The 56,260-nt window shown below is 72.7% G+C and carries 51 protein-coding genes, 1 tRNA gene and 1 riboswitch (1 of these 53 cut by a window edge); of the genes, 17 read left to right on the forward strand and 35 right to left on the reverse strand.

All coding sequences use genetic code 11. The features are described from left to right. The 5 genes from ABT160_RS03300 to clpS form a co-directional block, all read right to left on the reverse strand. Positions 1 to 504: the 5' portion of an ABC transporter substrate-binding protein gene (locus tag ABT160_RS03300; protein ID WP_351642830.1), read on the reverse strand. Its footprint begins 474 nt before the window's first position; only the first 504 of its 978 coding nucleotides appear in the window; its start codon is at positions 502 to 504; the stop codon falls past the left edge of the window. Positions 505 to 544: 40 nt separating this feature from the next. Beyond that, a riboswitch (cobalamin riboswitch) is annotated at positions 545 to 658 on the reverse strand. Positions 659 to 671: 13 nt separating this feature from the next. Further along, positions 672 to 1,094, reverse strand: a complete 423-nt coding sequence (locus ABT160_RS03305) for a M67 family metallopeptidase (RefSeq protein WP_351642832.1) — start codon at positions 1,092 to 1,094, stop codon at positions 672 to 674. A gap of 78 nt (positions 1,095 to 1,172) precedes the next feature. Next, complete coding sequence (locus ABT160_RS03310; RefSeq protein WP_351642835.1) at positions 1,173 to 2,612, reverse strand: amino acid permease; 1,440 nt, start codon at positions 2,610 to 2,612, stop codon at positions 1,173 to 1,175. Positions 2,613 to 2,966: 354 nt separating this feature from the next. Further along, positions 2,967 to 3,545 (reverse strand): DUF2017 domain-containing protein, encoded by a 579-nt coding sequence (locus tag ABT160_RS03315; RefSeq protein WP_351642837.1) that lies wholly within the window; start codon positions 3,543 to 3,545, stop codon positions 2,967 to 2,969. Beyond that, the gene (gene clpS, locus ABT160_RS03320) at positions 3,545 to 3,859 is read right to left on the reverse strand and encodes an ATP-dependent Clp protease adapter ClpS (protein ID WP_351642839.1); all 315 of its coding nucleotides are present in this window, start codon (positions 3,857 to 3,859) and stop codon (positions 3,545 to 3,547) included. The genes ABT160_RS03315 and clpS overlap by 1 nt, the downstream gene beginning before the upstream one ends. 82 nt (positions 3,860 to 3,941) lie before the next feature. Between clpS and ABT160_RS03325 the strand changes: the two genes are divergently transcribed. After that, positions 3,942 to 5,270, forward strand: coding sequence for a nicotinate phosphoribosyltransferase (locus tag ABT160_RS03325; protein ID WP_351642841.1), 1,329 nt, complete (start codon positions 3,942 to 3,944; stop codon positions 5,268 to 5,270). 133 nt (positions 5,271 to 5,403) lie between these two features. Continuing rightward, positions 5,404 to 5,991, forward strand: coding sequence for an isochorismatase family protein (locus tag ABT160_RS03330; RefSeq protein WP_351642844.1), 588 nt, complete (start codon positions 5,404 to 5,406; stop codon positions 5,989 to 5,991). Between the two features lie 32 nt (positions 5,992 to 6,023). Here ABT160_RS03330 and ABT160_RS03335 read toward each other — a convergent pair whose 3' ends face one another. Together ABT160_RS03335 and ABT160_RS03340 are read right to left on the reverse strand one after the other, a co-directional pair. Further along, entirely contained in the window at positions 6,024 to 6,341 is a 318-nt protein-coding gene (locus ABT160_RS03335) for a hypothetical protein (RefSeq protein ID WP_351642845.1), read from the reverse strand. A gap of 124 nt (positions 6,342 to 6,465) precedes the next feature. Next, positions 6,466 to 8,859, reverse strand: a complete 2,394-nt coding sequence (locus ABT160_RS03340) for an immune inhibitor A domain-containing protein (protein WP_351642847.1) — start codon at positions 8,857 to 8,859, stop codon at positions 6,466 to 6,468. Positions 8,860 to 9,233: 374 nt separating this feature from the next. Between ABT160_RS03340 and ABT160_RS03345 the strand changes: the two genes are divergently transcribed. After that, complete coding sequence (locus tag ABT160_RS03345; protein ID WP_351642849.1) at positions 9,234 to 9,488, forward strand: hypothetical protein; 255 nt, start codon at positions 9,234 to 9,236, stop codon at positions 9,486 to 9,488. Here the strand turns inward: ABT160_RS03345 and ABT160_RS03350 are convergent. Together ABT160_RS03350 and ABT160_RS03355 are read right to left on the reverse strand one after the other, a co-directional pair. After that, positions 9,472 to 10,218 carry an RDD family protein gene (locus tag ABT160_RS03350; RefSeq protein ID WP_351642851.1) on the reverse strand — a complete coding sequence of 249 codons (747 nt, stop codon included), beginning with the start codon at positions 10,216 to 10,218 and terminating at the stop codon, positions 9,472 to 9,474. The genes ABT160_RS03345 and ABT160_RS03350 overlap by 17 nt on opposite strands. 70 nt (positions 10,219 to 10,288) lie before the next feature. After that, a complete protein-coding gene (locus ABT160_RS03355) occupies positions 10,289 to 11,746 on the reverse strand; it encodes an RDD family protein (RefSeq protein ID WP_351642853.1) in 1,458 nt (485 codons plus the stop codon). A gap of 225 nt (positions 11,747 to 11,971) precedes the next feature. Here ABT160_RS03355 and ABT160_RS03360 point away from each other — a divergent pair, with 225 nt between their 5' ends. After that, on the forward strand, positions 11,972 to 12,469 hold the full coding sequence (locus ABT160_RS03360; RefSeq protein ID WP_351642855.1) for an SsgA family sporulation/cell division regulator: 498 nt from the start codon (positions 11,972 to 11,974) through the stop codon (positions 12,467 to 12,469). Positions 12,470 to 12,477: 8 nt separating this feature from the next. Here ABT160_RS03360 and ABT160_RS03365 read toward each other — a convergent pair whose 3' ends face one another. Further along, complete coding sequence (locus ABT160_RS03365) at positions 12,478 to 13,845, reverse strand: FAD-binding oxidoreductase (protein ID WP_351642858.1); 1,368 nt, start codon at positions 13,843 to 13,845, stop codon at positions 12,478 to 12,480. Positions 13,846 to 13,953: 108 nt separating this feature from the next. Here ABT160_RS03365 and ABT160_RS03370 point away from each other — a divergent pair, with 108 nt between their 5' ends. Continuing rightward, complete coding sequence (locus ABT160_RS03370) at positions 13,954 to 15,471, forward strand: tetratricopeptide repeat protein (RefSeq protein WP_351642859.1); 1,518 nt, start codon at positions 13,954 to 13,956, stop codon at positions 15,469 to 15,471. A gap of 182 nt (positions 15,472 to 15,653) precedes the next feature. Here ABT160_RS03370 and nthA read toward each other — a convergent pair whose 3' ends face one another. From nthA to hppD, 4 genes are all read right to left on the reverse strand, one after another. Beyond that, complete coding sequence (gene nthA, locus ABT160_RS03375; RefSeq protein ID WP_351642862.1) at positions 15,654 to 16,241, reverse strand: nitrile hydratase subunit alpha; 588 nt, start codon at positions 16,239 to 16,241, stop codon at positions 15,654 to 15,656. Then, positions 16,238 to 16,516 carry an SH3-like domain-containing protein gene (locus tag ABT160_RS03380; protein WP_351642864.1) on the reverse strand — a complete coding sequence of 93 codons (279 nt, stop codon included), beginning with the start codon at positions 16,514 to 16,516 and terminating at the stop codon, positions 16,238 to 16,240. Before ABT160_RS03380 ends, nthA begins: the two co-directional genes overlap by 4 nt. After that, a complete protein-coding gene (locus ABT160_RS03385; protein ID WP_351642866.1) occupies positions 16,509 to 16,817 on the reverse strand; it encodes a hypothetical protein in 309 nt (102 codons plus the stop codon). The genes ABT160_RS03380 and ABT160_RS03385 overlap by 8 nt, the downstream gene beginning before the upstream one ends. Before the next feature lie 99 nt (positions 16,818 to 16,916). Further along, positions 16,917 to 18,062, reverse strand: coding sequence for a 4-hydroxyphenylpyruvate dioxygenase (gene hppD, locus ABT160_RS03390; RefSeq protein WP_351642869.1), 1,146 nt, complete (start codon positions 18,060 to 18,062; stop codon positions 16,917 to 16,919). A 121-nt stretch (positions 18,063 to 18,183) separates the two neighbouring features. On the opposite strand from hppD, the gene ABT160_RS03395 reads away from it, so the two are divergent. The 7 genes from ABT160_RS03395 (at position 18,184) to ABT160_RS03425 (ending at position 23,272) form a co-directional block, all read left to right on the forward strand. Beyond that, positions 18,184 to 18,663, forward strand: a complete 480-nt coding sequence (locus ABT160_RS03395; RefSeq protein ID WP_351642872.1) for an Lrp/AsnC family transcriptional regulator — start codon at positions 18,184 to 18,186, stop codon at positions 18,661 to 18,663. Positions 18,664 to 18,683: 20 nt separating this feature from the next. Further along, entirely contained in the window at positions 18,684 to 19,331 is a 648-nt protein-coding gene (locus ABT160_RS03400; RefSeq protein ID WP_351642875.1) for an ABC transporter permease, read from the forward strand. Continuing rightward, positions 19,324 to 20,541 (forward strand): betaine/proline/choline family ABC transporter ATP-binding protein, encoded by a 1,218-nt coding sequence (locus ABT160_RS03405; protein WP_351642878.1) that lies wholly within the window; start codon positions 19,324 to 19,326, stop codon positions 20,539 to 20,541. The genes ABT160_RS03400 and ABT160_RS03405 overlap by 8 nt, the downstream gene beginning before the upstream one ends. Continuing rightward, a complete protein-coding gene (locus ABT160_RS03410) occupies positions 20,538 to 21,377 on the forward strand; it encodes an ABC transporter permease (protein WP_351642880.1) in 840 nt (279 codons plus the stop codon). Before ABT160_RS03405 ends, ABT160_RS03410 begins: the two co-directional genes overlap by 4 nt. Then, positions 21,377 to 22,351 (forward strand): glycine betaine ABC transporter substrate-binding protein, encoded by a 975-nt coding sequence (locus ABT160_RS03415; RefSeq protein ID WP_351642883.1) that lies wholly within the window; start codon positions 21,377 to 21,379, stop codon positions 22,349 to 22,351. Before ABT160_RS03410 ends, ABT160_RS03415 begins: the two co-directional genes overlap by 1 nt. Before the next feature lie 106 nt (positions 22,352 to 22,457). After that, entirely contained in the window at positions 22,458 to 23,033 is a 576-nt protein-coding gene (locus tag ABT160_RS03420) for an ArsR/SmtB family transcription factor (protein ID WP_351642886.1), read from the forward strand. Positions 23,034 to 23,092: 59 nt separating this feature from the next. Next, positions 23,093 to 23,272, forward strand: coding sequence for a hypothetical protein (locus tag ABT160_RS03425; RefSeq protein ID WP_351642888.1), 180 nt, complete (start codon positions 23,093 to 23,095; stop codon positions 23,270 to 23,272). A 15-nt stretch (positions 23,273 to 23,287) separates the two neighbouring features. Here the strand turns inward: ABT160_RS03425 and ABT160_RS03430 are convergent, their stop codons facing one another. The 4 genes from ABT160_RS03430 to ABT160_RS03445 form a co-directional block, all read right to left on the reverse strand. Beyond that, the gene (locus ABT160_RS03430; protein WP_351642890.1) at positions 23,288 to 24,076 is read right to left on the reverse strand and encodes a S16 family serine protease; all 789 of its coding nucleotides are present in this window, start codon (positions 24,074 to 24,076) and stop codon (positions 23,288 to 23,290) included. A 19-nt stretch (positions 24,077 to 24,095) separates the two neighbouring features. After that, positions 24,096 to 24,737 (reverse strand): IclR family transcriptional regulator, encoded by a 642-nt coding sequence (locus tag ABT160_RS03435; protein ID WP_351642893.1) that lies wholly within the window; start codon positions 24,735 to 24,737, stop codon positions 24,096 to 24,098. 529 nt (positions 24,738 to 25,266) lie between these two features. After that, a complete protein-coding gene (locus ABT160_RS03440) occupies positions 25,267 to 27,057 on the reverse strand; it encodes a DEAD/DEAH box helicase (protein ID WP_351642896.1) in 1,791 nt (596 codons plus the stop codon). A 165-nt stretch (positions 27,058 to 27,222) separates the two neighbouring features. Further along, positions 27,223 to 28,695: an MFS transporter gene (locus tag ABT160_RS03445; RefSeq protein ID WP_351642898.1), complete on the reverse strand. Its 1,473-nt coding sequence runs from the start codon at positions 28,693 to 28,695 to the stop codon at positions 27,223 to 27,225. 171 nt (positions 28,696 to 28,866) lie between these two features. Between ABT160_RS03445 and ABT160_RS03450 the strand changes: the two genes are divergently transcribed. From ABT160_RS03450 to ABT160_RS03465, 4 genes are all read left to right on the forward strand, one after another. Beyond that, positions 28,867 to 28,941: transfer RNA gene (locus tag ABT160_RS03450), tRNA-Cys, on the forward strand. A gap of 135 nt (positions 28,942 to 29,076) precedes the next feature. Next, positions 29,077 to 29,934, forward strand: a complete 858-nt coding sequence (locus ABT160_RS03455; protein WP_351642900.1) for a protein kinase family protein — start codon at positions 29,077 to 29,079, stop codon at positions 29,932 to 29,934. Positions 29,935 to 29,937: 3 nt separating this feature from the next. Continuing rightward, positions 29,938 to 32,145 (forward strand): serine/threonine-protein kinase, encoded by a 2,208-nt coding sequence (locus tag ABT160_RS03460; RefSeq protein WP_351642902.1) that lies wholly within the window; start codon positions 29,938 to 29,940, stop codon positions 32,143 to 32,145. A gap of 46 nt (positions 32,146 to 32,191) precedes the next feature. Beyond that, on the forward strand, positions 32,192 to 34,285 hold the full coding sequence (locus ABT160_RS03465) for a protein kinase domain-containing protein (RefSeq protein WP_351642905.1): 2,094 nt from the start codon (positions 32,192 to 32,194) through the stop codon (positions 34,283 to 34,285). A gap of 58 nt (positions 34,286 to 34,343) precedes the next feature. Here the strand turns inward: ABT160_RS03465 and ABT160_RS03470 are convergent, their stop codons facing one another. The 17 genes from ABT160_RS03470 to ABT160_RS03550 form a co-directional block, all read right to left on the reverse strand. Next, positions 34,344 to 35,027, reverse strand: coding sequence for a hypothetical protein (locus tag ABT160_RS03470; protein ID WP_351642908.1), 684 nt, complete (start codon positions 35,025 to 35,027; stop codon positions 34,344 to 34,346). After that, positions 35,024 to 37,369, reverse strand: a complete 2,346-nt coding sequence (locus tag ABT160_RS03475) for a hypothetical protein (RefSeq protein WP_351642909.1) — start codon at positions 37,367 to 37,369, stop codon at positions 35,024 to 35,026. The genes ABT160_RS03470 and ABT160_RS03475 overlap by 4 nt, the downstream gene beginning before the upstream one ends. A 7-nt stretch (positions 37,370 to 37,376) precedes the next feature. Continuing rightward, entirely contained in the window at positions 37,377 to 37,790 is a 414-nt protein-coding gene (locus ABT160_RS03480; RefSeq protein WP_351642912.1) for a hypothetical protein, read from the reverse strand. Between the two features lie 255 nt (positions 37,791 to 38,045). Then, complete coding sequence (locus ABT160_RS03485) at positions 38,046 to 38,714, reverse strand: hypothetical protein (RefSeq protein WP_351642914.1); 669 nt, start codon at positions 38,712 to 38,714, stop codon at positions 38,046 to 38,048. Further along, positions 38,701 to 39,354 (reverse strand): hypothetical protein, encoded by a 654-nt coding sequence (locus ABT160_RS03490; protein ID WP_351642916.1) that lies wholly within the window; start codon positions 39,352 to 39,354, stop codon positions 38,701 to 38,703. Before ABT160_RS03490 ends, ABT160_RS03485 begins: the two co-directional genes overlap by 14 nt. Before the next feature lie 322 nt (positions 39,355 to 39,676). Then, a complete protein-coding gene (mycP, locus tag ABT160_RS03495; RefSeq protein WP_351642917.1) occupies positions 39,677 to 40,879 on the reverse strand; it encodes a type VII secretion-associated serine protease mycosin in 1,203 nt (400 codons plus the stop codon). Between the two features lie 16 nt (positions 40,880 to 40,895). Continuing rightward, positions 40,896 to 42,320, reverse strand: a complete 1,425-nt coding sequence (locus tag ABT160_RS03500) for a hypothetical protein (RefSeq protein WP_351642920.1) — start codon at positions 42,318 to 42,320, stop codon at positions 40,896 to 40,898. Between the two features lie 166 nt (positions 42,321 to 42,486). Continuing rightward, positions 42,487 to 43,008, reverse strand: a complete 522-nt coding sequence (locus ABT160_RS03505) for a DUF2563 family protein (RefSeq protein WP_351642922.1) — start codon at positions 43,006 to 43,008, stop codon at positions 42,487 to 42,489. Between the two features lie 217 nt (positions 43,009 to 43,225). Then, positions 43,226 to 45,529, reverse strand: coding sequence for a xanthine dehydrogenase family protein molybdopterin-binding subunit (locus ABT160_RS03510; protein WP_351642924.1), 2,304 nt, complete (start codon positions 45,527 to 45,529; stop codon positions 43,226 to 43,228). Further along, positions 45,526 to 47,418: a (2Fe-2S)-binding protein gene (locus ABT160_RS03515; protein WP_351642927.1), complete on the reverse strand. Its 1,893-nt coding sequence runs from the start codon at positions 47,416 to 47,418 to the stop codon at positions 45,526 to 45,528. Before ABT160_RS03515 ends, ABT160_RS03510 begins: the two co-directional genes overlap by 4 nt. Next, entirely contained in the window at positions 47,415 to 48,293 is an 879-nt protein-coding gene (locus ABT160_RS03520) for an FAD binding domain-containing protein (protein WP_351642929.1), read from the reverse strand. Before ABT160_RS03520 ends, ABT160_RS03515 begins: the two co-directional genes overlap by 4 nt. A 288-nt stretch (positions 48,294 to 48,581) precedes the next feature. Further along, on the reverse strand, positions 48,582 to 50,246 hold the full coding sequence (locus ABT160_RS03525; protein WP_351642932.1) for a beta-N-acetylhexosaminidase: 1,665 nt from the start codon (positions 50,244 to 50,246) through the stop codon (positions 48,582 to 48,584). A 44-nt stretch (positions 50,247 to 50,290) separates the two neighbouring features. After that, complete coding sequence (locus ABT160_RS03530; RefSeq protein WP_351642935.1) at positions 50,291 to 51,160, reverse strand: carbohydrate ABC transporter permease; 870 nt, start codon at positions 51,158 to 51,160, stop codon at positions 50,291 to 50,293. Then, positions 51,157 to 52,113 carry a carbohydrate ABC transporter permease gene (locus ABT160_RS03535; RefSeq protein WP_351642938.1) on the reverse strand — a complete coding sequence of 319 codons (957 nt, stop codon included), beginning with the start codon at positions 52,111 to 52,113 and terminating at the stop codon, positions 51,157 to 51,159. The genes ABT160_RS03530 and ABT160_RS03535 overlap by 4 nt, the downstream gene beginning before the upstream one ends. Positions 52,114 to 52,118: 5 nt before the next feature. Further along, entirely contained in the window at positions 52,119 to 53,435 is a 1,317-nt protein-coding gene (locus ABT160_RS03540) for an extracellular solute-binding protein (RefSeq protein ID WP_351642941.1), read from the reverse strand. Positions 53,436 to 53,719: 284 nt separating this feature from the next. Beyond that, positions 53,720 to 54,007 carry a DUF3039 domain-containing protein gene (locus tag ABT160_RS03545; RefSeq protein ID WP_351642944.1) on the reverse strand — a complete coding sequence of 96 codons (288 nt, stop codon included), beginning with the start codon at positions 54,005 to 54,007 and terminating at the stop codon, positions 53,720 to 53,722. 30 nt (positions 54,008 to 54,037) lie between these two features. Further along, the gene (locus ABT160_RS03550; protein ID WP_351642946.1) at positions 54,038 to 54,598 is read right to left on the reverse strand and encodes a YqgE/AlgH family protein; all 561 of its coding nucleotides are present in this window, start codon (positions 54,596 to 54,598) and stop codon (positions 54,038 to 54,040) included. A gap of 253 nt (positions 54,599 to 54,851) precedes the next feature. On the opposite strand from ABT160_RS03550, the gene murA reads away from it, so the two are divergent. Continuing rightward, positions 54,852 to 56,192 carry a UDP-N-acetylglucosamine 1-carboxyvinyltransferase gene (gene murA, locus ABT160_RS03555; protein WP_351642949.1) on the forward strand — a complete coding sequence of 447 codons (1,341 nt, stop codon included), beginning with the start codon at positions 54,852 to 54,854 and terminating at the stop codon, positions 56,190 to 56,192. Positions 56,193 to 56,260 lie beyond the last annotated feature (68 nt).

Below are 56,260 nucleotides of genomic sequence, written 5' to 3' on the forward strand. Positions count from 1 at the left end.
CTCCTCGACCTCGCGGTAGAGGTCGTCGAGGGTGACGGCCCCCTTCGCGCAGTACTCCACGTCCAGGCGGGAGTCGATGCCGGACTTCGCCAGGCCCTCGCGGTCGCGGCCGTCCTTGGCGCTGAAGGCGCTGGCGTAACCGCCGTACACGAAGTCGGGGTTGGCGGCGAGGAGCGCCTCGCGCGAGGGGTACTCCTTGGCGAGGACGGGCACGCGCGCGTACGCGTCGGCGTACTGCGGGAGCACCCGGTCGTCCAGGTAGGCGGTCCCGGCCAGGGACTTCTCCAGGCCGAGCTCCAGCATCACCTCGGTGACGTGCTGGTTCATGGTGACGACCCGCTTGGGCGGGGCCTTGAAGGTGGTCCGCACCCCGCAGTTGTCCACGGTGTACGGGAAGCCGGGCGCGGCCTTCGCGCCGCTGTCGTGGGGCTCGGCCCCGGTGGTGCAGCCGGTCAGCAGTGCGACGGCGGCTATGAGGGCGGCGGCGGTACGGCGCCTGGGCATGGCGTGGCCTCCTCCGGGGGATTTCCGCGTCCCCTGGGCGGTCGGAGAAGGGCGGCAGGCCAGTTCCTGGCTGGCGGACGTGCGTCCGCGTCACAGTGGCGGGACCGCGCCGGATTCGCACCGGCTTCCTGGGTCCTGCCGCCCCCTGAGTCGTAGAAGATCAGGACTCAGTATGCCTGCACGACCCGGACGTCCTCCTCCGTGACCACTCCGTCCACGATGCGGAACGAGCGGAACTGGAAGTCGCCCGCGCCGTCCGCGTCCGCCGTGGAGACCAGGACGTAGTGGGCGCCCGGCTCGTTGGCGTAGCTGATGTCGGTGCGCGAGGGGTGGGCCTCGGTGGCCGTGTGGGAGTGGTAGACGATCACCGGCTCCTCGTCGCGGTCGTCCAGGTCGCGGTAGAGCTTGAGCAGGTCGCCCGAGTCGAACTCGTAGAACGTGGGCGAGCGGGCCGCGTTGAGCATCGGGACGAAGCGCTCGGGGCGGTCCGAGCCGGCCGGGCCCGCGACCACGCCGCAGGCCTCGTCCGGGTGGTCGGCGCGGGCGTGCGCGACGATCTGGTCGTACAGCGCCTGGGTGAGGGTCAGCATGCGGCCCAGGATAAGCAGACGGGCCGTTCCGTACCGAGGGATGGTACGGAACGGCCCGGATGCCGGACGGCGACCGCGTCAGGAGCGCTTGGCGAAGGCCTTGCCCTGCGGGTCGCGGGCCTTGAGGGCCAGGTAGGCGACCGCCAGGAGCAGGCCCCACAGCGGCGCGCAGTACAGCGAGACCCGCGCGTCCTTGTCGATGCCCATCATCACGATGACCATCGCGATGAAGGCGAGCGAGAAGATGCTGGCCCAGATGCCGCCGGGGGCGCGGAAGGAGGACTTCGGCAGCTCGCCGCGGTCGGACTTCAGGCGGTAGCGGATCTGGCAGACCAGGATGACGATCCAGGCCCACATGCCGGAGATGGTGGCGAAGGAGACGACGTAGTTGAACGCCTCGCCCGGCCACTGGTAGTTGATCCAGACGCCGATCAGCATCATCGCGGCGGAGAACGTGGTGCCGACCAGCGGCAGGCCGTTCTTGGTGAGCTTGGTGAAGAAGGACGGGCCCTGGCCGTTGAGCGCGAGGTCGCGCAGCATCCGGCCGGTGGAGTACATGCCCGAGTTGCAGGAGGACAGGGCCGCGGTCAGCACGACGAAGTTGACGATCGCGGCGCCGATGCCCAGGCCCATCTTCTCGAAGGCGGCGACGAACGGGGAGACGCCCGGCTGGAAGTTCGTCCACGGCACGACCGAGAGGATCATGATCAGCGCGCCGACGTAGAAGACGGCGATGCGCCACGGGACGGTGTTGATGGCCTTGGGCAGGACCGTCTTGGGGTCCTTGGACTCGCCCGCGGTGACGCCGACCAGCTCGACGGCGAGGAAGGCGAACATGACCATCTGGAGCGTCATCAGGGTGCTGCCGATGCCGTGCGGGAAGAAGCCGCCGTCGCTCCACAGGTGGGTGACGGACGCGGTGTCCCCGGCGTCGGAGAAGCCGAGCGTCAGGACGCCCGCGCAGATCAGGATCATGCCGACGATGGCGGTGACCTTGACCATCGAGAACCAGAACTCCAGCTCGCCGAAGAGCTTCACGGAGATGAGGTTCGCGGCGAACAGCACGACGGTGAAGACCAGTGCGGAGATCCACTGCGGGATGTCCCACCAGTACGTCATGTAGGTGGCGGCCGCGGTCACCTCGGTCATGCCGGTGATGACCCAGAACAGCCAGTACGTCCAGCCGGTCACGAAGCCCGCGAAGGGCCCGATGAACTCGCGCGCGTACTCGGAGAAGGAGCCCGACACCGGGCGGTACATCAGCAGTTCGCCGAGCGCCCGCATGATGAAGAAGATGACGACGCCCGCGATGGCGTACGCGAGGATGAGGCTGGGCCCCGCCTTGGAGATGCCCTTGCCCGCGCCCAGGAAGAGGCCGGTGCCGATGGCGCCGCCGATCGCGATCATCTGGATCTGGCGGGCCCCCAGGCCCCGCTGGTAGCCCTCGCCCTCGTCGTGGGCGCCTTCGGCGTCGCCGCCGGCGGAACGGTCGTGCTGCTCGACCTGCGCTGAGGTCATGTTGGTGCGCCTTTCTCCACGCTGATCCGCGCGCCTGTGAATCGGCTGGTGCGGACCAGGTCCTGATCCCCCGGATGGTGAATGGAGTGCCACCGACGGTCTGCCGGCCGAAGCGCCCCCGGGGGACATGGGTGGCGTCCCGCCGGGCGGTCGTGAAGGTGTATCACGGGGACAAGAGTGATCGATCAGGAGTTTTGTGGCGCACGACACAAGAAGAACCGGACAAATCTCCCTTGTGAGGGCGAAGGAGTTCGGCCGGGTTGCCTGATCGTTATCCGGATTTGAGCGTCCGCTGAGCGAACGCTCCCGGTGGTCCGGCGGACCGGTGGAGGGGCGGGGGCGGGCGGCGCCCGGTCAGCCCATCAGGGTCTCGACCAGCGTCTCCTGGAGCATCCCGAGCCAGAGGTACGCCATCACCATGGGCTTGCGCGGATCCTCGTCCGGCAGGTGGTGGAGCGCGTCGCCGCTCTCGTCGTCGGTGATGTCGAGCCGGGCCGCGATGGTCAGCCGCAGGTCGTTGAGGGTGCCCAGCCAGCGCCGCGAGTCGTCCGGGTCCAGCTTGAGCACCGCCCCGCCCTCCCCCACGGCGGAGAAGGCGTCCAGGGTGCGCACCACGGCCAGGGCGTCCTGCCGCTTGCGGGTGCGCAGGTCGACCTCGGTGAACCGGCGGAACTCGGCGGCCGCGGCGCGCAGCTCCGCGTCGTCGTCGGCGTAGGCGTCGGGGAAGAGCCGGGCGAGCGCCGGGTCGGAGGGGCGCTCGGTGGGCCCCTCGGCGAACAGCGCGGCCAGCGGGTCGGCGTCCTCGTCCGGCTCGTCGCCGGGGCCGATCAGCTCCAGCAGCTGCACGGCCAGGGAGCGCAGGATGGACAGCTCGACCTCGTCCAGGGCGACGGCCGCGCCGCCGCCGGGGACGGCCTCGAAGTACCCGGCCATCAGTCGCGGTCCTGGGTGAGGGTCGCCCAGAGTCCGTAGCCGTGCATCGCCTGCACGTCGCGCTCCATCTCCTCGCGGGTGCCGCTGGAGACGACGGCGCGCCCCTTGTGGTGCACGTCGAGCATCAGCTTCTTCGCCTTGTCCTTGGAGTAGCCGAAGTACGCCTGGAACACGTACGTCACGTAACTCATGAGGTTGACCGGGTCGTTGTGGACCAGCGTCACCCAGGGGACGTCGGGTTCGACGACCGCGAGGTTCTCCTCGGCCGATTCGGGACGCTCGATCTCTACGGGTGCGACGCTCACCCGTCCCATGCTGCCACCCGGAGCGGGGGGTCGCACAAATGGGCCCCTAGAAATCGTCACTCTGACGAGTATTGGGGGTAGCATCCGTCATATGAACGCTGCGGACCTCGGGCTGCCGGTGGACGTTCCGTCGACCGCCCTCTTCACCGACCAGTACGAGCTGACCATGCTGCAGGCCGCCCTCAAGGCCGGCACGGCCGAGCGGCGGTCCGTCTTCGAGGCCTTCACCCGGCGGCTGCCCTCCGGGCGCCGCTACGGGGTCGTCGCGGGCACCGGCCGGGTCCTCGACGCCGTGGAGAACTTCCGCTTCGACCCCGCCGTCCTGGGCTTCCTGCGCGAGCGCGGGATCGTCGACGAGCCGACCCTGGAGTGGCTGGCCGACTACCGCTTCTCCGGCGACATCTGGGGCTACCCCGAGGGCGAGGTGTACTTCCCGGGCTCGCCGATCCTGCGGGTCGAGGGCTCCTTCGCCGAGTGCGTGCTCCTCGAGACCGTGATCCTGTCGATCCTCAACCACGACTCGGCGATCGCGGCGGCGGCCTCCCGGATGTCGGCCGCCGCGGGCGGGCGGCGCCTGATCGAGATGGGCGCGCGCCGCACCCACGAGCTGGCCGCGGTCGCCTCGGCCCGCGCGGCCTACGTGGGCGGCTTCGACTCCACCTCGGACCTGGCCGCGGGCTTCCGCTACGGCATCCCCACGGTCGGCACCTCCGCGCACGCCTTCACCCTGCTCCACGACAGCGAGCGCGACGCCTTCCGGGCCCAGGTGGACTCGCTGGGCCGCGGTACGACGCTGCTCGTGGACACCTACGACGTCACCGAGGCCGTGCGCACCGCCGTGGAGGTGGCCGGGCCCGAGCTGGGCGCGGTCCGCATCGACTCCGGCGACCTGCTGCTCGTCGCCCACCGGGTGCGCCAGCAGCTGGACGAGCTGGGGGCCCGCGACACCAGGATCGTGGTGACCTCGGACCTGGACGAGTACGCCATCGCCTCGCTGGCGGCGGCGCCCGTGGACGCGTACGGGGTGGGCACGCAGCTGGTCACCGGCTCGGGGCACCCGACCTGCTCGATGGTCTACAAGCTGGTGGCGCGCGCGGAGTCGGCCGACGCCAAGGCGCCGCTGGTGCCGGTGGCGAAGAAGTCGCTGGGCGCGAAGTCGTCGCTGGGCGGGCGCAAGTGGGCGGCCCGCCGCCCCGACCGGTACGGCATGGCGGAGGCCGAGGTGGTCGGCACCGGCCCGGTCCCGGCCGCGCTGGCCGACCGGCAGCTGCTCGTGGAGCTGGTCAAGGGCGGCGAGGTGGTCGGCCGGGAGCCGCTGGAGGCGGCCCGCGAGCGCCACATCAAGGCCCGCTCGGGCCTGCCGATGTCGGCGATCCAGCTGTCCCGGGGCGAGCCGGTGATCCCCACCGAGTACGTCTGAGGCCTGGTGCGCCCGGCGGTCCACCGAGCGCCGTGACATGCCCCCTGCCGCACGGGGGCCGGAGTCCCTAGGCTCTTGCGCGTCCCCGTCCCGTCCCGCCCCCGTCCCCCTCCTCCACCCGAAGGACACCGCCATGCACCGCGCACTGATCGTCGTGGACGTCCAGAACGACTTCTGCGAGGGCGGCAGCCTCGCGGTGGCGGGCGGCGCGGACGTCGCCGCCGCCGTGACCGACCTGGTGGGCGAGGCCGCCGGGGCCGCCTACCGGCACGTGGTGGCCACCCGCGACCACCACGTGGACCCGGGGGCGCACTTCTCGGCGCACCCGGACTACGTGGACTCCTGGCCGCCGCACTGCGTGGCGGGCACCGAGGGCGTGGGCTTCCACCCGAACTTCGCGCCGGCCGTCGCCTCCGGGGCGATCGACGCGGTCTTCGACAAGGGCGCGTACGCGGCGGCGTACAGCGGCTTCGAGGGCGCCGACGAGAACGGGGTGCCGCTCGCCGAGTGGCTGCGGGCGCACCAGGTGACCGAGGTGGACGTGGTGGGCATCGCCACCGACCACTGCGTGCGGGCGACCGCGCTGGACGCGGCCCGCGAGGGCTTCGCGGTGCAGGTGCTGCTCGACCTGACGGCCGGGGTGGCCAAGGAGACGACCGAGCGGGCCCTGGAGGAGCTGCGCGCGGCCGGGGTGGAGCTGAGCGGCAAGCCGGTGGTCTGAGCCGGCCGCCGGACCGCGGACCGGCCCTGGTGCTAGTACACCGGTCTGGGGCGTCCCAGGAGGGTGCGTATGGGGTGCCAGAGCTCCTCGTCGCGCTCCGGGTTGCGGCGCCAGAGCAGGCCGTCCGGGTGGTGCAGCACGGCCGTGATCTCGTCCGGGGTGGGCGGCTGGGCGTTGCCCCGCAGGTAGACCGCCCGCAGCCCGAGGTTGCGCAGCCTGGTCAGGGCGCGGGCGCGGTTGGCGGCGTGCACCAGGACGCGCACCGTGGAGCCGTCGGCCGCCGGACTGGGCAGGCTGAGCGCGACGACGACGCTGCCGTTGGGCAGCTTGCAGAAACCTCCGCCGGGCATGCGGAACCACTCCCCCGTGAGTTCACTGTCAATAAGACACCGCTTAAGACGCACCTAAACACGATCGGCCGCCGCCCGCTAGAGGGCGACGGCCGATCATGACTTGACCTGCGGTTATGCGAAATTACTTGACCGAGGGACCCACCTGGAGGCTGATCGTCTGGCCGTTCGAGGGCTGCTTGGTGATGGCGATCTTGGTGTTGGTGTCAGTTACCTGGACGCTGCCGTACTTGTTGGCCGCGTCGTAGTAGACGCCCTTGTGGTCGTCGAAGACCGACACCGCGGGCTGGGCCGGGAAGCGGGTGGCGACACCGGCCTTGTGCAGGGTCAGCGCCGGGACGCGCTCGGTGCTGAACGCGGCGTCGAACGGCGTGATCTTGTTGGAGACCAGCTTGCCGTCGGCCCACTTCATGGCCTTGGCGTGCGCGTCGACCGGCAGCAGCAGGCCCTTGCCGGGGTGCTCGCTGACGTTGTTGTTGCGCTGCGAGGTGTCCCACTGCCAGATGACCAGGCCGGGGCGGTACGCGTAGTGCTCGACCCAGCTGTCCTTCGGCGCCGCGAACCCGAAGTTGTACGGGCCGACCTTGAGGGTCTTGTCGTACGAGACGTACTGGCGGTTCTCGGCGATGTAGTACTGCGGGAAGTCACCGGTGACCGACTTGCCCACGCGCTGGAAGCCGCGCACGGTCCAGCCGTTGTCGTCGCCCTCGGCGTTGTCGGAGAACAGGGTCGCGCCGTCGGCCTTGACCGTGATGTTGTCCGAGGCGAAGCCGATCGGGGCCACGCCGCCGTCCGTCTTGTAGCGGAAGCGGATGCCGACGTTCTGGCCCGCGTAGGCGTCCAGCGGGAACACCAGGTGCTTGTACGTGCCGGAGTCGCCGGTCAGCGCCGGCTTGTCGCCGCCGTCACGGGTGATCGGCTGGCCGTCGGCGGTGCCGTCGATGGACTTCCAGCTCGCGCCGCCGTCCGTGGACACCTGCGTGTACAGGTAGTCGTAGTCCTTCTCGATCTTCCACCAGCCGTCGAGCTCCAGCGCGGCCTTGGACTTGCCGGTCAGGTCGACGAAGCGGGTGAGCGTGTTGGAGAGGTTGTCGCCGTAGTCGCTCCACCACTGCTTGGCGCCCTGCTTGGGCTCGACGATCTCCGTGGTGACCGTCTTCTTGGGCAGCTCGACCACCAGCGCCTGCGGGCGGCGGGTGTTGTACGCGGCGACGCCCAGGGTGTGCTTCGACTTCGTCGCGGCCTTGGCCGTGTCGTAGTTGAGCCAGCCCAGCTGGAGCTTGTCCCAGGCGGTCATGTCGCCCGGCAGGTCGCCGATCTCGTTCTTGCCGCTGCCGAGCCAGGAGCCGGCCGACATCAGCGACCAGAAGCCGACCGAGTTGTCGATGCCCGGCACGTTGTTGGTGTCGTACAGGTCCGGCAGGCCCAGGTCGTGGCCGTACTCGTGGGCGAAGACGCCCAGGCCGCCGTTCTCGGGCTGCGCGGTGTAGTCGCCGACCCAGATGCCCGTGTCGCCGATCGGGGTGCCGCCGGCCTTGAAGCCCGACGGGCCGGTGTCGCCGTCGTCACGGCCGTAGACGTAGCCGCGGTGCGCCCACACGGCGTCGGTGCCCTGGGCACCGCCGCCGGCCGACCCGTCCTCGCCCGCGTGGACGATCTGGAAGTGGTCGATGTAGCCGTCGGGCTCGTTGAAGTTGCCGTCGTTGTCGTGGTCCGTGCGGTCCCACTGGTCGAACTGGGCCATGTCGGCCTTGATCTGGGCGTCCGTCCTGCCGGCCGCCTTCTGCTGCGCCACCCAGGCGTTCACGCCGTCGCGGACCAGGTCCTCGACGTTGGGGCAGTTGTTGGAGCCGCAGTAGTCCGAGCCGTAACGGGCCTCGTTCCAGTCGACCTTGACCCAGTCGGAGACCTCGCCCTCGACCGAGTAGCGGCCCGAGGAGGTCTTCTCGTAGTAGGTCTTGAGCGAGTCGACGCCCTTGCCCGCCCCGAAGTACAGGTCCTCGAAGTGCTTGCGGTTGTAGTCCGCGCGCCAGGCCGTGCTGTTGTCGACCTTGCGGTCCGGCTTGGCTATCTGGTTGTGCAGCGGGCCGGGCGTGCCGCCGTACTTCTTGACGGGCGGCAGCGGGCCGTCGCCGTCCGGGTCGTACAGGGTGGTGTCGTCCACCTTGTTCCCGAACTCCACCAGGATCGTGAAGATCTTGTCGGTGCGCTCGCGGCCGAGCTCGACGTACTTCTTGTCGCCCAGGCGCACGACCTTGGAGCCGTTGCGGCTCTCCGGCTTCGCCTTGCCCGACAGCACCTGCTCCAGGGCCTCCTGGCGCTGCTTGGCCTGGGTCGCGGCGTAGGGGCCGTCGATGACGTGCCCCTTGCCGTCGGCGTGCGCGGCGGCGGGGGCCGCGTTGCTCGCCGCGGGCTGCGCGGTCCTCTGGTCGTCGGCCTGCGCCGTCCCCGCGGCGGCCGTTGCGGTCAGCGTCACGAGTACGGCACTCGCGGCCAACGCGCGCTTGGTGATGGTCACTTGGTCTGGTCCTCCCCCGCGTGGCCGCAGCGGGTAGGGGGACCTCTACTCGGAAGGGTCCTCCGCGCGTCACGCGTCACAAGTGACGACATTCGACCGGAGACCCGGTAGAAAAGACAGACCTTGACTTGCACAGGCCAACTGCACTATGCAGGAGAGCGGTTCCGGTATCCGGACGCCGGCGCCCGGTCCCAACGGGCGCATCCGGCCGTCCACTTGGTGGACTCGGTGACTCGGTGCGCCCCCGATGCACCTGCACCGTGGGTAAGGTCACGCTTACTTCCGGTTCCGCTCGGGAATCCAGCCCCGTAGAGTCGCGCGAGAGCGCGACCCGTAGCGAGACTCCCAGCCCGCCCTCGAGGACGGAAACCGTCATGCCGCGTCCCACCGCCGCACAGCTCGCCTACGGTTCGGCCACCGTCGTCTTCGCGACCGTCGCCATGCTCCTTCTCTCCCAGACCACCACCGGCCTCGGCGTCGCGGTGATCGGCGTCGCCGCGCTCCTGCTCGGCCTGCTGGTCGCCATGACCGTGCCCCTGCCACGACGCGCGAAGGCGGCGGCCGGTTCCCCTACGGAACCCGCCGCCGCCTCCCGCGACTCCGCCGCCCGCGCTACCGCGGGGCGCTGACCACCACGGTCTTCGCCGCCTTGTCGTGCAGGCCCTGCTTGTAGGGCTTGTCGACCAGGATGAGGATCAGCAGGAGCAGCGGCCACAGGCAGGCGCAGCAGATCAGCGCCGGCAGCCACAGCACGACCGCGCGGATCAGCGCGGCGTTCGTGGGGGGCGTGGAGCCGTCGTTGAGCATCGCCGTGCGCAGGCCCATCAGCTTCTTGCCGACCGTCTGCCCGTTCTTCGACGTCATCACCGTGTCGTAGGCGATGTAGGCGACGATCGAGATCAGCTGCCAGATCCACTGACCGCCGCTGCTGGAGGTGAGCGCGTCGGTGATGTCCCCGTTGTCGTCGGTCACCCGGTCGTAGACCTTGAACGGGATGCCGATCACGGCCAGCGGGATCGCGATGATGACCCAGTCGATGATCCTGGCCAGGATGCGCTTGCCGGACTCCGCCAGCGGCGGCATCCCGGCCAGCGGGTCGGCCCCGCCGTACGCCCCGCCCCCGGGGCCCCCGCCGCCGTAGGGCGGGGGCGGCGGGGCGTTGTCGTAGGGGCTGCCGTACGAGGGCGGGGGCGGCGCGGACCCGCCGTACGGGTCCTGCGGGGGCGGCGTGGCGCCGCCGTACGGGTTCTGCGGGGGCTGCTGCGGGGACCCCGCCGACGGCGGCGTGGGGTCCTGCGGCTTCTTGAGGAACGGGTCTTCCTCGGGCGGCTGGCCGGGCGTCGGCTGGTCGTTGCTCATGGGGGCAGTGCACCGCGCCCGGCCGGGCGCCGCAACGGGTCAAGGCCCGTTCGGGGGAACGCGCGCGGGGCTATCCGGCCACGAACGTACGGGCCGCCTTGTCGTGCCAGCACTGCCGCCACGGGCGGTCGAAGACGCACCACAGGACGTTCAGCAGGCCCACGGCCAGTACGCCGAGGAGCCCGTACACCAGCCAGCGCCGCAGCGCCGCCCCGAACGACGGCGGCTCGTGCGCCTCGATGTCCCGCACCTGGAGCCCGAACAGCTTCTTGCCGAGGGTGCGGCCCCACTTGGCCGTCGGCACCGCCTCGTACAGCACCCCCAGCACCAGCAGCACGCCCAGCGCCGCCCCGAACCAGGCCGAGCTGGTGCCGTCCAGCAGCCACACCGTGACCGTCTCGCCGGACTGCTTGGCCGCTTCGATCTTGCCGTCGATGTGGTCGAGCGCCCGGGTGACGAAGGGGTACGCCGCGGCGCCCGCGAGGGCCCCCAGCACGACCGTGTCGACGAGCCGGGCGGCCAGCCGCTTGCCCAGCGCCGCCGGGCGGGCGTTGGCCTGTGCCTGCGCGGCGGCCAGGAACGGGTCCGCCACCGGCGGCTTCCACGGCACCACCGGCTGCTGCCCCGCCCCGCCGGACGCCCCGCCGGACGGCTCGGGCCGCGCCTGCTGCGCCCAGGAGGCCGCCCCGCCGCCGGGCCCGGCGGTCAGCGGGGTGACCGGGGCGGACGGCCGGGGGGCCTGCGTCGCGGGCGCCTGGGCCTGCCGCACGGGCGGCACGGGCTGCTGCGCCTGCGGGGCCGGACGCGCGGGCTGCGGCTGTACGGTCCCGGGCCGCGCGGGAGCCGACTGCGGGCCCTGGTGCACGGGGGCGGGCTGCGGGGCCTGGTGCGCCGGCCCCGGCTGCGGGGCCTGCGGCTGCTGGGGCAGGGCCCGGATCGACATGGTGCCCTCGGCCGCCGGGGCGCCGCCCCGGGGGGCGCGCGGGGCGGGCTCGGCGGGCGGCAGGGCCCTGGGCTCGGCGGCCGGGCCCAGCGCGGGCTGCGCGGCCGGGACGGGGGCGGCGGGAACGGGCGCGACGGGCGCCACGGCGTGGGCCGGGCCCAGCTCGGGGCGGCGCACGCCCGGCAGCGCCCCGCCGGTCGGGTCGGCGGCGCCGCGCGGGTCGGCCGCCCTCGGGTCCCGGCCCTCCGGCGCGCCCCAGGAGACCCGGTGGTCGCGCTCGCCGCCGAAGCCGGTCTGCCGGGAGACGTCGGCGGCCCAGGCGGAGGCGGGCTCCTGGTGCGTCTCCTCCGGCGGGTCCTCGTCCAGGAACACCGGCCCGGTCTCCTCGACCGCCGGGACCGGCGCCGGGGGCGCGGCGGACGCGGGGGCGGCCGGCAGCGCCTCGCCGTCGCGCGGGGCGGGGCGGCTGGTGCCGGGGACCCAGGCGGCGCCGTTCCAGTACCGGACGTACCCGGGGATGGAGGGGTCGGGGTAGTAGCCGGGCGTGGGGCTGCCGTCTCCGGTGGCCGGGGTGGGGGCGCTCATCACCGTGGTCCCGTATCTCCTCGATGGCCTCGTTGCGGGCTCCACATCTATCAGACCGCCGTGCGCGCCACCGGCGGTCCCGCCACATGCGCCACTATCAGGTCACGGCGAAGTCACGCAAAGTAATGAGAAGTTGTCGCCCGAAGTCGCGTAATGGGGAACGGGGAGGCGGCTCTCTCCTCGTACGGGCCCACCGGGGGCCCCGTACGAGAGAGGGCCGGAACCGTGGAGAACACGCAGAACACCGTCGTGGAGCGCGAGCTGGAGCTCAACCTGGTGCTGTCGCCCGAGCGCAGCATCCCCGTCCCCGCGCGCCTCGCCTACCGCGTGGGCGACCCCTACGCCGTGCACGTCACCTTCCACGTCGGCTCCGACCACCCGGTGAACTGGACCTTCGCCCGCGAGCTGCTGGTGGAGGGGGTGTTCCGTCCGTGCGGCCACGGCGACGTGCGGATCTGGCCCACCAAGGTGGAGGGCCGCAACGTGGTCCTGATGGCGCTGTCCTCGCCCGACGGCGACGCGCTCCTGGAGGCGCCCGCCACCCCGGTGACCGCGTGGCTGGAGCGCACCCTGCGCGCGGTGCCCCCCGGAACCGAGGCGGACCAGCTGGGCATCGACGACGCGCTGGCGGAGCTGCTGGCGCCGACCACGCAGGGCCGCGCCGACGACCTGTGGCTGCGCGACCCCTGGCCGTCGGACGAGTCCAAGGAGGGGGAAGCCTGAGCGTGGCCTCAGAAGAGCTTGCCGGGGTTGAGGATCCCGAGCGGGTCGAAGACCGCCTTCACCCCGCGCTGCAACTCCAGGCCCACCGGGCCCAGTTCGCGGGCGAGCCAGTCCTTCTTCAGTACGCCCACGCCGTGCTCGCCGGTGATGGTGCCGCCGAGCTCCAGGCCGAGCGCCATGATCTCGTCGAACGACTCGCGGGCGCGCCGCGACTCCTCCGGGTCGGCCGCGTCGAAGCAGACGGTGGGGTGGGTGTTGCCGTCGCCCGCGTGCGAGACGACGCCGATGGTCAGCGCGTACTTCTCGGCGATGGCGGCCGTCCCCCTGATCATCTCGTCGAGCCGGGAGCGCGGGACGCAGACGTCGTCGATCATCGTGGTGCCCTTGACCGCCTCCAGCGCCGTCAGCGAGAGCCGACGGGCCTGGAGCAGGAGTTCGGACTCGGCCGCGTCGTCGGCGGGGACGACCTGGGTGGCCCCGGCGGCGGTGCACAGCGCACCGACGGCGGCGAGGTCGGCCGCCGGGTCGGGGGTGTCGAAGGCGCACAGCAGCAGGGCCTCGGTGGTGTGCGGCAGACCCATCCTCGCCAGCTCGTTGACCGCCCGGACCGTGGTGCGGTCCATCAGTTCCAGGAGCGCGGGGGTGTGCCCGCCCTCCATGATCGCGCAGACGGCCTCGCAGGCGGCCGTGGAGGACGCGAACTCGGCGGCGAGCACCAGCTGCCGCGGCGGCCGCGGCCGGAGCGCGAGGACCGCCCGGACCACGACGCCCAGGCTCCCCTCGGAGCCCACGAACAGCCGGGTGAGGTCGTAGCCCGCGACGCCCTTGGCGGTGCGCCGCCCGGTGCTGAGCAGCCGCCCGTCGGCCAGCACCACGTCCAGGCCGAGCACGTACTCGGCGGTGACGCCGTACTTCACGCAGCACAGGCCGCCCGACGCGGTGCCGATGTTGCCGCCGATGGTGCAGGTCTCCCAGCTGGAGGGGTCCGGCGGGTAGTACAGGCCGTGCTCGCCGACGGCCCGCGACAGCACCGCGTTGACCACGCCCGGCTCCACGACGGCGATCCGGTCGACCGGGCTGACCTCCAGGATCCGGTCCATCCGCACCAGCGAGAGCACGACGCAGCCGTCCGAGGCGTTGGCCGCGCCGGACAGGCCGGTGCGGGCGCCCTGGGGCACCACGGGGACGCGCAGGGCGGTGGCGGTGCGCATCACGTGCTGGACCTGCTCCACGGTGCGCGGCAGGACCACGACGGCGGGGGTGCCCGCGGCGCAGAAGCTCGCCATGTCGTGGGCGTAGGAGGCGGTGACGTCCGGGTCGGTGAGGATCGCTTCGGCCGGCAGGCCCGCGCTCAGCTGTGCGACAAGATCGTCCATGTCCCCAGCCTGGCACCCGGGGCCATCGGTGTGAACCCGTCGGGCGATCGCCCCGACGCCCGCGATGTGTTCTTCGTATCGGCTCCGCGGTGGCCCACAGTGAGCGCCATGAAGAAGGATCAGGTGAGGAAGGCCGTGCTGGCCGCGGGGGCGGGTGCGGTACTGGCCGGCGGGGCGCTGTGGTGCGTACCGGACCTCCTCGGCGACGACGGGCCGCCGCCCGCCCCGGGTCCTGCCGCGCGGGCGATGACCGCGACGGCGGCCGGGGCACAGGCGTCCCTGCCCGACCTGGTGGCGCTGATCGGGGACCGGGAGAAGTGGGTGCGCGCGCACCCGGCGGACGAGGAGTCGTGGGCGGTGCTCGGGGCCGCCTACGTCGAGCGGGGCGTCCGGGCCGGCGACGCGCGCTACTACCCGCGCGCCGAGCGGGCCCTGAACCGGTCCCTCGCGGTGCTGCCGGGCGACCGGGGGAACCTGGAGGCGCTGGTGGGCCTGGGCGCGCTGGCCAACGCGCGCGGCGACTACGGGCAGGCCCGCCGGTGGGCGGAGATCGTGCAGATGCAGAAGCCGAAGCGGTGGCGCACGTACCCCGTCCTGCTCGACGCCTACTACGGGCTCGGCGACTACAAGAAGGCCGGCGCCGCCCTCGACTCCTTCCTGGAGCTGCGCTCGGGCGGCCCCGCGCTGGGCGTCGCGGTGCAGGGCTACCGGATGCGCGGCTGGCGCGAGGACGCCCAGGCGACCGCCGTGGACGCGGTGGCGCGGGCGGACTCGGCCACCGAGAAGGCGGCCGCGCTGGTGCGGCTCGCGGACCTGGCGTGGGAGCGGGGCGACACCCAGGAGGCGCTGGCGGGGTACGAGTCGGCGCTCCAGGTGCTGCCCGGGCACGCGCCCGCGCTGGCCGGGAAGGGGCGGGCGCTGGGCGCGCTGGGCCGCACGGACGACGCCTTCCAGGCCTACCAGCGGGCGCTGGCGAAGCTGCCGCTGCCCGAGTACGCCCTGGAGGCGGGCGAGTTGTACGAGTCGCTGGGCCTGGACGGGGACGCCCGCACCCAGTACGACGTGCTGCGCGCCCGGGCCGCCGAGGCGGGGACGCACGGGGTGAACGAGGCGCTGGTGCTGGCCCGCTTCGAGACGGACCACGGCGACCCGGAGGCGGCGGTGACGCGGCTGCGGGCGGAGTGGGGGCGCGGCCACCGCTCGGTGCAGGTGGCCGACGCGCTGGGCTGGGCGCTGTTCCGGGCCGGGGAGCCCAAGGACGCCCTGGCGTTCGCCAAGCGGGCGCACGACCAGGGGCTGCGCAGCGCGCTGTTCGCGTACCACCGGGGCGAGATCGAGCGCTCGCTGGAGCGGTACGGGGAGGCGCGCAGGCACCTGGAGGAGGCGCTGCGGATCAACCCGGACTTCTCCCCGCTGCTCGCGCCGCGGGCGAAGGAGGCGCTGGAGGCGCTGGGGGAGCCGCCGGAAGGGGGGCCGCGCAACGTGCACGGGTACCAGCCGAAGAAGTACTACGGCGGGGGTGGGAGTGGGGGCTGGAAGCCGTCGAAGAAGGGGTCGGGGAAGTCCCAGGGCGGCTCGAAGCAGGGCGGGGGCTCGAAGAAGGGGAACGGGGCGGGGCGGCGCTGACGCGGGTGCGGGGCTCCCGAGCCCTGCATCCCCAGCCCGTCCGGCGTTTGAGGACGGACCCGCCCCCTCGCCGCCGGAGGCATTCGGGAAGGGGCGGGTAGGGGACTCCGGGACCCGCGCCACGGCGGCCCGCGCCACACGCCGGACGGGCTGGTTTCGTCGGGCATGGCCCGTCGCGAGCGCTACAGCTCCGCCGTGCCGATCAGGGCGTTGCGGGTGACCAGGCCCGCCAGGTCCTCCTCCGCGAGCCCCCCGCTCCCCTCCGGGCGGCGCGGCAGCACCATGTACCGGGTCTCCGACGTGGAGTCCCAGACCGTGACCTCCGTGTCCGCCGGCAGGTGCAGCCCGAACTCGGCCAGCACGGACCGGGGTTCGCGCACCACCCGGGACCGGTACGCCTCGCTCTTGTACCAGCCGGGCGACGGCCCGAGCAGCCGGATCGGGTAGCAGGAGCACAGCGTGCACACCACGACGTTGTGGACGGCCGCCGTGTTCTCGACCACCCGCAGCCGCTGCGGCTGCACTCCCCCGGCGGACAGCCCCAGTTCGGCGACCGCGGCGGTCCCGTCGGCGAGCAGGCGGGCGCGGAAGCCGGGGTCGGTCCAGGCGCGGGCCACCACGCGGGCGCCGTTGGCCGGGGACGCCTCGGCGAGGAAGGCGTCAATGACCTCGTCGAGCGCGTGCGCGGGCAGCAGCCCGCGCTCTTCGAGCAGGGTCTCCAGGCGGCGCACCCGCCGGGAGACCAGCGCGTCGTCGTGGCCTGCGCTCATGGGACGTCCGCCTCCAGGTAGCTGTCGAACAGGTCGAGTACGACGTGGTGGTCGCCGTCGCCCCACAGCTCGCGGGCCGCGAACCGCACCGCGTACACCTGCTCCACGGGCGCGTCCGGCACCCCCCGCGCGCGCACGTCGGAGAGCGGGGCGGGCCCCTCGGGCTCGACGACCACGCCGTGCTTGCCGCGGGCGTAGCGGGGCAGCCGGGTGTGGTGCGGCGGGTCGTGGTGGACCGTGCGGACCCGGGCACCGGGCGGGAAGCGGTCAGCCATCGAGGCCGTCGGGGGCGGCGGGTTCGTCGAGGTCCCCGGGGGCGAGGTGGCCCTTGCGCTCCAGGAGCGTGGTGATCGCGTGGAGCCAGCGCTCGTAGTAGGAGGCCGCCAGGTAGTCGGCGGGCGGCATCGACTCGATGGCGTCGCGGAACTCGTCGAGGTTGAAGACCCCTTGGGCCACCAGCGTCCGGTTCAGGGCGAAGACGCGGGCCTCCCAGTCGGCGTGGAAGGGCTCGCCGTCGTCCGCGGTGTCGACGGGGCCGAAGCCCTGCATGCCCCCGACGTCGTTGATCCTGGCCATGGCGGCACCCTAACTCCCGCGCGGGGGAAGGGAAACGGCCCCGGGGTCAGGGTCCCGGGGCCGTCGTCCAGTGGGCGGCCGTGGGGGCCGCCGCGCGGCTCAGAGGTTGCCGCGCTTCTCCTGCTCGCGCTCGATCGCCTCGAACAGGGCCTTGAAGTTGCCCTTGCCGAAGCCCATGGAGCCGTGGCGCTCGATCATCTCGAAGAAGACGGTCGGGCGGTCCTGGACCGGCTTGGTGAAGATCTGCAGCAGGTAGCCGTCCTCGTCGCGGTCGACGAGGATCCTCTCCTGGCGGAGGATCTCGACGGGCACCCGGGTCTCGCCGGCCCACTCGCCGAGGGTGTCGTAGTAGGAGTCGGGGGTGTCCAGGAACTGCACGCCCGCGGCCCGCATCGCGCGCACCGAGGCGACGATGTCGTTGGTGGCCAGGGCGATGTGCTGGACGCCCGCGCCGCCGTAGAACTCCAGGTACTCGTCGATCTGCGACTTCTTCTTCGCGATCGCGGGCTCGTTGATCGGGAACTTCACCTTGAGGGTGCCGTCCGCGACGACCTTGGACATGAGCGCGGAGTACTCGGTGGCGATGTCGTCGCCCACGAACTCCTTCATGTTGGTGAAGCCCATGACCTTGTTGTAGAAGCCGACCCACTCGTCCATCCGGCCGAGCTCCACGTTGCCGACGCAGTGGTCGATGGCCTGGAAGACGCGCTTGGCCGGGGGCTCCACGATCGGGGCGGCGGCGGTGAAGCCGGGCAGGTAGGGGCCCTCGTAGCCGCGGCGCTCGACCAGGGTGTGGCGGGTCTTGCCGTAGGTGGAGATGGCGGCGAGCACGACGGTGCCGTTCTCGTCCTCCACCTCGTGCGGCTCGACCAGGCCGGTGGCGCCCTGGGCGGTGGCGTAGGCGTACGCGGCACGGGCGTCCGGGACCTCGATGGCGAGGTCGACCACGCCGTCGCCGTGCTCGGCGACGTGGGCCTCCAGGAAGCGGCCGTGGTCGGTGGAGGCCTTGATGACGGAGGTGAACACGAACCGGGCTGATCCGTTGACCAGGACGTAACTGGCCGTCTCGCGGCTGCCGTTCTCCGGTCCGGAGTAGGCCACCAGCCGCATTCCGAAGGCCGTGGAGTAGTAGTGCGCGGCCTGCTTGGCGTTGCCCACGGCGAAGACGACCGCGTCCATTCCCCTGACCGGGAAGGGGTCGGCCTCACGCGCGGTGTCGGGGGTGTGATTCAGCGTCTCAGTCATGTCCGCAGGTTCCCGCCGTTCCACAAGCTGCGCAATAGTTTGCTCATTCGCTGGGCAATCTGCACAGTCAGGAGCCACTATGGCCGGGCGTTCTGCACAGGATGACCATCTGGAGTACCCCATGGCGATCGATCATCTGGACGGCCGGCTCATCGTCCTGCTGGCCCGCGAGCCCCGCATCGGGGTGCTGGAGGCCTCGCGCCGCCTGGGAGTGGCCCGCGGCACCGTACAGGCCCGGCTGGACCGGCTTCAGTCGAATGGCGTCATCCGGGGATTCGGCCCCCAGGTCGACCCGGCGGCCCTCGGCTACCCGGTGACCGCCTTCGCGACCCTGGAGATCAAACAGGGCCAAGGCGCGGACGTCCGGGCGCACTTGGCGACCGTGCCCGAGGTCCTCGAACTGCACACCACGACCGGCCACGGCGACATGCTGTGCCGCCTGGTGGCCCGGTCCAACGCCGACCTCCAACGTGTGATCGACCGGGTCGTCCGTTTTGATGGGATCGTCCGGGCCTCCACGGCCATCGTCATGGAGAACCCCGTACCGCTGCGGATCATCCCGCTGGTGGAGCAGGCCGCGGGGGACGACCCCCCGGCCTGACGGACGCGAGGAGAGCGCGTGTGAGCTTCTGGGACTACCTGGCCAACCGGCACCAGCAACTGCTCACGGACGCCTTCCAGCACGCGAGCGCCGTCTTCCAGTGCATGGTGATCGCCACCGTCGTCGGGGTGGCGGTCGGCGTGCTGACCTACCGCAGCGAGTGGGCCGGCAACCTGGCCGTCACCTCCACCGCCACGGTCCTGACCATCCCCTCGCTGGCCCTGATCGGCCTGCTGATCCCGCTGGTCGGCCTGGGCGTGGCGCCCACCGTGATCGCGCTGACCCTGTACGGGCTGCTGCCGGTGGTGCGCAACGCCATCGTGGGGCTGCGCGGCGTGGACCCGGCCCTGGTGGACGCGGCCAAGGGCATCGGCATGTCCCGCGCGGCCCGGCTCTTCCGGGTCGAGCTGCCGCTGGCCTGGCCGCCGATCCTGACCGGCGTCCGGGTCGCCACGCAGATGCTCATGGGCATCGCCGCCGTCGCCGCGTACGCCTCCGGGCCCGGCCTGGGCAACGAGATCTTCCGCGGCATCGCCTCGCTGGGCAGCGCCAACGCCATCAACCAGGTGCTCGCGGGCACCCTCGGCATCGTCGTGCTGGCGCTGCTCTTCGACGCCGCGTACGTCCTGATCGGCCGCCTGACCATCCCGAGGGGGATCCGTGTCTGAGAACACTTCGGGAGCCGGCATCGAGCTGGAGAACCTGACCAAGCGCTACCCGGGCAACCCCAACCCGTCGGTGGACGACGTCAGCATGGAGATCAAGGCCGGTGAGACGGTGATCTTCGTGGGGCCCTCCGGCTGCGGCAAGTCGACCACGCTCAAGATGATCAACCGGCTGATCGAGCCGACGTCCGGGCGGATCAGGATCGGCGACGAGGACGTCACCGACATGGACCCGGTGAAGCTGCGCCGCAAGATCGGCTACGCGATCCAGTCCTCGGGCCTGTTCCCGCACATGACGGTGGCGGAGAACATCGCGCTGGTGCCCAGGATGGTCGGCTGGTCCAAGTCCCGGGTGAAGGACCGGGTCGAGGAGATGCTGGACCTGGTGGGCCTGGACCCGCGCGAGTTCCACGGCCGCTACCCGCGCCAGCTCTCCGGCGGCCAGCAGCAGCGCGTCGGCGTGGCCCGGGCGCTGGCGGCGGACCCGCCGGTGCTGCTGATGGACGAGCCGTTCGGCGCGGTGGACCCGATCACCCGCGACCACCTCCAGGACGAGCTGATCCGCCTCCAGCACGAGCTGCACAAGACGATCGTCTTCGTCACCCACGACTTCGACGAGGCCATCAAGCTGGGCGACCGGATCGCGGTGCTGCGCGAGCGCTCGCACATCGCCCAGTTCGACACCCCCGAGGCGATCCTGACCAACCCCACCGACGACTTCGTCTCCGGCTTCGTCGGCGCGGGCGCCGCCCTCAAGCGCCTCAACCTCACCCGCGTGCGGGACGTGGGCGTCGGCGACTTCCCCACGGTCACCGTCGACGACCCGCTCCAGGAGATCTTCACCAAGCTGCGTGGCGGCACCCACAACGAACTGCTGATGCTGGACCGGCGGGGCCGCCCCTACAAGTGGCTGCGCCGCGGCGACCTGATGCGGGCCAAGGGCTCGCTGGCCAGGGCAGGACAGCTGGTGCACGACACGGTGACCAGGGACGCCACCCTGCACGACGCGCTGGAGGCGGTGCTGACCGACTCGGGCGGCCGGGTCGCGGTGACCGGGCGGCGCGGGGAGTTCATCGGGGTCGTCGACATGGAGACGCTGATGAACTCGGTGCAGGAGCTCCTGGAGGCCGACCGGCTCGCCGCCGCCGAGCACCAGCACGACCTGGAGGAGCAGCGCGCGCACCGGACCGACCAGGCGCTGGAGGGCGAATGAGCCGCCGCCACGCGCCGGAGCGCCCGCCGGGCGAGCACGAGGTCAAGGGGCACGCGTTCCGCGACGAGCAGGAGGAGCCGCTGCCCGCGGCCGCTCCCCCGCGCCGGATCACCTGGCGCAAGCTGGTGGTGCTGCCCGCGGTGATCGCGGTCGCGCTGGTCCTCACGTACGTCTGGATCACCAACGCGGACCTGGACTCGATCGCGCGCAACTCGCTGGACAACGGCAACGTGCAGCTGCGGCTGTGGCAGCACGTGAAGCTGACCGCGGTCTCCACCTTCTGGGTGCTGCTGATCGCGGTCCCGCTCGGGATCGCGCTGACCCGGCGCCGGCTGCGCGGGGCCGCGCCGGTGGTCACCGCCGTGGCCAACATCGGCCAGGCCACCCCGGCCATCGGGCTGCTGGCCCTGCTGGTGATCTGGCTGGGCATCGGGCCGCGCACCGCGGTCATCGGCATGGTCGCCTACGCGGTGCTGCCGGTGCTCTCCAACACGGTCGCGGGCCTGAAGGCGATCGACCCGCAGCTGGTGGAGGCCGCCCGGGGCATCGGGATGTCCTCGGTCGGCGCGCTGGCCAAGGTCGAGCTGCCGCTGGCCGTGCCGCTGATCCTGGCGGGCGTGCGCACCGCGCTCGTGCTCAACGTCGGCACCGCGACCCTCGCCACCTTCGGCGGGGGCGGCGGGCTCGGCGACCTGATCACCTCGGGCATCCAGACGCAGCGCATGGCGGTGCTGGTGCTCGGCTCGATCCTGACGGTGGCGCTGGCGCTGGTCGTGGACTGGCTGGCCTCGCTGGCGGAAGTGGCCCTGACCCCGCGAGGACTGGAGGCCGCCTGATGCGACGGCTGCGTACGGCGGTGACCACGGCGCTGCTCCTGCTCGCGCCCCTGTCCGCGTGCGGGCTCAAGAGCGGCTCGCCCCTGGTGGACGACGTGGTGCCGGGGTCGGTGGGCCGCGGGCAGCCCCTCAAGGGCGCGTCCCTGACGGTCACGTCGAAGAACTTCAGCGAGAACATCATCCTGGGGCAGATGGCGGGCCTGGTCCTGAAGGCGGCCGGCGCCGAGGTCCTCGACCGCACCAACCTGCCCGGCTCGGTCTCGGCGCGCGAGGCGATCGTCAAGGGCGACGCCGACGCGATGTACGAGTACACGGGCACGGCCTGGATCACCTACCTGGGCAACTCGAAGCCGATCGTGGACCCGGTGAAGCAGTGGGAGGCGGTGCGGGACGCGGACCGCGCGCACGGGGTGGCCTGGCTGCCGCAGTCCTCGCTGAACAACACCTACGCGCTGGCGATCAGCAAGAAGAACAACGCGAAGTACGGCCTGAAGACGCTCTCGGACGTGGCGGCGCTGGCGAAGAAGGACCCGTCGGCGGTGACGGTGTGCGTGGAGAACGAGTTCGCCTCCCGCGACGACGGCCTTCCGGGCATGCAGAAGGCGTACGGGATGTCCCTGCCCGCCGCCAACATCAAGAAGATGGACGCGGGCATCGTCTACACCCAGGTCTCGCAGTCGGGCTCGTGCCTGCTGGGCGAGGTGTTCACCACGGACGGCCGGATCAAGGCCATGGACCTGGACGTGCTGACCGACGACAGGCACTTCTTCCCCAACTACAACGCGGCGCCCGAGCTGCACGCGGCGACGTACGCCAAGTACCCGGCACTGGCCTCGCTGCTCGACCCGGTCACCGCGAAGCTGACCACGCAGGTGGCGCAGGAGCTGAACGCCAAGGTGGACGTGGACGGGCAGGACCCGCACGACGTGGCCAAGGACTGGCTGGTGGAGCAGGGGTTCATCAAGGAGGGGTAGCCGGCCCGACCCGGCCCGACCCGGGCCGACCCGGGCCGACCGAGTTGCAAAGGAGTTTTGCAAAAGACCCTTGCAAAGCTCCTTTGCAACCCTCTACGCTCCTGCCATGCCCGAGAACACGCCCCGCAACGTCGTCTCCCTCGGCCCCCGCACCCTGCGGGCCCTGGCCCACCCGCTGCGCATCCAGCTCCTCAAGGCCCTGCGCCACCACGGCCCCGCCACCGCCTCCCAGCTCGCCGACCGGCTCGGCGAGTCCAGCGGCGCCACCAGCTACCACCTGCGCCAGCTCGCCGAGCACGGCCTCATCGAGGACGCCCCGGAGCACGGCAAGGGGCGCGAGCGCTGGTGGCGCGCCGCGCACGACGGCACCACCTTCGACGCGGACCTGCTGGACAGCGAGGACCCCGAGGTGCGCGGCGCGGCCAACGTCTTCATGCACGAGGTCGCGACCATCCACGCCCAGGAGGCGTACACCTGGATCGGCACCCGCCACGAGTGGGACGACGCCTGGTCGCGCGCCTCCGACCTCAGCGACTTCAGCCTGGACCTCACGCCGGAGCAGCTCACCGAGCTGACCGGGAAGGTGCACGCGCTCATCGAGTCCTACGGCACCGCGGGGACCGGCGACGCCACCGAGAAGGTCCGCCTCCACCTGCACGCGTTCCCCCGCAGCCGCGGCTGACCCCGCCCCGGCCCGCGCCCACCGGCTCCACCGGCTCCACCAGAGAGGGACCACCCGCCATGCACAGCGACGTCTTCCTGTACGTGCACGAGTACCGCGCCGCCGACCTGCGCGCCGAGGCCACCGCCATCACCGCCCCCGGGCGGCCCGCCCTGCGGGCCCGGCTCGGCTGGACCCTGGTCGAGCTGGGCCTGCGCCTGGTCAGGGAGCAGCGCCCGGCCGTGCCCGCGCTCGTCTGAACCGCGCTCGTCCGCTCAGCAGCTCGGGACCGAGCCGCCCGACTTCAGGGCCTTGAGCACCTTCACGGCCTCCTGGAGCGTCCCCACCGGGACCAGCTTCATCCCCGCGGGCACCTCCGCGCCCGCCTCGGCGCACTGCCCCGCGGGCACCAGGAACACCTTCGCGCCGTCGCGGCCCGCCGCCTGGGGCTTCAGCCCGACGCCGCCGACCGGGCCCACCTTGCCGTCCGGGGTGATCGTCCCCGTACCGGCGATCACGCGGCCGCCGGTCAGGTCGCCGCCCGCGCCGTCGCCGTCGAGCTTGTCGACGACGCCCAGCGAGAACAGCAGCCCGGCGCTGGGACCGCCCACGTCGGCCAGGGTCAGCCGGACCTTCACCTTCGCCGGGTCCCGCTTCAGGTAGCCCAGCGCCGCGGTGACCGCGGAGTCCTGCGCCTGGGTCATCTGGTCGAGGTTGTGCTTCTCGACCTGCTGGTCCGACTGCCCCTGCGGGTAGACGGACTGGCGCGGCAGCACCTCCCGGTCGCTGCGGAACCAGGCGTCGGCGACGTCCGTGATCCGGTTCTCCGCGGAAGGTCCCGTCGCCAGGATCGTCGTCATCCGCAGCTGGCCCTCGGTCGCGCGGACCGGGGCGCCGCTGATCTCGATCACCGGCTTGCCCCGGTCCGCGCCCAGCACGTCGTGCGTGGCGCCCGGCTGGGCGATCACGAACGGCAGCGGCGCGAAGGCCGCCGTCGCGAACAGCGCGACGACGGGCACGGCGCACAGGGCCAGGGCACGGGAGCGGGAGAGGTTGCCGATCACGCCGCCCAGGGTAGCCGGGCTACCTGAGGGCGTCGGCGACCTCGCGGGCGGCGTCCACCACGCGCGGCCCGACCCGCTCCGGCACCGCGTCGGCCAGCATCACCACGCCCACGCTGCCCTCTATCCCGGTCACCCCCACCAGCGGGGCGGCGGCGCCGCTGGCGCCCGCCTCCAGCTCGCCGTGGGTGAGCGTGTAGCCGGGGTCGGTCAGGCCGCCCTGGCGGGCGGCGAGGATCGCCTTGCCGGCCGCGCCCCGGTCCAGCGGGTGGCGGAAGCCCGCCCGGTAGGCCACGTGGTAGTCGGTCCAGGTCGGCTCCACCACGGCCACGGCCAGCGCCTCCGCGCCGTCGACCAGGGTCAGGTGGGCGGTCGCCCCGATGTCCTCGGCCAGCGAGCGCAGCACGGGCAGCGCCGCCTCGCGCACCAGCGGGTGCACCTGGCGGCCCAGGCGCAGCACGCCCAGGCCCACCCGGGCGCGGCCGCCGAGGTCACGGCGGACCAGCGCGTGCTGTTCCAGGGTGGCGAGCAGACGGTAGACGACGGTGCGGTTCACACCGAGCTTGTTGGACAGCTCGGTGACGGTCAGCCCGTGGTCGGTGTCGGCGAGCAGCTTGAGGACCCTCAGTCCCCTGTCGAGCGTCTGGGATGTCTCCGCGGTCACGACGCCCTCTCCTTCGGAGTGAGTGGCGGCGGCCCCCTGACGGATTGCGCGACACCGGTCCCGTCGGCGACGCACGTCAGAGGCCGCCGGCAGGCCATGGCACCGGCTGCGCTCCGCGGCGGCGCTGCCACGGGGCGGTTGCATTGCGGGGACAGTAGCGATCCGGTCCGCTCAGCGGAAGGGGTCGTCCAGAATCCGGGCGCCGCCGGAGAGTTGACGGGTGGTTGGCGGGTGATTGTCCCCCCGTCACCCGGTGTTCGCGGGGGTCTCGCGGGCGCGGGGGGACCTTCGTCCGCACGTCAAGGGACTTTGGGCGACTTCGCGGGGATATCCGGCGCACTAGCGTGGAGCACGTCCGAGGGGCGTCCGTGGGGGCCGGCCCTCGGACCACCCTGTCCCGTCCCCGCGGGACGAGCGGGGCCCGGTACACACGTACGTACCGGGCCCCGCTCCATTTCCTCCGCGTCCGCCTCCGACGCGTCCGCTTCCTCCGCGTGCGCGTGCGCGCGTCAGCCTCCGCGTGCGCGCGTCAGCGCATCCGGGTGGCCCACTCCTGGACCTTCTTGATCCGCTCGCGGATCTGCCCGGCCGTCGCCTCGGCGCTCGGCGGGCCGCCGCACACCCGGCGCAGCTCGGTGTGGACCACGCCGTGCGGCTTGCCGCTCTGGTGGACGTACGCCCCGACCATGGTGTTCAGCTGCTTGCGCAGTTCGAGCAGCTCCTTGTGGGAGACGATCGGGCGCCGCTCGGCGGGCAGTTCGAGGAGGTCCGCCTCGGCGTCCGGCTTCTTGCGGCTGTGCGCGATCTGCCGGGCCTGGCGCTTCTGCAGCAGCAGCTCCACCTGCTCGGGCTCCAGCAGGCCCGGGATGCCCAGGTAGTCCTGCTCCTCCTCGCTGCCGGGGTGGGCCTGCATGCCGAACTCGGCGCCGTTGTACATGACCCGGTCGAAGACCGCGTCGGACTCCAGCGCCTCGAAGGGCAGCATGTCCTGCTCGCCGGTGTCCTCGTCCTGCTCCTTGTTGGCCTCGTCCATCTCCTTCTCGGACTCGGCGTACGGGTCCTCCTCGCCGTCCTTCTTCGGCCGGTCGAGCACGTGGTCGCGCTCGACCTCCATCTCGTTGGCGAAGCCGAGGAGCATCGGGATGGTCGGCAGGAAGACCGAGGCCGTCTCGCCGCGCCTGCGGGAGCGCACGAAGCGGCCCACCGCCTGGGCGAAGAACAGCGGCGTGGAGATCGTCGTGGCGTACACGCCGACCGAGAGGCGCGGCACGTCGACGCCCTCGGACACCATGCGCACCGCGACCATCCAGCGGTCGGTGGACTCGCTGAAGTCGTCGATGCGCTTGGAGGCCGCGGCCTCGTCGGACAGCACCACGGTCGCCTTGGTGCCGGTGATCTCGCGGATGAGCTTGGCGTACGAGCGCGCCGAGTCCTGGTCGGAGGCGATGACCAGGCCGCCCGCGTCCGGGATCGCCTTGCGGACCTCGGTGAGCCGCTGGTCGGCGGCGCGCAGCACGTTGGGCATCCACTCGCCGCGCGCGTCCAGCGCGGTGCGCCAGGCCTGCGAGATGGCGTCCTTGGTCATCGGCTCGCCGAGCCGCGCGGCGATCTCGTCGCCCGCCTTGGTGCGCCAGCGCATGTTGCCGCTGTAGGAGAGGAAGATGACCGGGCGCACGACGCCGTCGCCGAGCGCGTTGCCGTACCCGTAGGTGTAGTCGGCCGAGGAGCGCCGGATGCCGTCGTTGCCCTCCTCGTACGTGACGAAGGGGATCGGGTTGGTGTCCGAGCGGAACGGCGTGCCGGTCAGGGCCAGCCGCCGGGTCGCCGGGTCGAAGGCCTCCAGGCACGCCTCGCCCCAGGACTTGGAGTCGCCGGCGTGGTGGATCTCGTCCAGGATCACCAGGGTCTTGCGCTGCTCGCAGCGGTTGCGGTGCAGCATGGGGCGCACGCCGACACCGGCGTACGTCACGGCGACGCCCTGGTACTCCTTGCTGAGCGGCCCGGCGCTGTAGTCCGGGTCGAGCTTGATCCCTATCCGCGCGGCGGCGGCCGCCCACTGCTTCTTCAGGTGCTCGGTGGGGGCGACCACGGTGATCTGCTGGACGACGTGGTGGTGCAGCAGCCAGGAGGCCAGGGTGAGCGCGAAGGTGGTCTTGCCCGCGCCGGGAGTGGCGACCGCGAGGAAGTCGCGGGGCTGCTCCTCGATGTACTTCTCCATCGCGCCCTGCTGCCAGGCACGCAGCTTGTTGGCGGTGCCCCAGGGGGCGCGTCCGGGGAAGGCGGGCGACAGGTGGTGGGAGGTGGGGGCGGTGGTAGTCACGGTCTCCGGTTCGACGCTCGGCCAGATATGACAACCGGGCCACCTTACCGGGGCGGCGGCCGGTCGACGGGTCGGACGAGGCCGGTCGGGGCGTGCGTGAGACACGCTTCACAACCGGCCGGGGCCCCCTGAAGGGGGCCCCGGAACCGCCTCTGAGCTGGGCTTTTACGACGTACTGGGGGTCTTGTCCACCAGCCGGGTGGCCACCCAGGCGCCCACCAGCGCCACCCCCGCCATCGGCAGGAACACCGCGGCGAAGGCCCCCGGGTGCGAGCCCGCCGCGGCGTCCGCCGCCGCGTGGGCGACGCCCCCGCCGCCGAGCGCGGCGAAGGCGGCGCCGCCGGCCGCGAGGAGCAGCGCGTTGGACAGCCCGTCGGAGATCTGCAGGGCGGCCGAGTTCGCGCCGGCCTCGCCGGGCGGGGAGAGCTTGAGGAGCATCACGCTGGTGGAGGAGACGACCACGCCCATGCCCAGGCAGCCGAAGCCCCAGGCCACGGCCACCACCCAGACCGGGACCGCGCTGATCAGCACGCTCGGGGCGGCCGCGATCGCGGCCGCCACCAGGATCATGCCGAGGACCATGAGCCGCTCGCGGTACGGCTCCGTGCCCGGCCGGGACTGGATCCAGGAGCCCAGCGCCCAGGTGGCGCCGCCGACCGCGAGCGAGAGCCCGGCCATGGTGGGCGACAGGCCCCGCTGGGTGACCAGCATCAGCGGCACGAAGGACTCGGCGGCGATGAAGGCCCCGGCGGCCAGGCCGCGCAGCAGCACCACCGAGGGCAGGCCGCGGGCGGCCCGGTAGGTGCCGCGCGGCAGCAGGCCGAGGACCGAGGGGGCCAGCAGCGCGGCACCGGCGGCGGCCGGGAGCAGGGCGAGCCAGCGCAGGTCCTGCCCGGCGTACTGGAGCAGCCCGGCGCCCAGCGAGACGCCCAGGGCGAGCCGGATGCGGCGCCGGTCGAAGGCGGCGAGCGGGGTGCCGGGGTCGGCGGGCCCGGAGGCCATGCGGCGGATCGCGGGCAGGGCGAGGGCCAGCGGCAGCACCACCAGGACCGGGATGCCGATGAACACCCAGCGCCAGCCGAGGTGTTCGGTGACGGTGCCGGCGGCGAGCGGTCCGACGACGGACGGGACGACCCAGGCGGCGGCGAACGCGGCCATGATCGAGGGCCGCAGCCGCTCCGGGTAGGCCCGCCCGATCACCACGTACAGCGCGACGATCACCAGACCGCCGCCGACGCCCTGGACGGCCCGCCCGGCGATGAACAGCCACATGCCCGAGGCCGTGCCGGAGAGCAGCAGGCCGCCCGCGAAGGCGGAGATGCCGACGGTCAGCGGCGCGAGCGGTCCGCTGCGGTCGGCCCACTGCCCGGAGAGGACCATGGCGAACAGGCTGGTGGTGAAGTACGCGGAGAAGGCGAAGGCGTACAGCGGGACCCCGTCGAGCTCGCGCGCGGCCACCGGCATCGCCGTGCCCACCGCGGTCGCCTCGAAGGCGATCAGCAGGACGACGGAGACGATCCCGACGCTCAGCGCGCGGTGGGCGCGCCCGAGCACCCCCTCCGGGCTCTCCGGGGGCGGGGCTATCGGGTCGTTCGCTGGCGCGGCCTGGGCGGCGTCGCGCGGTTCGAGGGCGGTCATCCGGCCAGCGTAAGAGGCGTGGGCGGGTTTGGAACCTGTCGTGGGACCGGAAGCGCCTCGTCCGTTGGTCGTACGACCGTGAACGGCACATGGCGGTCGTGTTGCGGCCCGGCCGGAACCCTTGAGGGGCGGTGCCGGGCCCGCCTAACGTCTTCCCCAGCGAGCAAGCGCGACCGCGTGCCCGAGTGGCTTAGGGGCTCGACTGCAACTCGAGTTACGTGGGTTCGAATCCCGCCGCGGTCTCCACACGACGACGGCCGCCTCCCCTCCCGGGAGGCGGCCGTCGTCGCGCGTGCGGGGCCCGTCGCCCCACCCCCGTACTGGCGTACGAACCCGGTGAGTAGGCTCGGGGAGCCAGCAGAGCACCGAGGGGGAGCCCGCATGGACCGGCCGCACGCGCCGCGCACGCGCACCATCGGCCCGTACCAGCTGATCACCCGGCTCGACCCGCCCGGCACCCCCGTCCCCTGCCACCGCTTCGTGGCCCGCGCCCCCGGCGGCGACCGCACCGTCGTGGCCGTCACCCCCGTCCAGGGCGCCGACCCCGCGCGCTTCGCCGCCGAGGCCGACGCGGCCCGCCGGCTGATGGGCCCCTGGGTCGCCCCGGTCGTCGACCTCGCCCCGCCCGGCACCGCCCCCTGGTACGCCCACCCCTACCTGCCCGCGCTCCCGCTGCCGACCGCGCTCGCGGTGCACGGCGGGCCGCTGCCCGAGCGGACGGTACGGGCCCTGGGCGCGGCCCTCGCCGAGACCCTGGCCGGCGCGCACGCCCAGGGCGTCGTCCACGCGGGCCTGTCCCCCGCCGCCGTGCTGCTCGCCCCGGACGGGCCCCGGCTCGGCTGCTTCGGCGCCGCCCGCACCGGGACGCCCGGCCTGGACCCCGGGGCGCTGCCGCCCGAGCGGGGCGCCGACGGGGCCGCCGCCGAGCCCGGCGACGTCTACGCGCTGGGCGCCGTCCTGGCGTACGCCGCCACCGGCCACACCGTCCCCGAGCGCTCCGAACTGCCCGAAGGCCTGCGCCCGTTGCTGGCCTCCTGCCTGACCAGGGACCCGGCCGCGCGCCCCACCGCCGCCGCCCTGCTCGGCGCCCTCGCCCCGCCCTCCCCGCACGCCACCGTCGTCAGCACGGCCGCCCCGCTGCTCGCCCCCGGCTGGCTGCCGGGCCGCGTGGTCGCCGCCGTCGCCCGGCAGTCCGCGGCCGTCCTCGCCGCCGAGCTCCCCGACCCCGTCAGGAACTGACCGATGCTGTCGCCCCTCACCCACGACGACCCCGAGCGCCTCGGCGGCCACCGGCCCGTCGCCCGCCTCGGCAGCGGCGGCATGGGCACCGTCTACCTCGCCCGCACCCCCGGCGGTCGCACCGTCGCGCTCAAGACGATGCACGCCGCGCTCGCCTCCGACCCCGGCTTCCGGGCCCGCTTCCGGCTGGAGACGGACGCCGCCCGGGTCATCGGCGACCGGCACGGCGCGGCCGTCGTCGACGCCGACCCGCTCGCCGAGACCCCGTGGCTGGCCACCGAGTACGTGCTCGGCCCGCCGCTGGACGAGGCGGTGGAACTGTGCGGTCCACTGCCCGAGGCGACCGTACGGGCGCTGGGCGCGGCCCTCGCCGGGGCGCTCGGCCAGCTGCACTCCTCGGACGTCGTGCACCGCGACCTCAAGCCCTCCAACGTGATGGTCACGGCGTACGGCCCCAAGGTCATCGACTTCGGCATCGCGCGGGCCGCCGGGGACGCCCGCCTCACCACCGCGGGAGCCGCCGCGGGCACCCCCGCCTTCATGTCGCCCGAGCAGGCCTCGGGCCAGGAACACGCCCCGGCGGGCGACGTGTTCGCGCTGGCGGGCGTGCTCGTCTTCGCGCTCGGCGGGCGCGGCCCGTTCGGCTCGGGCGCCCCCGCCGACCTGATCTACCGGGTGCGCTACGCGGAGCCCGACCTCTCCGCCGTACCGCCCGCCCTGCTCCCGCTGCTGACCCGCTGCCTGGACAAGGACCCCGCCGCCCGGCCCACGACCGCCGAGCTGTCGGCCGGACTGCACGACGGGCACGGCGAGTTCGCCGATCACCTGCCCGACCTGCTGCTCGCCGAGATCGCCCGGCGGGCCGCCGAGGTCTGGCAGTACCAGCCCTACCGGCTGCCCGCCCCCGAGGGCGCCGCCGCCGCACCGACCGTGCCCGTGCGCGGCGGCGGACGCGCGCCCGGCCGCCGCAGGCTCCTGACCCTGGGCGGCGGCTCGGCCCTCGGCGTGGCCCTGGCGGGCGCGGGCGCCTGGGCCTGGCTCGGCCGCGGCGAGGGCGGGAAGCCGGACCCCGCGCCGAAGCCGACGGGGAAGTCGGGGCCGGACCTGAAGCCGTACCTCTGGCAGCTCCAGGTGGAGCCCTCCACCTCCTCCAACGCCCGCCCGGCGGCCCTGTCCGTGCCGCGCGTCCTCGGCGAACGGGTGCTGTTCGGCCTCGAGCTGTCCATGGCCGCGATCGACCCGTCCGACGGCACGAAGGCCTGGAAGAGCGAGGACGCCTCGTACGCCTGGCGCCTCACCACGGACGGCAGCCGCGTCCACTACGTCCGCGAGTACGACGGGTTCGGCGTCGAGGGCATGTTCAAGCCCTTCGCCATCGGCTCCCTCGACCCCGCCACCGGCAAGGACACCGGACGGCACCGCACCTTCGGCGACTTCAACGTGCTGCACGACGAGAGCCAGCTGGTGTGCTGCTCCGGCGACACCGTCTACTTCACCGGCGGCACCGGCGACATGACCCGCGAGGGCTACCGCACCAGCCAGTCCTGGTCCCTGGTCGCCGCCGACCTGCGCACCGGCACCGAGCGCTGGCGCCGCCCGCTCGCCGACCGGAAGGCCGGCACCTACGCCCCGCACTTCCTCGACGGCAAGGTCGTCGGCTCCCGCCTGCTCCTGGTCCCCCAGCCGCCCGAAGGCCAGCGCACCGCCGTCGCCGCGCACGACGCCCGCACCGGCCGGCAGCTCTGGTCCGTCCCCGCCTTCTCCGGCGACCCGGGCCGGATCCGCTACCTGCTGTGCGCCGACGACCAGCACGTCTACCTCGGCTTCGGCCCGCTGCGCGCGCTCCGCGTCACGGACGGCAAGGAAGTGTGGAAGGTCGAGGGCGACTTCGGCCCGCCGACCGTGCGCGACGGCGTCGTCCACGCGGTCCGCGACCGGACCGGCTTCGTCGCGGTCGGCGCCGCGGACGGGCGCGTGCACTGGCGGGAGGAGGGCGGCGAGGGCCCGGTCGCGGACCGCACCGACCCGCCGGTGGTCGGCGCCAGGTACGTCTACGGCAAGGCCCCTTCGGGCCTGCGGCAGGTCTCGAAGACCACGCACCGCACCGTGGCGACGTACCGCACGAGCGCGACCCGCTTCGTCGGCCACCCGGCGTCGAAGGCGGTGTTCGGCACGGGGGGTCCGCTGATCGCGGGCTATCCCCTGGAGTGACGCCGCCCCACCGTCCCCGTACCTCTCTCCCCCTCCCGGAAGCAGCATGTCCATGGACCCCCTGAGCACCGGCGACCCGCTCCGCCTCGGCCCGTACCGCCTGCTCGGCGTGCTCGGCGAGGGCGGCATGGGCAAGGTCTACTTCGGCCGGGACGACACCGGGAGCCCGGCCGCCGTGAAGGTGCTGCGCCCCGAGCTGGCCCACGACCGCCAGCTCGCCCAGCGGTTCGTGCGCGAGGCGCAGATGGCGCGGGCCGTCACCAGCCCCGGCGTCGCGCGGGTGCTGGGCGCGCAGACCGAGGGCGGGCGGCCGTGGATCGCCACCGAGTACCTCGCCGGACCCACCCTGGACGCGGCCGTCGCCGCGCACGGCCCGCTGGCGGAGCCGCTGCTGCGGGCGCTCGCCGACGCGCTCGCGCGCACCCTGTACGACATCCAAGTGGCGGGCCTGGTCCACCGCGACCTCAAGCCGGCCAACATCGTGCTCACCTCGTCGGGCCCGCGCGTCATCGACTTCGGCATCGCCCGCCCCGAGCACGGCCTGACGCTCACCACGACCGGGCAGATCCCGGTCACGCCCGGGTACGGGGCGCCGGAGCAGATCCTGGGACGGCGGGTGGGACCGGCCGCGGACGTGTTCTCGCTGGGCGCGGTCCTGGTGTACGCGGCGAGCGGGCGGCGCGCGTACGACGCGTCGCACGTCGCGGCGGTGCAGTACGAAGTGGTGCACGGCGAACCGGACTTGGGCGGGGTCCCGCAGGCCCTGCGCGAACTGATCGCCCCGCTGCTCGCGAAGGAACCGGAGGGTCGCCCGGCGCCGGGCGCGGTGGCGACGGCGTTCGCGCCGCCCAAGGGGGCCGCGAAGGGCTGGCGTTCGGGTGCGCTGGCGGCGGACATCAGGACCCGGGAGGGCGAGGCGTCGCGGCTGGCCACGGTGGTGGACGGGGACGCGCGCCGCCCGGTGAACCGCAGGAAGCTGCTGATCGGCCTGGCGGCGGGCGGCACGGTGCTCGCGGCGGGCGGCGCGGGGACGGCGTGGTGGCGCGCGGGCGGCACGGAGGGGACACGGGGCGTCGCGGACCCGTTCGACGTCCCCCCGGCGGTGGTGCCGAAGGAGGCCGCTCTCCTCAACGCCGACCGGGGCGACTACATCATCGGCAAGGCGGCGAAGCCGCTGTGGGGCCCGCTGCCGGTGGTGGCGGCGGACACGCCCGCACCGGTGTGCGCGGGCGACGTGGTGGTGATCGGGGCGCGGGCGGGCGGCGTCACGGCCTTCGACATGGCGACCGGCCGGCAGCGCTGGCGGGCCCCGGAGGCGGTGGTGCGCGCGCGCTACCTCAACCTGTCGGACCGCCTGGTGGCGGTGCTGGACGCGAAGGGGACGCTTCGGACGTACGCGGCGGCGACGGGCGAGCCCAAGTGGACCGCGGCGGTGGGCGGTTCGTCGCTGCTCACGGCGGACGAGGAGGCGGTGTACCTGGTGGGCGGGGACGGCAAGGTGCACGCGGTGTCCCGGTCCGACGCCCGCACCCGCTGGACCGCCCCGGTCCCCTTCGACGTGGGCACGGAGACGGTCCCGCTGGGCCTGACGGGCGCGGGCCGCCTGGTGGTGCACGGCGCGGGCGGCGACGTGGTGGCCCTGTCCACCGCCGACGGCACGAAGGCGTGGGAGCGCCGGGGCCAGGCGGAGGAGGTGCTGCGCCCGGCGTTCCAGGACGGGGTGTTCTACCTGGGCGGCACGTCACTGACCGCGGTCGCGGCGAAGGACGGCGCCCGGCTCTGGTCCGTCCCGGCCGGCAAGGACTACATGGGCGCGGCCCGCACCTGGTCCAGCCCGACGGCCTACCCCGGCCTGCTCTTCTCCTGCCGCCGGGAGTTCCCGATGCGGGTGGACCCGAGGACCGGCAAGGAGATCTGGTCCCGCGGCTACGGCAACGGCCCGGTCCTGCTCGCAGGCTCGGGCGCCTGGGTGGTCCAGACGGGCGACCACCCGGAACTCAACGGCCTGGACCCGCGCACGGGCCTGACCCTGATCAACGACACCCAGGGCGCGAAGGAAGGCCGCTGGGGCATCGCCGCCGCGGCGAACCGGGTGTTCCTGCACGACTCGGCGACGTTGAGGGCGGTGCCGGTGTTCTAGGGGGCGGTCCGGGGTCTTCTGGCGGGGTGCGGGGGGCTCTGGAGGGGGCGGGGCCTCGCTAGTCGAGGGGCTTGATGACCGGCTTCTCCGGGAGGCCGCCGTTGCCGTCGCACTTGAGCTCCTTGGCGACGGCCCGGGCGAGGGAGTGCAGGATGGTCATGCTCGCGTCCCAGGTGGCGCGGGTGTCGGGGCCCTTTGAGTCGGACATGGCGAAGCTCAGTCCGCTGGAGACGCGGAGAGGCCGTTCGTCGGAGCCCTTCAGTTCCGGACTCACGCAGTTGAAATAGAGCTGGGTCGCCCACACTCCCGAGTACGCCCGCGTGCCCAGTGCGTACGTGTGCAGTCCGGCCGGGGGCACCAGCTTCCCGCTGCGCGGGGGCCGGGGTTCGTTCACGGAGAAGCGAGCTGTCATGCGCTTCTCGCTACGGTCGCCCGGGCCACTGATGCCGCAGAGGTTCTTGCTGACGCTCCACGCCCTCCCCGTGCCGTACCAGTGACGCAGGTGGTCCACGACCCCGTCGAGATCGTTCCACCCCTTGCCCCCCATCGTGTCGGCCCCCATGTACCGCTTCAGGGCCGCGACACCAGCGGATGACAGCAGGCCCCCGCACTGGTCCTCCGCCGACTTCGACAGGTACGTCGGCCCCTCCTCCTTCTCTCGGCCGCAACCGGTCAGGAGGATCCCGAGGACGAGGAGGGCGGCCGTCCCCGCCCGCAGTGTGCCGCGCATCGTGGTGGTCACCCGGTCTCCGGTCCGTGGCCCCGCTGACTCTGCAGGGTCGTGCCTGTCACGTAGCCCGTCTGCGCCTCGGACCGGAGGTCCCTCTCGAAGTCCTCGCCGATCCGTGCGTGATGACGCTCGATGAAGTTCCGCATCGGCGCCTCGGCGCTCTCCCGGCCTGAAGAGAAGACCTTGCGCCTCCACTCGCTGATCTCGTTGCCCACCTCGTCCTCGTGCTCCTTGAGCTTCTTGTCGGACCAGTCCCCCGCGGCCTGCCCGAGCGCCTGCTCAAGCCCACCCGTGACCACGTCCTGGGCCAGCGGGATCGCGACGGCGGCGACCCCCACGGCGGCGACCGGCGGGAGGAACGCGGCTCCGGCCGCGACCCCTGCGCCGATTCCGAAGTCGAGCCAGCCGGCTCGCTTCTCGTGGGCCTTCTCGTAGTCCTCGAACGTGGAGAGCTTGTCCGCCTGCAACTGGTCGCTACGGGCCTGGTCGAGGATCCCCTGGAACACACCGCCGGTGTTCACCGCGGTACGGGCTCCCGCCTCGTTGATCCTGCCGCCCTCCGGAACCTGGTTCTCCAGGATGCTGGTGGTGTAGACGCGTTCGGCCGTGCTCAGGGTGGCATGGGCGTCCGGATACTGACCGAGGGCGCTCAACAAGTTCTGCGCGCTGTCATCACGGAGGCGGACGTGCGCGTCGTATGCGCCCCTCGGCGCGTAGATGCTGCCCGGCGCGTCATCGTGGAGCGCCCAGTTCACGTCGTCGATGTACCCGGCGGTCATGTTCCCCAGGCTGTCGGCGAGGCCCTCGTGCTTCTTGAGCAGCCCCGCGTCCCCGCCGTACAACTCGATCACACTCGTCATCAGCTCAGCCCTGTCCGCGTCCTTGTGCAGCACCGGCTGCGGGTCGTCGTACGCGTGCCCCAGCGTGGCCGCCTCCAGCGCGTGACCGAGCGTGTCGGGAAGGTACTGGGCGGCCTTCTCCACATCCTCGGGAGCCTGTCCGAGGAGATCGGGGAAGTGCTTGTAGCCGGACTGCCCGTCCTTGTCGTACGCCGCGAAGTAGTCGAGGTACTTCGCCACCGGGTTATCCTCGCCGTTCTTCCCCAGGTCCGCCGCCCCGCCCGTCGCCTTCCCCTCCCGGTCGTACGCCGTCGGTGGCTCCGAGAAGAACTCCTTGGCCGCCTCCGGGCTGTGCCCCAGTGCCTCCAGGACCGACAGCACCGGGTCGTAACCGGCGCCGCTCGTGCCGCCCGGGTTGAAGGGCCGCTCCACAGCGCCGAAGGAGTTCCTGTTCGAGGCGAAGAGGTACGGCTCCTTCTGGTGCAGCTGCACCACGTGCTCGGCGATCGGCCGCAGGAACCTGGCGTCGTAGTTCCCGTACCGCAGGATCCCACCGAGCAGCTGGTACCCGTACGGCCCGCCGCCGTAGTCGTTGCGCGCCAGCGGCACCCGCTCGGTCCCGAGCCCGCGCAGTTCGGTGCCCCAGCGCTCCGCCCAGGCGTCACCGCCCCGGGTGGCCGTGGCCAGGTTCAGCCCGAGGGCCCGCTGGAGCTCGGAGACGTCCTTGAGCCGCTCCTCGGAGGGCTTGCCCTGCTCGTACGGGGTGGTGGCCAGCTGCCCGAAGAACGCCAGGGACTTCTCCGGCCCGAGACCGTCGTAGAAGGCCCGGGCGAACGCCTTGTTCGTCGCGTTGTCCTTCAACAGCTCGTTCAGCACGCCGAGTTCCTCGTGCGTCAGTGCCGCGCCCTTGCGGGCCAGGCCCAGCGCCCGGTCCGCCTCCTCCGCGTCGAGGTTTCGGTAGGCGGGCGCGCTGAAGTTGTGCTTGTCGGCGGTGATGTTCGCCTTGAGGGCGTTCGCGACCGACGTGTCCGCGTCGTCGCACACCTCGATGACGCTGTCGACGCGCCGCTGCATCGCCGCGACGGCCTCGTTCTCCTTCTGCTGCAACAGCGGGAAGTCGGGATCGTGCCGGGCGGCCGCCCCCTGCGCCACGGGCCGGGCGGCCTCGACCTTGCCGTGCGCGGTGATGACGCACCCCTGCCCGGGGGCCTCCGCGATCAGCCGCTTGAGGTCGTCCTGCGCCTTCTTGAAGGCGGCGTACCCCTCGCTCAGAATCGCGTGGACGCCGGCCGCGGCCTTGGCCGCGTCGGCGAACTCCTTCGCCGTCTTGTCCACGAACGGCTTGGTGACCTCGGCGTTGACGCCCTTCCAGTACTCGTCCCGCGCCTTGGCCGCCATGGTCGTACGGGCGTCCTCGGCGAGCACGTCGAGCTTGCCCTTCATCCGCGCCCAGGCGTCGACGGTGGCCTTCAGCCGGTCGAGCGGTGCGTGGTAGACGTTGTCAAAGGTCAGCACGACAGCCCTACTTCAGGTATTCGTCGATCCGGGACACGCTGAAAGCGGTCTTGATGTCCTTCTCTTCCCGGGCATGCGACGCGGCGCTGTAGTCGAGGTGGTTGGAGATGTTCGCGACCGCGTCCAGCAATGTGTTCAGCTGCGAATCCCAGGTGTCGTGCACGGTGCCGAGCGCGGCGCCGGTACGGAAGCCGTTGACGGTCATCGCCGCGGAGGCCTCCGCGGTGACACCCCGCGCGTGCCCGCCATCTGCCGCGAGCCGACCGTGCAACGCAAAGGCCGCGCTACCGATCCGCCCCAACTTGTCCTGGTCAACCGCCAGATCGGCCTGACCTCCGGCTGCGCCGGGCGCCCCGTTGAGCCGGGTGCCGACGGCCTCCCCGTCGGCACGCGCGGACGCCCACTCGGCGTCGAACGACATGCTGTCCCCTCCCACAAGAACGCCGCAGGGGCACCCGCGATCCATGGGGCGCGCACCTACGGTGCACGCCACCCTATGCGATCGCACACTCACTGGCTACGGCAAGATCAGGCCCGCCTGGCGCGAACGACCCCGAACGCGACTCCCCCGCCGACGAGCAGGGCGGCGGCGACACCGATCCCGACGTAGAGCCCGGAGTTGCTCCCCGAATCGGCATCACTGGCGGTCTCAGCGGCGCCGGAGGCCCGGGGTGTCCTAGCGGGGTGCGGGGACGGAGCGGGGAACGCCGGTGACGAGCTCGGTGTCGTTGGTGCACCGGAGGTCCCCGGCGAGGGCGCGGGCGGCGGCGTTGGCGACGGTGATCCGGTCGGCGCGCGCGGACGGCTCCGGGCTCCGCCCGTCGCCGGGCCCGCGGAGCACCATCCGCACCGTCATGTCGCGCACGGCCCCGGGCACCCGGCAGCCGAAGTACAGGAACGCGACCCCGTCCGAGGCCCGGGCGTACGCACCGGTCCCGTACCAGGTCCCCCTGGCCGGGTCCTCGCCCTCGGGAACCCCCGGGGCGGTACCGGCCTCGATCTTCATGTCGCGGTCCGCACCCCGGCCGACCCAGCAGTAGTCCTCCCCCTGCCCGACCGCCCGACCCCCGGCAGGCTGTGCGGCGGCGTCCCGGAGAGCCGCGACGGCCTTCTCCCGCTCCGAGAGGTCGTCGTCGAGGCCCTCGCCACCTCCCAGGATCCGCTGCAACGCGGCAGCGTCCACCGGCGCCTTGGCGAAGCCCGCACAGACCTGCGCGGCGGTCCGCCCGGCACCCGCGCCCGCATCGGCACCCGAACCCCCTCCGGAGCACGCCGCGACGCCACCGAGAAGGGCCAGGACCGGGGCCAGGGCCTTGATCCGCTCGCGCATGTCACCCACGGCCATAGGCGGCGGGTACGCCGGTGACGAGCTTGGTGTCGTTGGTGCAGCCGAGGGCCGTCGACATCTTGCGGGCGGCCGCGTTGAGGACCGTGACCTGCCGGACGGGCAGGCTCGCCGCGGTGACCGTGGCCGTGTTCCCCTCCCGGGAGAGCGAGGCGGTAACGATGACCTTCTTCGTCGGCGACTTCATGACGCAGTTGAACTGCAGCTTCGCGAACCTGTCACTGGAGAGGCTCATTTCCCCGGTGCTGAAGTACGAGAACGTGGCCGTGTCGCGCGTGCCGTCGATCGTTACCGCCTCACGGAATTCGATGCGGAGGGCCTGTTCGCCGTCGTCAGCGTTCTTCAGGACGCAGAACGGCGAGCCGGAACCCAGTTCCTTGAGCGTCAACTTGCCGTCGGACGACCGCAGGGCACGGACAGTTGTTTCGGCCTCCGACCGGTCGTCGAGCAGGCGGTCCTCGCCCACCACCGCCACGAGGGCGGAGCCGACCGCGGGATCCTTGGCGAAGCCACCGCAGACCTGCGAGGCGGTCGCCCCCGCGGGGGTGTCCTTGCCCCCGTCGCTCGAGGAACATCCCGAAACTGTGAGGGCGACGAGGGTGAGAGCGGGAAGTGCCCGATTGAGCGGGGAGTTTCGCATGTCACTTCCTCTCGTACGCATCGGGGAGGATGTTGTCCTTGGCATTGCCGTATCCGTTATTGGCGACCTGGACCAGGCACGTGCGGGTACAAACGTCTCCGGACAGCGGCCTGTTCGCCTCCACGATAGATCGGAACGTTGCTCCCGCACAGCGCGAATGCGCCAGATTCAGACATGCAACCATGCACTTGGCGCTGGATCCTGGCTATACGGAGAGAATCTCCGGCGTACGGAATTGACTACCCGTTCCGGAACGCAGCGCTGCAAACCGGGTGGAGTGCAAGGTGCTGGGGCGATCTCGCACAGCCATCGGCTCCCGGCCTCAGACGCTACGCCTGCCGCGTACGACGGCGAATGCCACTCCCCCGCCCACGAGCAGGGCGGCGGCGACACCGATCCCGATGTAGAGCCCGGAGTTGCTCCCCGAATCGGCATCACTGGCCGTCTCAGCAGCGCCGGAGGCCCGAGGCGCGGGTGCGGTTGCGGGTGAGGAGGGAGCGGACGAGGAGCCGCCCGCCTGCTCCAGATCGGGAATGGGCCGCTGGTCGGCGGGCCCGGGGTCACCGGGAGTGGTGAGGGCCCTCAGGGGACGCAGGGCGCCGTACCCGATGAAGTCACTGCGCTTCTCACCGGTGGTGGAGCCGCTGGCGGTGTTGAGCATGACCTTGAGGACCTGGTTGTTGGTCCAGTCGGGGTGCTTGGACCAGATGAGGGCGGCGGTGGCGGAGGCGAGGGCGGTGGCGTCACTGGTGCCGGCTGACTCACAGAGGCCGCTCTTGGCCGCGCAAGCGTGAACCATCTTGTCGCCAGGAGCAACAACGTCGACCTGAGGACCGTACTGGGATTCCTTGGTCCTCTTGAGGTTCTTATCGACCGCACCTACGCCTACGACTCCGGGAGTCGCTGCCGGGAACTGAGGGGCGTTCCCCTTTTCCCCGTTATTTCCAACACCGGCAAATACGAGAGCCCCTTTACCCAGCGCGTACGTCACAGCATCAGTGAGCTGCTGCGATCCTTCACGCACTGCAAGGGAAATGTTGATGACCCTTGCTCCCGCGTCAGCGGCAAAGCGGATCGCTTCAGGAGCGGCCACATTGAACTGACGAGCGTCGTCCTTCAGGTTCTTGGCATCGAGGCCGTTGGGCATACGAACAGGGAGGATCTTCGCACCCGGTGCGAGGCCAAATGCTCCGTCGCCGCCGCCACTCTTGCCAGTGCCAGCGATGATCGCCGCCATGCTGGTCCCATGCCCGTCATAATCCGTTCGCTCGTCTCCAGGACGAGCGGGCGCGAGATCCTTTCCTTGGAGTACTTGACCTTGAAGGTCAGCCCCGCTGGCATCCACACCACTGTCGATGACAGCGACGGTGACACCCACACCCTTACTGATCTGCCAAATCTCCTCAGCGCCCATGGCTGTCAGATACCACTGCTGAGAACGGACCGAATCGGCATGAGCAGGGCCAGCGGCGACGCCTACCAGCAGCATCCCCAGAGCGGTTGTGACGATCCTGCTGGTACGCATCTGCTTCCTCTATGACTCAGTCGATGACCGGCGGCGCAATGCGACGGGTCCCCGGCTGCCAGGTCTCTTCGTCCTCGACAAGGTAGTCGGGGCGCTGGCCCCGGTTCTCCTCGTCGCGGGTGCCTCCGCGCACCAGACCCGTACCACCCGGCGTGAACGGACGCGCGGTCGCGTCACCGGCTCCCTGCTGCGGGCGCCCGCCGACGATGCCACCCTGCTCGTAGGCAAGACGACGGCCTGCGCCGCCACCCTGACCGACACCACCACCGGCGTGGGGCATCCCTGCTCCCATGCCGCCGCCCATCGGGCCGCGAATGCCGCTGCTGGTGCCGCCTTCCTGACCGATGACAGTGCCTCGCGGAAGGCCGGTGACCGGACGGCCGCCGGCAGTGGTCGGCGGCATCGCGCGGCCCCCGGTGATCCCCTGCTCACGCGGGAGCGCGGACGTGGGGCCGAGGGGCCCGACGGCGCCTCGCCCCGTGAGCGAGGGAAGGGCCTTGCCTCCGCTGGTCGGGCTCACCGGGCCGGGGCTGGCCGGAGGGCGAACCGCAGCCGTCGACGGAAGGGCCACAGGCGGAAGAAGCGGCATGTCCGGCCTGGAAACCGGCGGTTGCGGCGTCGGCGTCGTGACCGGAGGAGTCGTAATGGGCGGAGGGAGAGTGCCAACGCTGTCAATACCGAGGTCAACAGGCTTCTGCGGATGAGCCACGCCACCCGGTCCCGTAGGACCGTTGATGTGTGACAGCCCCTCAGAGCCTCTGCTGTTGCCACTGGTTTGATACGACGCGCCAGACTCGCCGTTCGCGCCTACGTACCCAGCAGGGCGATCGCGCTCGATCGAGTAGGAGTCGACACCGTCAACATTCGTCGGCACAAAATGAGTCGGAGGCGGCTGAAAAGTCGGCACCTCCATCTTCCCCATCTCCGAACTCGCCTGCGCATACGTCTGCGACAGCTTCCGCATCTCCGCGGCCGCCGCCTCCCGCAAGTGGTCCTCCTTCGCCTGGAGGACCGCCTGGGCCTTCTGCGACACCACCGCCGCGTCCGGGTCGTTGTGCGCCTTGTTCGCCGCGGCGAGGTTCTCCTTGGCGTCCGCGTGGGACGTGTAGCGCGGGGCCGCGCTCTGTGCCTGGGTGATCGCTTCCGAGGCGTGGCCCAGCCACGTGGAGGCGCCGTCGCTGTAGTCGGCCAGGCGGTACGTCGCGTTGGCCAGGCTGTTGCCCCAGTTCGTGAACTCGGTGAACGCCTCGCCCTTCCACTCCACGCGCTCGGGCCGGAACTGGAGCATCTGGGCGATCTTGCGGATCTCCCCTGCCGCCGACGCGAGCTTCTCCGAAGCGACCCGCACGTACGCCGGGCTGGCCTCGTCCAGCCACTGGAGCATCTCCTCGTGGGACATGCCCTCGAACGACGTCGAACCGCCGCCCTTACCCTGACCCATCTCCTCGTCCCTACTTCCCCGTTGACTTCCCTGCCGAGTTCTCTGTCGAGTTCTCTGCCGACTTCCCTGCCGACACGTGCTCGTTGACTCGCCCGTCGCCCGTCGACCGTGCGCCGCCCCGGCGCGCCCGCGTCCCCGTCCCCACCGGCCCACGGCCGGCGCGCGGCTACTTCAAGCTGCCGTTGCCGCCGGCGGTCTCCCCGCCCTTGGCCTGTTCGCGCCTCGCCGCCTCGTCCTTGGCGACCTGCTGCGCCACCGGATCCCTGTCGTAGTCGTAGTACGTCTCCGTGCGCTGGTGGATCAGCGCCATCTTGCGCCGCTGTTCCTCGTCCAGGCCCTCGAACCCGTCCTTCGACGCGAGTACCGCGATGCCCATGCCCTCGAGGCAGTCGTGCAGCAGGCCGGACAGCTTCTCCAGCTGCTTGATGACCGTGTCGTACGCGCCGAAGACGCCGTGCGCCTCGTGCCAGGACGCTCCGCCGCCACCGAACTGGGGGCGCACCATCGGGTCCGCGCCGACGTTCGTCGCGCCGGCCGGGGACTTCTTCAGTTCGGTGATCAGCTTGTCGACGCGGACCTTGAAGTCGGCCATCGACTCCGGGTCGTACAGCGCGGACGCCATGGCCGGGTTGACCATCCGCAGCTGCCGCTCGTCCGCGCCCATCGGCTTGTTCTCGTCCGCACCCATGCCCTCAGACGCCTCCCCGTTGCGTCGACCGTGCGGGCAGCCGTGCGGCCCCGTGCGGTCCGATACTTCCGTTGCTCCTGTACTACGGGATAACTGTAGTCAGCACCAGTGACACCGTGCATCCCTGGATTGCAGAAGCAACTTGGATCACACCGAGACCCCCGGTGGAAACGGGGCAAAGCGCCACCCACCCAGCATCTCGCGACGACCCCGGGACTCAGCCGTTCCCCACCGCCGCCTGCGGCCTGATCGGCAGTCGGTTGACCGGGCGGCCCGTCGCCGCCCGTACCGCCGACGCCACCGCCGCCGGCGACGTGACCACCGGTACCGCGCTCGCCGCCTTCGCGCCGAACGGGGCCACCACGTCCCGCTCTTCGACCAGCTTCACGATCCTGATGTCCGGGGCGTCCAGCGCCGTCGGCAGCGCGTAGCCCGTCAGGTCGGGGTGGCGGACCAGGCCGCGCGCGGTGCGCAGGTTCTCCGTGAGTGCCGCGCCCACGCCCTGGGTGACCCCGGCCTCGATGCGGGCCGCCAGCTGGGCCGGGTTGAGCACGCGGCCGACGTCCTGGGCGACCGCCAGCTCCACCACCCGTACCGAGCCCAGTTCGATGTCCACGTCCACCACCGCGCGGATCGCGCAGAAGGCCAGGCCCACGAACGCGTCGCCCTGGCCCGCCTCGTCCAGCGGCTCCGTGGGGTGCGGGCGGCACTGGGCCGTGGCCCACAGTTCCTTGCCGTCCATCGCCTCGGTGACCGTGGTCGACAGCACGCCGTCGTACGACGTGATCTTGCCGTCGGTGATCTGGAGCAGCTCCGTGGACATCCCGAACTTGTGCGCCAGGGGCTGCAGGAGCTGGGTGCGGACCATCTTCGCCGCCCGCTCCACCGCGCCGCCCGACACCCAGGTGTGGCGCCCGTGCGCCGCGGGCCCGGCGGGCGGCTGGTCGGTGTCGACCGACGCGACCCGCACGTCCTCGATACCCAGGGTCTCCTGGACGACCTGGCGGGCCAGGGTGGAGAAGCCCGAACCCGTCTCCACCGCCGCGCAGATGACCGTCGCGACGCCGTCGTGGACCTTCACGGTGGCCGTCGAGACCTCGTCGGCCCCCTCGGCGCCCAGCATGTGCACCATGCCCAGGGCGTAGCCCACGCCCCGGCGCACCGCCTCCGGCTCGCCCGCGCCCTCCGGGCCGCCGGGCAGCAGCCACTCGTCCTCGGGGGCGTCCTTGGGCAGCGCGGGGAGGGGGAAGTCCCGTACGGCTTCGAGGAGTTCGGCGACCGGGGCCGGGCAGGTGACCGTCTGGCCGGTGGGCAGGATGTCGCCGGTGGCCAGTACGTTGCGCAGCCGCAGCTCCACCGGGTCCAGGCCGAGGCGCGACGCGATCTTGTCCATCTGGGCCTCGTAGGCGGCGCACACCTGCATCGCGCCCTCGCCCCTGACGTGGCCCGAGGGCGGGTTGTTCGTACGGACCGCCCAGCCCTCGACGAAGGCGTGCGGGACGACGTACGGACCGCAGGCGAAGGCCACGGCGGCGGCCAGGGACTCCGCGGAGTCGTCCGCGTAGGCGCCCGCGTCCAGCAGGACCTGCGCCTCGACCTTCACCAGACGGCCCTCGGCGTCGGCGTGGTGGCGGTAGCGCAGCAGCGTCGGGTGGCGGTGCGGGTGGCCGAGGAAGGACTCCTCGCGCGTCGCGGTGAGCTTCACCGGGTGGCCGGTGCGCAGCGCCAGCAGGCCCAGCGGGATCTGGAAGCCGGGGTCCTCGCGGTCGCCGGTGGCCCCGGGCACTCCGGTGACGACGACCTTGACCTGGTCGGGTCCGAGCCCGAAGCAGGCGGCGGCCAGGTCGCGGTCGGTGTGCGGGTCGGTGGACGCGGTGTAGATCTCCACGCCGCCGTCGGGGCGGGGCACGGCGAGCCCGGCCTCGGCGCCGATGGGCGCGGGGTCCTGGCGGCCGATGCGGTACAGGCCCTCGACGACGACCTCGCCGGTCGCCTCGGGATCGCCGTAGCTGAGCGGGATGTGCCGGACCAGGTTGCCGTCGGGGTGCAGCGGGGGCGCCTCGAAGGCCTGCTCGGGGTCGGTGACCGGGTCGAGCAGTTCGTACTCGACGGCGATCGCGGCGGCGGCCAGCCGCGCGGTGTCGGGGTGGTCGGCGGCGACGGCGGCGATGGCCTCCCCGTGGTGGCGGACCACCTCGGAGGCGAAGACCGGCCGGTCGGCGACCCTGCGGCCGTACGCGCGGTCGCCGGGGATGTCGTCGGCGGTGACCACGGCCCGTACGCCCGGCATCGCGGCGGCGGCGCTGGTGTCGACGGAGACCACGCGCGCGTGCGCGTGCGGGGAGCGCAGCAGCGCGGCCCACAGCAGGCCCTCGGCCCACAGGTCGGAGGCGTACGGGAAGGTGCCCTCCGCCTTCGCGCGCGCGTCCGCGGGGGGCAGCGACGCGCCGAGGCCGTGCGCGGGCGGCTCCTGCCGGGGTCCGTCGACCGCCGTGGTGGCGGTGGCCGCGTCGTTGCTCACGCCATGCCTCCGTCGTGCGGGTGGGGAACTTGGTGCGGGACGCGGGCCTGGTCGGCGCCGCCCTCCGCGGCCGTGCCGGACGCGCGCTCGGCGACGACCTCGCGCACGGCCTCCAGGACGCCCCGGTAGCCCGAGCAGCGGCACAGGTTGCCGCACAGCGCCTGGCGGGTCTCCAGGTCGCTGGGGTCGTGGTTGCCCTCCAGCAGGTCGTGCACCGTCATCGCCATGCCGGGGACGCAGAAGCCGCACTGCACGGCGCCGCAGCGGGCCAGGGCCCGCTGGACGTCGGAGGGTTCGCCGTCGGCGGCGAGGCCCTCGACCGTACGGACCTCACTGCCCGCCGCCGTGGCCGCGGGGACCAGGCAGGAGGCGACGAGGCGGCCGTCGACCTGGACGTTGCAGGCGCCGCACTCGCCCTGGGAGCAGCCGTCCTTGGCGCCCGCGAGGCCCAGGCGCTCGCGCAGCACGTAGAGCAGCGACTCGCCGATCCAGGCGCCGGTGACGGGCCGGTCGGCGCCGTTGACGCGCAGGACGTACGAGGTGTGGGGGTGCTCGTCGGCGGGGACCCGGGCAGGCCCGGGCGCGGGGTCGGCCACCGCGTGCGGGATGTCCTCGGCCCCGGGGGCGTCGTCCGGTGCGCCCTGGGGCTCCGGTACGGGGACGGGAACGGCGACGGGGGCGTGCGGCCCGTCCTCGGCCTCCTGCGGCGCGTCCGCCGACGCTTCGACCGGCTCCGCGGCCACGGGGGGCGCGGCCGGCGGTCCGACGGGTCCGGCGGCGAAGGGCTCGGCACTGTGCGGGGGCCGCACGCCGTCGGCCCCGGTGAACGGTCCGGCCGGCTCGTGCGGTTGCCCCTCGGGGTCCTCGTCGGCCACGAAAGGCGCGGAAGCCACGGAGGTCGCGGAGGTCGCGGAGGCCACAGCCGACGGGTCCTCCGGGGGCGCGGCCTCGACGACCGGCTCCTCCGGCACCACGGCGTCCTCCGACGGCGCCGAACCCTCCGGCACCACAGCGCCCTCCGGCACCACCGGATCCGGGCCCGTCACCGCACCGCCCGCGTCCGGGACCCGCTCGTCCTCGCCCGGCCCGCCCTGCCCCGGCACGAAGACCGCGCCCGGCTCCGGCGCGAACGCCTCCTCGGCACCGCCCTCCGGCTCCCGGGCGGGCTCCACGCGCGCGTGGAGCCCGGTCTCCGGCGCGACGCCTTCCGTACGGGCGGCGTCCACGACGGGCACCTCGTGCCCGGACGGGTCCTCGGCGAACGCGTCCGCGGCGAGGGCGCCCCCGGCCGGCGCGACGTCCTCCTCGCGCGCGTACGGCTCGGGCTCCGCCGTCCCGTACGCGTGCTCCTGCGCCCACGGCGCGCGGGCGCCGCCCGGCAGGGTGGGCGGGGCGGTCGAGGTGTCCGCGCCCCACGGGGCGGGCTGCTGCTGCGCCCACTGGTCCATCAGCGCCGAGGTGGTGAACTCCCCCGACTCGTCCGGCAGGTCGCCCCCGGCGAGCGGGATCGACCACTGTCCGGTCATCTGGGAGGGGTCGGGGAAGCGCCACTCCGCGGTCGCGTGCGGATCGTGGGCCGGCTCCGGCGCGGGGGGTACGGGCGCCCCGGCGGAATCGGGCGCCTCGGGCCACTGCACGACCCAGGTCCCGGTCGCCCCCGGGTCGGTGGCGGCGCCGGGGGTCACCGGCGCGGGGATCTGCGGCGGCACGTACCCGTGGCCGGGCGCGGCCAGCGGCGCGGCGTCCAGCTCGAAGTCCGGGGGGAGCTGGACGAAGGCGGTCGCGTCGCTCTCGTACTCCCCGCGCGGGATGGGCTGCCAGCCGCCCTGGTGGTGGCCGCCGTGGCCGCCGTGCTCCCGGTGATCCCGGTTCTCGTTCTCTTCGCTCACGACAGCGCCCTCCCCAGTGCTCGTCGGGCCAGCACGGCGACGGTGCGCCGCAGGTGCAGTACGCCGGGCGGCAGCTGCTCCTCGCCCGGCGGGTCGGGGACGCACGCGGCGGCGACGTACTCGCCGAACGCGTTCAGCGCCTCCGGCGCCAGGCCCCGGTGGCCGTCCCAGTCGATCAGCGAGGCGATCCAGCGCTCGGCCTCCAGCGGGCGCAGCGGCATCGGCGCTATGGCGCCGACCGCGCAGCGCACCCCGCGCCGGGCCGGATCGAGGACGACCGCCACGGAGGCGGTGGCGCGGCCGGGGCCGGTGCGGCCGGTCGCCTTGAGGAAGACCTGGGGGGCGTGCAGCAGGGGCACGCGGACGTAGCCGATGAGTTCGGCGGGGCCGAGCAGGTCGCGGCCCGCCAGCAGGTGGGAGACCGGGATCTCGCGGCGGGCGCCGCCCGGTCCCGCGATGACCAGCTCCGCCTCCAGGGCGGCGAGCACCGGCAGGGAGTCGCCGGTGGGGGCGGCGGTGGCGATGTTGCCGCCGAGGGTGCCCGCGTTGCGGATCTGCGGGGGCCCGGCGGCGCGGGCGGCGGCGGCGAGGGCGGGGATCAGGGCGGCGAAGTCGGGGCGGCCCATGCGGGCGTGGGTGAGCCCGGCGCCGAGCAGGGCGTGGCCGTCCTGGTAGCGCCAGCCGCGGATCTCGTTGACCCGGCCGAGCCCGACGAGGCCCGCGGGGCGCAGCCGGCCGCGGTTGACGGCCGCCATGAGGTCGGTGCCGCCCGCGACGGGCACGGCGGCGGGCATGGCGCTGAGCGCCGCCACGGCCTCGTCGAGCGAGGCCGGCAGCGTCACGGAGTGCGCCGCCTGCGGTGCGTGCGTGGTCAACCCAGCTGCCCCTTCCCGGTCTCCCGGCTGTCCCGGCTCTCCCGCCTGTGTTGCCGTACCGTACGTGCTCACAGCCCGGACGTGGCAACTCTGGCACATCTTCCGGGCCGACCGACGCGAGGGTCCGCGAAGCACGGATCCGTCCCGGAAGGGCAGGACGCCCCGGACGCACCTCCCGGGGGTGATGGTCCGCTTTCGGCGCGTTCGGCGAGCCTTGTACGACTTGTGCCTCACGGCCGTCCACGGTCCCAGGCGGCGGCGTCCGGGGCGGGCAGCGCCCCGACCGGCTCACACGTTTGGGGGCGACCCCTCGATCGGGCGTCCGATCACGCCGGGTCGCCGCTGCCACGGCAACGGGCCGCCCGGTGGCCGGTAGTCGACCCCGAGGGCGTCAAGGCGCGCGTAGTGGACGGCCATTCGCTCCCGGAAGCCCTCGAAGTCCCGCTCGCGCGGGTCGGGCAGCCGGGACCAGGCCACCTCGGCGAAGGCCGCCAGGCGCGGGAAGACCTGGTAGTCGACGCGGGAGCGGTTCTCCATCACCTCGGTCCAGACGTTGGCCTGGGTGCCGAGGACGTGGGCGGCGGCCTCGGCGGACAGCCGCGGCGGAACCGGTTCGAAGCGGTAGACGTCCTCCAGGGTGCGCACGAAGCCGATGGGGACGGGCTCGTCCTCGCCGGGGGCCTGCCGGTGGTCGAGGTAGACCTGCTGCTCGGGGCACATGACGACGTCGTGGCCCGCCTCGGCGGCGGCGATCCCGCCGGCGTAGCCGCGCCAGGAGGAGACGGCGGCGCCGGGCGCCAGGCCGCCCTCCAGGATCTCGTCCCAGCCGATCAGACGGCGCCCGCGCGCGGCGAGCCAGCCGTCGAAGTGCCGGATGAACCAGGACTGCAGGCCGTCCTCGTCGCCGACGCCGAGCTCCTCGATGCGGGCCTGGGCGAGCGGGGACTCCTTCCACTGGTCCTTGGGGCACTCGTCGCCGCCGACGTGGACGAAGGGCGAGACGTCGGCGGGGAAGAGGTCGAGGACCTCCTCGAAGACGCCCTCGTAGAAGCGCAGGACGTTGTCAGTGGGGGCGAGTACGTTCGGATTGACCCCCCAGGTGTCCCAGACGGAGAGGGCGGTGGTGTCGATGACGTCGGAGTTGCCCAGTTCGGGGTACGCGGCGATGGCGGCCTGCGAGTGTCCCGGGATGTCGATCTCGGGCACGACGCGGATATGCCGGGCGGCCGCGTAGGCGACGATCTCGCGGATGTCGTCCTGCGTGTAGAAGCCGCCGTGCGGCACGTCGGTCCACAACGGGGAAGCCCGGTGGCCCCACTTGGTGCGGGCGCGCCAGGACCCGACCTCGGTGAGCCGGGGGTGGCGCTTGATCTCGATGCGCCAGCCCTGGTCGTCGGTCAGGTGGAAGTGGAAGACGTTCAGCTTGTGGGCGGCGAGCAGGTCGAGGTAGCGCAGGACGTCGGCCTTGGGCATGAAGTGCCGTGCGACGTCGAGCATCAGGCCGCGCCAGGGGAAGCGGGGCGAGTCGGTGACGGTGAGGGCGGGCAGCCGGCGCTCGGCCGCGCCGGCCGGGGCCTTGCGGTAGGCGTCGGGGCCCAGGAGCTGACGCAGTGTCTGGGCGCCCCAGAAGACGCCCGCGGCGCTGCCGCCCTCGATCAGGACGTCGACGTCCTCGACGGAGCCGTCGGTGGAGAGCCGGTAGCCCTCGGGGCCGTGCTCGCGCCCGATCTCCGGGCTGACGCGCAGGCGTACGGAGCGGGGGCCCGTGCCCGGCGGGAGCGGCAGGCCCGTGGCGGCGCCGGGTTCGGCCCGCAGCCAGCGGGCCGTGTCCTCGGTGCCGGGGCCCGCGTCGAGGGTGGTGTCGGCGCCGAGGGTGCGGTGGCCGGCGCCCTCTTCGCGTACGACGGTCCTCAGGGGCGCGGGGAGCAGGGCCCCGTGCTGGTGGTCGCTCATGACGTGCTGACCTTTCGGGTCGGGTGTGCGGCGCGACGCGCGGTTCAGTCCTTGACCGCCCCGCCCAGTCCGGAGACGAGGCGGCGCTGGACCAGGACGAAGAAGACGAGCACGGGGACGGTCATCACGGTGGACGCCGCCATGATCCCGCCCCAGTCGTTCTCGTCGGGCTTGAAGAAGACGAGCAGGGCCATCGGCAGCGTCGACTGCGAGGTGTCGCTGATGAGGAAGGACTTGGCGAACAGGAAGTCGTTCCAGGTGGAGATGAAGGAGAAGACGCTGGTGGCGACGAGGCCGGGGAAGACCAGCGGGAACAGGATCTGCCACAGGAAGCGGGTCCGGCTCGCCCCGTCGATGGCGGCCTGCTCCTCCAGCGCCTCGGGCACCGCCTTGACGAAGCCGCGCAGCATCCAGATCGCGAAGGGCAGCGAGAAGGCGATGTGCGGCAGGATCAGCGAGCCCAGGGTGTTGAGCTGGCCGAAGTCCCGCATCAGGAAGAACAGCGGGATGGTCAGGGCCTCGATCGGCACCATCTGGGCGACCAGGAACATGATGAGCAGGGTCGTGCGGAAGCGGAAGCGGAACCGGGTGACGGCGGTCGCGGCGAGGAAGGCGATCAGCGCGGAGGCCACCACGACGGTGCCCGCGACGATCAGCGAGTTCAGGAAGTAGCGCCCGAAGTCCTGCTGTTCGAAGACGCGCCGGAAGGAGTCCAGGGACGGCGAGAGCGTCCAGGGGCGCGGCTCGGTCGACTGGACCTCGCCCGCCGGCTTGAAGGCGGAGAGCACCATCCAGTAGAGCGGGAAGGCGACGGCGGCCGCGACGAGCAGCGCGGTGGCCTCGGCGGCGAGCCGTCCGGGGCGGCGCACGAGCGTACGGGCGGGGGTGCGGGCGGCGGTGCGGGCGGGGCTCACAGTTCTTCCCCCTGTCGGCGCAGCAGGCGCAGGTAGACCAGTGTGACGGCCAGCAGGATCAGCAGCATGACGACGCCGATGGCGGAGCCGAGGCTGTACTGGGAGGAGGCGAACGCCTTCTGGTAGGCGTACACGTTGAGGACGAGGTTCTGCCCGGCGATGCCGCCGCCGTTGGTCATCACGTAGATCTGGGTGAAGACCTTGAAGTCCCAGATGATCGACTGGATGGTGACGACGACCAGGATGGGCCGCAGCATCGGGGCGGTGACGGACCGCCAGGTGCGCCACTGCGAGGCGCCGTCGAGCGCGGCGGCCTCCAGGACCTCGGAGGGGATCGCGCGGATGCCCGCGTACACGGTGACCATCACGAACGGGAACGAGCACCAGACGACCTCGAAGAGGACCAGGGCGAAGGCGCTGTAGCGGCCGTAGGTCCAGGAGTGGTCGCCGAGCCCGAGCACCTTGTTGACCGGTCCGAAGTCGGGGTCGAAGAGGAAGACCCAGACGGTGGAGCCGGTGACGGCCGGGGTGGCCCAGGCGCCGAGCGCGGCCATCATCAGCGCGAGCCGGGGCACGGCGCGGATCCGGGTGAGCAGCACGGCCAGGGCGCAGCCCACGGCGAGGGTGCTGACGACGCAGGCGGCGGCGAACAGCACGGTGGCGAGCAGGACCTGCCAGAACTGGCCGTCGGAGAACAGCTCCGCGTAGTTGCCCAGGCCCTTGAAGGAGGTCGGCTGCCCGCCGCTGACCTGGGCCTGGGTGTACTCCAGGAACGAGATCAGGCCGAGCTGGTAGATCGGGTAGACCAGGAGCGCGCCGATGGCGACGAGCGCGGGGAGCAGGTAGAGCCAGGGGGTCCAGCCGGCGCGGGCGCGGGGCCCCGCGCCCTTGCGGGCGGGGGGCGTCGGCGGCGCGGCCGCCTCGCGCGGCTCGGTGAGGGTGCCGTTGGCCATGGCGGTCAGCCCGCGGCGGCGAAGGCCGCGTCCATCTTCTTGGCGGCGGCGTCGGAGGCGGCCGCGACGTCCTTGCGGCCGCTGACGACCTCCTGGAACATCGTCGGCAGCACCAGCGAGGCGTCGATCTGGCCCCAGCCGGGCGACGCGGGGACGAACTTGGCGCCGGCGCCCAGGGTGTCGATGAAGGGCTTGACGAACGGCTGCTTCTTCGCGGCCTCGGCGCGCACGTCGGTGTAGGTGGGCAGGAAGCCCATGGCGTCGAAGAGCCGCCCCTGGGCCTGCTTGCCGGTGAGGGACTTCATCAGGTCGACGGCGAGCGTGCGGTGGGCGCTGGACTTGAGCACGCCGATGTTGTTGCCGCCCGCGAAGGCGGGGGCGATCGAGCCGGGGGCGACGCCGGGCAGCGGCACCACCGCGTACTTGCCCTTGACGGTGCCCGCCTCGACGGCGGCGTGGCTGAAGTCGCCGCCGATGGCCATGGCGGCCTTGCCGGAGGCGAAGGCGGTGACGGTCGCGTTGCCGCCCATGGAGGCGCACTTGGCGGCGGGGCAGTTGGCGTCGCCGAACAGCGAGGTGTAGGCCTCGATGCCCTTGCGGGCGGCGGCGCTGTTGACGGCGGACTTGTAGGCGGGGCCGGTGCCGGTGGCGAGTTCGCCGCCGTGGGCCCAGATGAACGGCATGGCGCCGTAGGTGTACGCGCCGCCGACCGCGAGTCCGTACAGCTCGGGCCTGGCCTGGTGGACCTTCTTGGCCGTGGAGATCAGCTCGGCCTGGGACTTGGGCGGCTGGACGCCCAACTCCTCGAAGACGTCGGTGCGGTAGTACAGGGCGCGGACGCCGACGAACAGGGGCGCGCCGTAGACCTTGCCGTCGACGGTGACCGACTGCCGCGCGGTGGCGTCGGCGTCCTTGGCGTCGGCCCAGGCGTCGAACTCGGCGGTGACGTCGGCGAGTCCGCCGTCCTTGACGTACCCGGCGGTGTCGGTGTTGCCGTACTCGATGACGTCGGGCGCGCTCTTGGGATCGTTGAAGGCGGCCTTGATGCGCTGGGCGCGGGTGTCTACGGGGATGTACTCGACCTTCACCTCGGCGCCCTTGTTGCGCGCCTCGAAGGCCTTCACCGCCTCGTCGACGACCTGCTCCTTGGGCTTGTTGCCGACCTCCTGGAACAGCCAGACGCGCAGGGTGCCGCTCTTGTCGTCCTGCTTGGCGCTGGTGTCCGAGGTCTGCGGGGCGCAGGCGGTGGCGGCGAGGCCGGCCAGCGCGAGCGCCGTGATCGGGAAGGCGGTTCGGGCAGAAAGCCTGGCAGGAAGCTTCATGGCGGTGGTCCCCTCCGATGGCGTTGCAGCATGCGCAACGGTCGTTTCGTGCTGCACAACACGCAGGAGGTTAGGCGGGCCCCAACGGCCGGACAAGAGGTCTCAACCACTCTGTGACCAGCGGTTGCAGGGGGTGCAACGGCGAGCGGGGTGCCGGGCGGCCCGCGCGGGGCCCCGGGAACGCGAAACGGCCCCCGGACGCGCACCGTGGTGCGCGTCCGGGGGCCGTCCCGGCGCGGTGGGAACCCGAAGTCCCGCGAGCCCGGGGGCTCGTGGGCTCGTGGCTACTTCTTGTCGTTCCCGCCCTTGTCCTTGTCCCCGCCGGGGCCCATGGACTCGTAGATCTCCTTGCACATCGGGCAGACCGGGTACTTCTTCGGGTCGCGACCCGGTACCCAGACCTTCCCGCACAGCGCCACCACGGGAGTGCCGTCGAGGGCGCTCGCCATGATCTTGTCCTTCTGGACGTAGTGGGCGTAGCGCTCGTGGTCGCCGTCGCCGTGCGACACCTGCGGCGTCGGCTCTACGAGGGTCCCCGTACCTGCCCCGCGCTCGGGCTCAAGAGTGCTCATGGAGTCCAAGGGTACCCACCCCGGGCGCGCTCAGTTCAGGCTCGGGTCGTCCGGGTACGTCGCCACCATCGCCAGCTCGCCGCGCTGGCGCCGCAGCACCGCCCGCCACAGCGCACGCGGCACCGGCGAGGAGACGTCGCCCGGCTCGGACTCCACCACGTACCAGGCGCCGTCGGCCAGCTCGTCCTCCAGCTGCCCCGGGCCCCAGCCCGCGTACCCCGCGAAGATCCGCAGCGAGCCGACCGCCCTGGCCAGCAGCTCCGGCGGGGTCTCCAGGTCGACCAGGCCGATCGCCCCGTGCACCCGGCGCCAGCCGAGCGGGCCCTCGTCGCCGGGGATCACCGCGACCCCGAGCGCGGAGTCCAGGCCGACCGGACCGCCCTGGAAGACCACCCCCGGCTCCCCCGCAAGCGGCGCCCAGTCCTCCAGGATGTCGCCGACCCCGACCGGGGTCGGGCGGTTCAGGACCACGCCGAGCGAACCCTCGTCGTCGTGGTCGAGGAGCAGCACCACCGCGCGGTCGAAGTTGGGGTCCGACAGCGCGGGCGTGGCGACGAGCAGCCGCCCTGTGAGCGAGGACACCTCGGGCATGGGAGACATGATCCCGCATATTCGCCGCGCGCGGGGCGCTCCGGCCGGACCGGCCAGACGACCCGCTCCGGCCAGCGCGGACACCGCTCGCACGGCCGAAAACGGATGCTCACCCTCCGCGAGGGGACGGCGACGGAGGGTGTTGTGCCGAATTCATTACATCTGTGGGCCCCCCTTGGCCTTACGGGACAGGGGTAGAAGCCCCTTACCCTTTTCTCTTGGCCCCTGCCCCTCCTTCCGGAACGCGAGATTCATGACCGGCACCGACGATGTCCTGCTTGTCCACGGCGGAACCCCGCTGGAGGGCGAGATCCGCGTCCGCGGCGCGAAGAACCTCGTGCCCAAGGCGATGGTCGCCGCCCTGCTCGGCAGCGAGCCGAGCCGACTGCGCAACGTGCCCGACATCCGCGACGTCCGCGTGGTGCGCGGGCTGCTCCAGCTGCACGGCGTGACCGTCCGCCCCGGCGACGAACCCGGCGAGCTGGTCCTGGACCCGACGCACGTGGAGTCCGCGGACGTCGGCGACATCGACGCCCACGCGGGCTCGTCGCGCATCCCGATCCTGTTCTGCGGCCCGCTGCTGCACCGCCTCGGCCACGCCTTCATCCCGGGCCTGGGCGGCTGCGACATCGGCGGCCGTCCCATCGACTTCCACTTCGACGTGCTCCGCCAGTTCGGCGCGACCATCGAGAAGCGCGCCGACGGCCAGTACCTGGAGGCCCCGCAGCGGCTGCGCGGCACCAAGATCCGGCTGCCCTACCCCTCGGTCGGCTCGACCGAGCAGGTGCTGCTCACCGCCGTCCTCGCCGAGGGCGTCACCGAGCTGTCCAACGCGGCCGTGGAGCCGGAGATCGAGGACCTCATCTGCGTACTGCAGAAGATGGGCGCGATCATCTCCATGGACACCGACCGGACCATCCGGATCACCGGTGTCGACAAGCTCGGCGGCTACACCCACCGCGCCCTGCCGGACCGCCTGGAGGCGGCCTCCTGGGCGTCCGCGGCGCTGGCCACCGAGGGCAACATCTACGTGCGCGGCGCCCAGCAGCGCTCGATGATGACCTTCCTCAACACCTACCGCAAGGTCGGCGGCGCCTTCGACATCGACGACGAGGGCATCCGCTTCTGGCACCCCGGCGGCCAGCTGAAGTCGATCGCCCTGGAGACGGACGTCCACCCGGGCTTCCAGACCGACTGGCAGCAGCCCCTGGTCGTCGCCCTGACCCAGGCCACCGGCCTCTCCATCGTCCACGAGACGGTGTACGAGTCCCGGCTCGGCTTCACCTCGGCGCTGAACCAGATGGGCGCCCACATCCAGCTCTACCGCGAGTGCCTGGGCGGCTCCGACTGCCGCTTCGGCCAGCGCAACTTCCTGCACTCGGCGGTCGTCTCCGGGCCGACCAAGCTGCAGGGCGCCGACCTGGTCATCCCCGACCTGCGCGGCGGCTTCTCGTACCTGATCGCGGCGCTGGCGGCGCAGGGCACCTCCCGGGTGCACGGCATCGACCTGATCAACCGCGGCTACGAGAACTTCATGGAGAAGCTCGTCGAGCTCGGCGCCAAGGTGGAGCTGCCCGGCAGCGCCCTGGTCTGAGACCCGCCGCACCGCCCGGACGCCCCGGGCCCGGCGCGCTCTCGCGTGCCGGGGCCCTTCCAGGGCCG

The organism is Streptomyces sp. NPDC001941, from assembly GCF_040296945.1.
Taxonomy (GTDB): Bacteria; Actinomycetota; Actinomycetes; order Streptomycetales; family Streptomycetaceae; genus Streptomyces.

Bases quoted from the DNA above. Each gene is read 5' to 3' on its own strand.
- ABT160_RS03455 (WP_351642900.1), top strand. From the start codon at position 29,077: ATGGACCGGCCGCACGCGCCGCGCACGCGCACCATCGGCCCGTACCAG.
- ABT160_RS03480 (WP_351642912.1), bottom strand. From the start codon at position 37,790: ATGTCGTTCGACGCCGAGTGGGCGTCCGCGCGTGCCGACGGGGAGGCC.
- ABT160_RS03315 (WP_351642837.1), bottom strand. From the start codon at position 3,545: ATGGCCGGGTACTTCGAGGCCGTCCCCGGCGGCGGCGCGGCCGTCGCC.
- ABT160_RS03420 (WP_351642886.1), top strand. From the start codon at position 22,458: ATGCCCGAGAACACGCCCCGCAACGTCGTCTCCCTCGGCCCCCGCACC.
- clpS (WP_351642839.1), bottom strand. From the start codon at position 3,859: ATGGGACGGGTGAGCGTCGCACCCGTAGAGATCGAGCGTCCCGAATCG.
- ABT160_RS03325 (WP_351642841.1), top strand. From the start codon at position 3,942: ATGAACGCTGCGGACCTCGGGCTGCCGGTGGACGTTCCGTCGACCGCC.
- ABT160_RS03545 (WP_351642944.1), bottom strand. From the start codon at position 54,007: ATGAGCACTCTTGAGCCCGAGCGCGGGGCAGGTACGGGGACCCTCGTA.
- ABT160_RS03485 (WP_351642914.1), bottom strand. From the start codon at position 38,714: ATGGCCGTGGGTGACATGCGCGAGCGGATCAAGGCCCTGGCCCCGGTC.
- ABT160_RS03380 (WP_351642864.1), bottom strand. From the start codon at position 16,516: ATGGCTGACCGCTTCCCGCCCGGTGCCCGGGTCCGCACGGTCCACCAC.
- ABT160_RS03415 (WP_351642883.1), top strand. From the start codon at position 21,377: ATGCGACGGCTGCGTACGGCGGTGACCACGGCGCTGCTCCTGCTCGCG.
- ABT160_RS03540 (WP_351642941.1), bottom strand. From the start codon at position 53,435: ATGAAGCTTCCTGCCAGGCTTTCTGCCCGAACCGCCTTCCCGATCACG.
- ABT160_RS03500 (WP_351642920.1), bottom strand. From the start codon at position 42,320: ATGGGTCAGGGTAAGGGCGGCGGTTCGACGTCGTTCGAGGGCATGTCC.
- nthA (WP_351642862.1), bottom strand. From the start codon at position 16,241: ATGAGCGCAGGCCACGACGACGCGCTGGTCTCCCGGCGGGTGCGCCGC.
- ABT160_RS03355 (WP_351642853.1), bottom strand. From the start codon at position 11,746: ATGAGCGCCCCCACCCCGGCCACCGGAGACGGCAGCCCCACGCCCGGC.
- ABT160_RS03525 (WP_351642932.1), bottom strand. From the start codon at position 50,246: ATGAGCGACCACCAGCACGGGGCCCTGCTCCCCGCGCCCCTGAGGACC.
- ABT160_RS03350 (WP_351642851.1), bottom strand. From the start codon at position 10,218: ATGAGCAACGACCAGCCGACGCCCGGCCAGCCGCCCGAGGAAGACCCG.
- ABT160_RS03535 (WP_351642938.1), bottom strand. From the start codon at position 52,113: ATGGCCAACGGCACCCTCACCGAGCCGCGCGAGGCGGCCGCGCCGCCG.
- ABT160_RS03370 (WP_351642859.1), top strand. From the start codon at position 13,954: ATGAAGAAGGATCAGGTGAGGAAGGCCGTGCTGGCCGCGGGGGCGGGT.
- ABT160_RS03335 (WP_351642845.1), bottom strand. From the start codon at position 6,341: ATGCCCGGCGGAGGTTTCTGCAAGCTGCCCAACGGCAGCGTCGTCGTC.
- ABT160_RS03550 (WP_351642946.1), bottom strand. From the start codon at position 54,598: ATGCCCGAGGTGTCCTCGCTCACAGGGCGGCTGCTCGTCGCCACGCCC.
- ABT160_RS03465 (WP_351642905.1), top strand. From the start codon at position 32,192: ATGTCCATGGACCCCCTGAGCACCGGCGACCCGCTCCGCCTCGGCCCG.
- ABT160_RS03410 (WP_351642880.1), top strand. From the start codon at position 20,538: ATGAGCCGCCGCCACGCGCCGGAGCGCCCGCCGGGCGAGCACGAGGTC.
- ABT160_RS03460 (WP_351642902.1), top strand. From the start codon at position 29,938: ATGCTGTCGCCCCTCACCCACGACGACCCCGAGCGCCTCGGCGGCCAC.
- ABT160_RS03395 (WP_351642872.1), top strand. From the start codon at position 18,184: ATGGCGATCGATCATCTGGACGGCCGGCTCATCGTCCTGCTGGCCCGC.
- ABT160_RS03505 (WP_351642922.1), bottom strand. From the start codon at position 43,008: ATGGGTGCGGACGAGAACAAGCCGATGGGCGCGGACGAGCGGCAGCTG.
- ABT160_RS03425 (WP_351642888.1), top strand. From the start codon at position 23,093: ATGCACAGCGACGTCTTCCTGTACGTGCACGAGTACCGCGCCGCCGAC.
- ABT160_RS03345 (WP_351642849.1), top strand. From the start codon at position 9,234: ATGCCGCGTCCCACCGCCGCACAGCTCGCCTACGGTTCGGCCACCGTC.
- ABT160_RS03365 (WP_351642858.1), bottom strand. From the start codon at position 13,845: ATGGACGATCTTGTCGCACAGCTGAGCGCGGGCCTGCCGGCCGAAGCG.
- ABT160_RS03385 (WP_351642866.1), bottom strand. From the start codon at position 16,817: ATGGCCAGGATCAACGACGTCGGGGGCATGCAGGGCTTCGGCCCCGTC.
- ABT160_RS03445 (WP_351642898.1), bottom strand. From the start codon at position 28,695: ATGACCGCCCTCGAACCGCGCGACGCCGCCCAGGCCGCGCCAGCGAAC.
- ABT160_RS03330 (WP_351642844.1), top strand. From the start codon at position 5,404: ATGCACCGCGCACTGATCGTCGTGGACGTCCAGAACGACTTCTGCGAG.
- hppD (WP_351642869.1), bottom strand. From the start codon at position 18,062: ATGACTGAGACGCTGAATCACACCCCCGACACCGCGCGTGAGGCCGAC.
- ABT160_RS03310 (WP_351642835.1), bottom strand. From the start codon at position 2,612: ATGACCTCAGCGCAGGTCGAGCAGCACGACCGTTCCGCCGGCGGCGAC.
- ABT160_RS03490 (WP_351642916.1), bottom strand. From the start codon at position 39,354: ATGCGAAACTCCCCGCTCAATCGGGCACTTCCCGCTCTCACCCTCGTC.
- mycP (WP_351642917.1), bottom strand. From the start codon at position 40,879: ATGCGTACCAGCAGGATCGTCACAACCGCTCTGGGGATGCTGCTGGTA.
- ABT160_RS03305 (WP_351642832.1), bottom strand. From the start codon at position 1,094: ATGCTGACCCTCACCCAGGCGCTGTACGACCAGATCGTCGCGCACGCC.
- murA (WP_351642949.1), top strand. From the start codon at position 54,852: ATGACCGGCACCGACGATGTCCTGCTTGTCCACGGCGGAACCCCGCTG.